At 33.7% G+C, this 57671-nt stretch carries 56 protein-coding genes and 1 tRNA gene; 33 read left to right on the top strand and 24 right to left on the bottom strand.

The window, feature by feature from the left end; all coding sequences use genetic code 11:
* Window positions 1–4: 4 nt before the first annotated feature.
* Together EJ01_RS03895 and EJ01_RS03890 are read right to left on the bottom strand one after the other, a co-directional pair.
* Window positions 5–469, bottom strand: coding sequence for a DUF5946 family protein (locus tag EJ01_RS03895; protein ID WP_048081997.1), 465 nt, complete (start codon window positions 467–469; stop codon window positions 5–7).
* 54 nt (window positions 470–523) lie between these two features.
* A complete protein-coding gene (locus tag EJ01_RS03890) occupies window positions 524–2158 on the bottom strand; it encodes a bifunctional N(6)-L-threonylcarbamoyladenine synthase/serine/threonine protein kinase (RefSeq protein ID WP_048081998.1) in 1635 nt (544 codons plus the stop codon).
* Window positions 2159–2899: 741 nt separating this feature from the next.
* Here EJ01_RS03890 and cobT point away from each other — a divergent pair.
* From cobT to EJ01_RS03865, 5 genes are all read left to right on the top strand, one after another.
* Window positions 2900–4012, top strand: coding sequence for a nicotinate mononucleotide-dependent phosphoribosyltransferase CobT (gene cobT / locus EJ01_RS03885; protein WP_084689130.1), 1113 nt, complete (start codon window positions 2900–2902; stop codon window positions 4010–4012).
* A gap of 90 nt (window positions 4013–4102) precedes the next feature.
* Entirely contained in the window at window positions 4103–4810 is a 708-nt protein-coding gene (locus tag EJ01_RS03880) for a stage II sporulation protein M (protein WP_048081999.1), read from the top strand.
* A 129-nt stretch (window positions 4811–4939) separates the two neighbouring features.
* The gene (locus tag EJ01_RS03875) at window positions 4940–5275 is read left to right on the top strand and encodes a hypothetical protein (protein WP_048082000.1); all 336 of its coding nucleotides are present in this window, start codon (window positions 4940–4942) and stop codon (window positions 5273–5275) included.
* A gap of 288 nt (window positions 5276–5563) precedes the next feature.
* Window positions 5564–6124: a hypothetical protein gene (locus EJ01_RS03870; protein ID WP_048082001.1), complete on the top strand. Its 561-nt coding sequence runs from the start codon at window positions 5564–5566 to the stop codon at window positions 6122–6124.
* Between the two features lie 10 nt (window positions 6125–6134).
* Entirely contained in the window at window positions 6135–6329 is a 195-nt protein-coding gene (locus EJ01_RS03865) for a helix-turn-helix transcriptional regulator (protein ID WP_048082002.1), read from the top strand.
* 49 nt (window positions 6330–6378) lie between these two features.
* Here EJ01_RS03865 and uppP read toward each other — a convergent pair whose 3' ends face one another.
* Window positions 6379–7218: an undecaprenyl-diphosphatase UppP gene (gene uppP / locus EJ01_RS03860; protein ID WP_048082003.1), complete on the bottom strand. Its 840-nt coding sequence runs from the start codon at window positions 7216–7218 to the stop codon at window positions 6379–6381.
* Window positions 7219–7417: 199 nt separating this feature from the next.
* Between uppP and EJ01_RS03855 the strand changes: the two genes are divergently transcribed.
* Window positions 7418–7927, top strand: coding sequence for a PsbP-related protein (locus tag EJ01_RS03855; protein ID WP_048082004.1), 510 nt, complete (start codon window positions 7418–7420; stop codon window positions 7925–7927).
* 363 nt (window positions 7928–8290) lie between these two features.
* Here the strand turns inward: EJ01_RS03855 and EJ01_RS16325 are convergent, their stop codons facing one another.
* Together EJ01_RS16325 and EJ01_RS03845 are read right to left on the bottom strand one after the other, a co-directional pair.
* Window positions 8291–8743 carry a hypothetical protein gene (locus EJ01_RS16325; RefSeq protein ID WP_052375820.1) on the bottom strand — a complete coding sequence of 151 codons (453 nt, stop codon included), beginning with the start codon at window positions 8741–8743 and terminating at the stop codon, window positions 8291–8293.
* A 337-nt stretch (window positions 8744–9080) separates the two neighbouring features.
* Window positions 9081–10004 (bottom strand): branched-chain amino acid transaminase, encoded by a 924-nt coding sequence (locus EJ01_RS03845; protein ID WP_048082005.1) that lies wholly within the window; start codon window positions 10002–10004, stop codon window positions 9081–9083.
* A 279-nt stretch (window positions 10005–10283) separates the two neighbouring features.
* On the opposite strand from EJ01_RS03845, the gene EJ01_RS03840 reads away from it, so the two are divergent.
* A tRNA-Val gene (locus EJ01_RS03840) sits at window positions 10284–10355 on the top strand.
* A gap of 500 nt (window positions 10356–10855) precedes the next feature.
* On the opposite strand, the gene EJ01_RS03835 is transcribed toward EJ01_RS03840, so the two are convergent.
* Window positions 10856–11644, bottom strand: coding sequence for a restriction endonuclease (locus tag EJ01_RS03835; protein WP_169740438.1), 789 nt, complete (start codon window positions 11642–11644; stop codon window positions 10856–10858).
* Window positions 11645–11821: 177 nt separating this feature from the next.
* On the opposite strand from EJ01_RS03835, the gene surE reads away from it, so the two are divergent.
* The 4 genes from surE to EJ01_RS17945 all read left to right on the top strand — a co-directional run bounded on the left by surE (window position 11822) and on the right by EJ01_RS17945 (window position 14419).
* Window positions 11822–12598 carry a 5'/3'-nucleotidase SurE gene (surE, locus tag EJ01_RS03830; protein ID WP_048082007.1) on the top strand — a complete coding sequence of 259 codons (777 nt, stop codon included), beginning with the start codon at window positions 11822–11824 and terminating at the stop codon, window positions 12596–12598.
* A gap of 40 nt (window positions 12599–12638) precedes the next feature.
* Window positions 12639–12935 (top strand): DUF2098 domain-containing protein, encoded by a 297-nt coding sequence (locus tag EJ01_RS03825; protein ID WP_048082008.1) that lies wholly within the window; start codon window positions 12639–12641, stop codon window positions 12933–12935.
* 368 nt (window positions 12936–13303) lie between these two features.
* Complete coding sequence (locus tag EJ01_RS03820) at window positions 13304–14260, top strand: type II CAAX endopeptidase family protein (RefSeq protein WP_048082009.1); 957 nt, start codon at window positions 13304–13306, stop codon at window positions 14258–14260.
* A gap of 24 nt (window positions 14261–14284) precedes the next feature.
* Window positions 14285–14419 (top strand): hypothetical protein, encoded by a 135-nt coding sequence (locus EJ01_RS17945; RefSeq protein ID WP_269221157.1) that lies wholly within the window; start codon window positions 14285–14287, stop codon window positions 14417–14419.
* Window positions 14420–14444: 25 nt separating this feature from the next.
* Here EJ01_RS17945 and EJ01_RS03815 read toward each other — a convergent pair whose 3' ends face one another.
* The 7 genes from EJ01_RS03815 to EJ01_RS03790 all read right to left on the bottom strand — a co-directional run bounded on the left by EJ01_RS03815 (window position 14445) and on the right by EJ01_RS03790 (window position 20423).
* Window positions 14445–15437, bottom strand: coding sequence for a methanogenesis marker 12 protein (locus EJ01_RS03815; RefSeq protein WP_048082010.1), 993 nt, complete (start codon window positions 15435–15437; stop codon window positions 14445–14447).
* 66 nt (window positions 15438–15503) lie between these two features.
* Window positions 15504–16490, bottom strand: a complete 987-nt coding sequence (gene ilvC, locus EJ01_RS03810) for a ketol-acid reductoisomerase (protein WP_048082011.1) — start codon at window positions 16488–16490, stop codon at window positions 15504–15506.
* A 300-nt stretch (window positions 16491–16790) separates the two neighbouring features.
* Window positions 16791–17096, bottom strand: coding sequence for a cadmium resistance transporter (locus EJ01_RS17940; protein WP_084689129.1), 306 nt, complete (start codon window positions 17094–17096; stop codon window positions 16791–16793).
* Entirely contained in the window at window positions 17062–17397 is a 336-nt protein-coding gene (locus EJ01_RS17935) for a cadmium resistance transporter (RefSeq protein WP_084689128.1), read from the bottom strand. Before EJ01_RS17935 ends, EJ01_RS17940 begins: the two co-directional genes overlap by 35 nt.
* Window positions 17398–17483: 86 nt before the next feature.
* Window positions 17484–17984 carry an acetolactate synthase small subunit gene (gene ilvN, locus EJ01_RS03800; RefSeq protein ID WP_048082012.1) on the bottom strand — a complete coding sequence of 167 codons (501 nt, stop codon included), beginning with the start codon at window positions 17982–17984 and terminating at the stop codon, window positions 17484–17486.
* 1 nt (window position 17985) lies between these two features.
* Window positions 17986–19725 carry an acetolactate synthase large subunit gene (locus tag EJ01_RS03795; protein ID WP_048082013.1) on the bottom strand — a complete coding sequence of 580 codons (1740 nt, stop codon included), beginning with the start codon at window positions 19723–19725 and terminating at the stop codon, window positions 17986–17988.
* A 326-nt stretch (window positions 19726–20051) separates the two neighbouring features.
* Window positions 20052–20423 (bottom strand): response regulator, encoded by a 372-nt coding sequence (locus tag EJ01_RS03790; RefSeq protein WP_048082014.1) that lies wholly within the window; start codon window positions 20421–20423, stop codon window positions 20052–20054.
* Between the two features lie 357 nt (window positions 20424–20780).
* Here EJ01_RS03790 and purD point away from each other — a divergent pair, with 357 nt between their 5' ends.
* Together purD and argF are read left to right on the top strand one after the other, a co-directional pair.
* Complete coding sequence (purD, locus tag EJ01_RS03785; protein ID WP_048082015.1) at window positions 20781–22091, top strand: phosphoribosylamine--glycine ligase; 1311 nt, start codon at window positions 20781–20783, stop codon at window positions 22089–22091.
* A 253-nt stretch (window positions 22092–22344) separates the two neighbouring features.
* A complete protein-coding gene (gene argF, locus EJ01_RS03780; protein WP_048082016.1) occupies window positions 22345–23253 on the top strand; it encodes an ornithine carbamoyltransferase in 909 nt (302 codons plus the stop codon).
* 470 nt (window positions 23254–23723) lie between these two features.
* On the opposite strand, the gene EJ01_RS03775 is transcribed toward argF, so the two are convergent.
* The 5 genes from EJ01_RS03775 to ilvD form a co-directional block, all read right to left on the bottom strand.
* Window positions 23724–25151: a M48 family metallopeptidase gene (locus tag EJ01_RS03775; RefSeq protein ID WP_048082017.1), complete on the bottom strand. Its 1428-nt coding sequence runs from the start codon at window positions 25149–25151 to the stop codon at window positions 23724–23726.
* 135 nt (window positions 25152–25286) lie between these two features.
* Window positions 25287–26969 (bottom strand): arginine--tRNA ligase, encoded by a 1683-nt coding sequence (gene argS, locus EJ01_RS03770; RefSeq protein ID WP_048082018.1) that lies wholly within the window; start codon window positions 26967–26969, stop codon window positions 25287–25289.
* 475 nt (window positions 26970–27444) lie between these two features.
* Window positions 27445–27843, bottom strand: coding sequence for a signal peptidase I (locus EJ01_RS03765; RefSeq protein ID WP_048082019.1), 399 nt, complete (start codon window positions 27841–27843; stop codon window positions 27445–27447).
* Window positions 27844–27947: 104 nt separating this feature from the next.
* Window positions 27948–28346, bottom strand: a complete 399-nt coding sequence (locus EJ01_RS03760) for a signal peptidase I (protein ID WP_048082020.1) — start codon at window positions 28344–28346, stop codon at window positions 27948–27950.
* Window positions 28347–28554: 208 nt separating this feature from the next.
* Window positions 28555–30210, bottom strand: coding sequence for a dihydroxy-acid dehydratase (gene ilvD, locus EJ01_RS03755; RefSeq protein WP_048082021.1), 1656 nt, complete (start codon window positions 30208–30210; stop codon window positions 28555–28557).
* Window positions 30211–30568: 358 nt separating this feature from the next.
* Between ilvD and EJ01_RS03750 the strand changes: the two genes are divergently transcribed.
* Both EJ01_RS03750 and EJ01_RS03745 read left to right on the top strand, forming a co-directional pair.
* A complete protein-coding gene (locus EJ01_RS03750; RefSeq protein WP_048082022.1) occupies window positions 30569–31810 on the top strand; it encodes an MgtC/SapB family protein in 1242 nt (413 codons plus the stop codon).
* 202 nt (window positions 31811–32012) lie between these two features.
* On the top strand, window positions 32013–33845 hold the full coding sequence (locus tag EJ01_RS03745; RefSeq protein ID WP_048082023.1) for a threonine--tRNA ligase: 1833 nt from the start codon (window positions 32013–32015) through the stop codon (window positions 33843–33845).
* Window positions 33846–33858: 13 nt separating this feature from the next.
* Here EJ01_RS03745 and EJ01_RS03740 read toward each other — a convergent pair whose 3' ends face one another.
* On the bottom strand, window positions 33859–34080 hold the full coding sequence (locus EJ01_RS03740; protein ID WP_052375818.1) for a peptidoglycan-binding domain-containing protein: 222 nt from the start codon (window positions 34078–34080) through the stop codon (window positions 33859–33861).
* 362 nt (window positions 34081–34442) lie between these two features.
* Here EJ01_RS03740 and EJ01_RS03735 point away from each other — a divergent pair, with 362 nt between their 5' ends.
* Window positions 34443–35219 carry a ParA family protein gene (locus EJ01_RS03735; RefSeq protein WP_048082024.1) on the top strand — a complete coding sequence of 259 codons (777 nt, stop codon included), beginning with the start codon at window positions 34443–34445 and terminating at the stop codon, window positions 35217–35219.
* A complete protein-coding gene (locus tag EJ01_RS03730) occupies window positions 35216–35587 on the top strand; it encodes a hypothetical protein (protein ID WP_048082025.1) in 372 nt (123 codons plus the stop codon). Before EJ01_RS03735 ends, EJ01_RS03730 begins: the two co-directional genes overlap by 4 nt.
* A 302-nt stretch (window positions 35588–35889) precedes the next feature.
* Here the strand turns inward: EJ01_RS03730 and EJ01_RS03725 are convergent, their stop codons facing one another.
* A complete protein-coding gene (locus tag EJ01_RS03725; protein ID WP_048082026.1) occupies window positions 35890–37011 on the bottom strand; it encodes a putative DNA modification/repair radical SAM protein in 1122 nt (373 codons plus the stop codon).
* A gap of 810 nt (window positions 37012–37821) precedes the next feature.
* On the opposite strand from EJ01_RS03725, the gene EJ01_RS16320 reads away from it, so the two are divergent.
* From EJ01_RS16320 to EJ01_RS03695, 7 genes are all read left to right on the top strand, one after another.
* On the top strand, window positions 37822–38214 hold the full coding sequence (locus EJ01_RS16320; protein WP_052375816.1) for a hypothetical protein: 393 nt from the start codon (window positions 37822–37824) through the stop codon (window positions 38212–38214).
* Window positions 38215–38333: 119 nt separating this feature from the next.
* Window positions 38334–38894, top strand: coding sequence for a LemA family protein (locus tag EJ01_RS03715; RefSeq protein WP_048082027.1), 561 nt, complete (start codon window positions 38334–38336; stop codon window positions 38892–38894).
* 9 nt (window positions 38895–38903) lie between these two features.
* The gene (locus tag EJ01_RS17930) at window positions 38904–40121 is read left to right on the top strand and encodes a DUF2207 domain-containing protein (protein WP_269221158.1); all 1218 of its coding nucleotides are present in this window, start codon (window positions 38904–38906) and stop codon (window positions 40119–40121) included.
* A 26-nt stretch (window positions 40122–40147) separates the two neighbouring features.
* Window positions 40148–40711 (top strand): DUF2207 domain-containing protein, encoded by a 564-nt coding sequence (locus tag EJ01_RS17925; RefSeq protein WP_269221159.1) that lies wholly within the window; start codon window positions 40148–40150, stop codon window positions 40709–40711.
* Between the two features lie 136 nt (window positions 40712–40847).
* Window positions 40848–41825 (top strand): DUF2207 domain-containing protein, encoded by a 978-nt coding sequence (locus EJ01_RS03705; RefSeq protein ID WP_084689127.1) that lies wholly within the window; start codon window positions 40848–40850, stop codon window positions 41823–41825.
* A gap of 133 nt (window positions 41826–41958) precedes the next feature.
* On the top strand, window positions 41959–43305 hold the full coding sequence (cfbB, locus tag EJ01_RS03700; RefSeq protein WP_048082028.1) for a Ni-sirohydrochlorin a,c-diamide synthase: 1347 nt from the start codon (window positions 41959–41961) through the stop codon (window positions 43303–43305).
* A 96-nt stretch (window positions 43306–43401) separates the two neighbouring features.
* Window positions 43402–44559 (top strand): oligosaccharide repeat unit polymerase family protein, encoded by a 1158-nt coding sequence (locus EJ01_RS03695; RefSeq protein WP_048082029.1) that lies wholly within the window; start codon window positions 43402–43404, stop codon window positions 44557–44559.
* A gap of 1023 nt (window positions 44560–45582) precedes the next feature.
* On the opposite strand, the gene hepT is transcribed toward EJ01_RS03695, so the two are convergent.
* From hepT to EJ01_RS03680, 3 genes are all read right to left on the bottom strand, one after another.
* Window positions 45583–46002, bottom strand: a complete 420-nt coding sequence (gene hepT / locus EJ01_RS03690) for a type VII toxin-antitoxin system HepT family RNase toxin (protein ID WP_048082030.1) — start codon at window positions 46000–46002, stop codon at window positions 45583–45585.
* Between the two features lie 4 nt (window positions 46003–46006).
* Entirely contained in the window at window positions 46007–46411 is a 405-nt protein-coding gene (mntA, locus tag EJ01_RS03685) for a type VII toxin-antitoxin system MntA family adenylyltransferase antitoxin (RefSeq protein ID WP_048192845.1), read from the bottom strand.
* 724 nt (window positions 46412–47135) lie between these two features.
* Window positions 47136–47441 (bottom strand): hypothetical protein, encoded by a 306-nt coding sequence (locus EJ01_RS03680; protein WP_157197619.1) that lies wholly within the window; start codon window positions 47439–47441, stop codon window positions 47136–47138.
* 173 nt (window positions 47442–47614) lie between these two features.
* Between EJ01_RS03680 and EJ01_RS03675 the strand changes: the two genes are divergently transcribed.
* Window positions 47615–47806, top strand: coding sequence for a hypothetical protein (locus tag EJ01_RS03675; protein WP_157197620.1), 192 nt, complete (start codon window positions 47615–47617; stop codon window positions 47804–47806).
* Between the two features lie 324 nt (window positions 47807–48130).
* Here EJ01_RS03675 and csa3 read toward each other — a convergent pair whose 3' ends face one another.
* Window positions 48131–48724 carry a CRISPR-associated CARF protein Csa3 gene (gene csa3, locus EJ01_RS03670; RefSeq protein WP_048082034.1) on the bottom strand — a complete coding sequence of 198 codons (594 nt, stop codon included), beginning with the start codon at window positions 48722–48724 and terminating at the stop codon, window positions 48131–48133.
* Window positions 48725–49129: 405 nt separating this feature from the next.
* Here csa3 and cas6 point away from each other — a divergent pair, with 405 nt between their 5' ends.
* The 8 genes from cas6 (at window position 49130) to cas2 (ending at window position 57345) form a co-directional block, all read left to right on the top strand.
* Window positions 49130–49870 carry a CRISPR-associated endoribonuclease Cas6 gene (gene cas6, locus EJ01_RS03665; RefSeq protein ID WP_048082035.1) on the top strand — a complete coding sequence of 247 codons (741 nt, stop codon included), beginning with the start codon at window positions 49130–49132 and terminating at the stop codon, window positions 49868–49870.
* 37 nt (window positions 49871–49907) lie between these two features.
* Window positions 49908–51401, top strand: a complete 1494-nt coding sequence (locus tag EJ01_RS03660; RefSeq protein WP_052375809.1) for a hypothetical protein — start codon at window positions 49908–49910, stop codon at window positions 51399–51401.
* Complete coding sequence (cas7i, locus tag EJ01_RS03655) at window positions 51398–52330, top strand: type I-B CRISPR-associated protein Cas7/Cst2/DevR (RefSeq protein WP_048082037.1); 933 nt, start codon at window positions 51398–51400, stop codon at window positions 52328–52330. The genes EJ01_RS03660 and cas7i overlap by 4 nt, the downstream gene beginning before the upstream one ends.
* A gap of 14 nt (window positions 52331–52344) precedes the next feature.
* On the top strand, window positions 52345–52995 hold the full coding sequence (gene cas5 / locus EJ01_RS03650; RefSeq protein ID WP_048082038.1) for a CRISPR-associated protein Cas5: 651 nt from the start codon (window positions 52345–52347) through the stop codon (window positions 52993–52995).
* Between the two features lie 35 nt (window positions 52996–53030).
* Window positions 53031–55472, top strand: coding sequence for a CRISPR-associated helicase/endonuclease Cas3 (locus tag EJ01_RS03645; protein ID WP_048082039.1), 2442 nt, complete (start codon window positions 53031–53033; stop codon window positions 55470–55472).
* Between the two features lie 43 nt (window positions 55473–55515).
* Window positions 55516–56031, top strand: coding sequence for a CRISPR-associated protein Cas4 (gene cas4, locus EJ01_RS03640; RefSeq protein ID WP_048082040.1), 516 nt, complete (start codon window positions 55516–55518; stop codon window positions 56029–56031).
* 63 nt (window positions 56032–56094) lie between these two features.
* Window positions 56095–57060 (top strand): type I-B CRISPR-associated endonuclease Cas1b, encoded by a 966-nt coding sequence (gene cas1b, locus EJ01_RS03635; RefSeq protein ID WP_048082041.1) that lies wholly within the window; start codon window positions 56095–56097, stop codon window positions 57058–57060.
* A gap of 21 nt (window positions 57061–57081) precedes the next feature.
* Window positions 57082–57345 (top strand): CRISPR-associated endonuclease Cas2, encoded by a 264-nt coding sequence (cas2, locus tag EJ01_RS03630; protein ID WP_048082042.1) that lies wholly within the window; start codon window positions 57082–57084, stop codon window positions 57343–57345.
* Window positions 57346–57671: the final 326 nt, after the last annotated feature.

Below are 57671 nucleotides of genomic sequence, written 5' to 3'. Positions count from 1 at the left end.
ATAATTATCTGGGATTATAGCATAAGTTTTTCCTTTTTTTCTGCCTATTGTACAGCTCACTCTGCACCAGATCCGCAACTTTTTCATGGCTGTCGCTGTATGCATCCCAAACTGAAATACACCATTTATAGATCATTTCATCTCTTTTAGGGCCTCTTGGAGCATCAAGGACATCGTAAACTGTAACATGACCTCTGGGCACTGGTAAATGAAATTTTGGCCATTCTTTCCTGTGCTTTGCCAGTTTAACATGTGCTATCTGTACTTCCCTCCCTGTAAAATCCTTTTCTAGATATAGATAAAGGCCAATAAGAGCAAAGGCAAGACCAATAGGTTTAGTATTTTCATCGGCGTATTGAGCTCCAAATGCATCAACAGCATGTTGATGAATGAACGAAGGATCGGGATGAGCTTGTGTGTAGCAGGAAAGTTTGTAGAACATTTCCTGTTCTGGTTTCTCTGAATTCATAATTGTATTCCATTATCTGGTTATATTTTGCTATTGAGTTTATGATTAGTCCTTTTATGTGTTATTTACAGTGTACCTTCTTCTTCCCTCAATTTCATCAATTTTTTTGGCTACTTCTTCATAATCATCAGCAGTTTCATACCCTTTCAATATTTCTGTAAAGCATAAATCAGCGATTTTATAATGAATGCCTCCAATAGCTTTTTTAAACACTAGAAGGTCAACACCTTTATCTTCAACCAGGTCTGAATTTTTTCCAAGCCCAAAGTCTATGAAAACTATGCTGTTATCTTTTAAAATTAAATTTGAAGTTGTAAGGTCTCCATGAATTATGCCGCAGTTGTGCAGCTTTGCTATGTTTTCACCGATTTTCCTTGAAATTACTTTTATTTCATCAAGGGAGGCATCTTCAAAAATATCTTTGATTATTTTTCCTTCGATTTTCTCTAAAACAAGAGCATGTTTCTTCCTATCTATATCATAGATAATTGGGGTCTTGACTTCGCACATTTTGGCTTCGCTTAAAAGTTTTGCCTCTTTTTTTGTCCTCTTTTTCCGCAGCCTGTGGTCAATTTCAGAAATTCTGTAACTTTTTGGGATTCTCTGTTTAACAAATGTTTCGTGATTCAGCCAGTTACCTGTGTAAATGTTTGCTTCTGCCCCTTTTTCTGCAATTTTTCCTGGTAAAACCAGATGTTTTTTTGATTTGTGCATCCAGGGAACGTCAACCTGATCTGTCCTGTACTTCTGGATTACAGTTGTATCCTCTATCTGCTGAGTTAACCCGTATTTATACATCAACTGCCCCATCCAGGCAATCATAGCTCCGTTATCTCCACAGTACTTCATTGGCGGCATATAAAACTCTGCAAAGTGTTCTTCAGCCATTATACTTACCATTTCACGCAGCCTGCTGTTTGCAGCAACCCCTCCACACAGCAGGACTTCTCGTTTTTTGGTATGGGCTAAAGCTCGCTCTGTTACTTCAACAAGCATTGAAAAAGCGGTTTCCTGCAGGCTGTAGCATACATCACTTAAGGGTTTTCCGCCTTCGTATTTCCTTAAAGCGGCAGTTAAGAGGCCTGAAAATGAAAGATCCATTCCTTTAACAGCATAGGGAAGTTTAATGTATTCTTTTGCTTTACCTGCCAGTTTTTCAACCTCTGGTCCTCCAGGGTGTCCAAGGCCAACATCTCTTGCAAACTGGTCGAGGCAATTTCCTATAGCTATATCCAGGGTTTCTCCAAATACTCTGTATCTTTCAGACTCAAAAGCGATTACCTGAGTATTGCCTCCGCTTACATAGAGCGAAACCGGATCTTCTGCACCAGTTGTGAGTTTTCCAATTTCAACATGTCCTATACAATGGTTAACTCCAACTATGGGGACATTCAGCGAAAGTGCAAGCGATCTTGCAGCAGTTGCAGTGGTTCTAAGTCCAGGTCCAAGTCCGGGGCCTCGAGAAAAAGCAACTAAATCTATGTCCTCTATATTCAGCTTTGATTCTTTAAGAGCATCTTTTATTAAAGGAACGATTGTAGCAGCATGGTGTTCTGCTGCTTCACGCGGGTGAATACCTCCACTTTCTGGAATTAGTGGTTTTCCACATGATGCGAGGATATTGCCCTCACTGTCAACGATTCCAACGCCTGTTTTTTCTGCAGTTCCTTCTATTCCAATACAAATCAATTATATCACGTCGATAAGTTTAATAAGTCTATAAATAGTTATATTTAGCTTTAAAGAGTTAGCCATTTGTTTACCAATAAATAATTACAATTTTTATGTATGTCTAACGCTCATGTCCATGATCATGTGCACACTTCATGCTTTATGTTAAATTATAATATCAATTAATTATATGAAATTATATTTAGAAGTGTAATTAACCATATAACTCATAAAAATTCAAAGTAATATCGGCACAACCATTTAGACATGAGCGTATCTAAATAGTATTGAACATGTAATTAAATAATTTTTTAGTTTTTGTTAAATATTTACTTCAGGGATATGTTGACTAAATTACCTATAATTTTGTGTATATGGCACTAATCATGTTACTTAATCTATATTTTCAGCTAAATCTGATTTAAAGCTTAAATATTCTTTTATTTAAGATTAAAATGTATTTAAATACTTGTAATTTTTTTGGTTACACTTGAAATGGATGTCTTTCGACTAAGTTTATAGGAATATGCAATAGCAGTTTTAGTTAGCTAAGTCTCAAATATTCTGTTTATGTCCTCTAATTAGAAGATGTTTAAGTTTAAAATATTTTACATGGCTTAATTTTTGATATATCTTGAAAATAAGTTTAAATTTTGCTTGAATCAAGTTACATCTCATTTCTGTGAAATCATGCAAATTATATTATATTGAATTTAACAAATAGAATGCAAATGAGTGCAATGGTTAAGGTGAATATCAATGAAAACTTTATCAGATAATGCAATTTCAGATGACATTACCATTAATAGAAATATAAAATGCTACGGATCATCAGAAGTTCTAAGTGAACTAAAGGGAAAAGATACTTTATTTTTATGTGTAATGGCAACTACAAAGACTTCCAATATCCCTGGAATAACTGGGGCAGGCGCCACACCAGAACTTACGGAGTATACTCCTGCTGCAGATCTGGAACTTGTAATATGTGGGGAACCGAAATGCCTGCCAGAAATTCCACAAACAGTGATTGACGGCGCGGCTGCCCCGACACCTGCTGTAATAACAAAAGCATCTCTTGAACTTGCAGATATTCCCATACTGGTAGTTGATGCCGGCGCGGGGATAAAGCCAGATATTCCTTACATTAAACTGGGTAATGGGCCGGGTGAAGATGTAAGGACTGGAAATGCTGTGCCGAATGCAAGAGAAATATTTGAAAAAGGGGTTTTACTTGGAAAAACTTTATCAAAATTAACAGATCACCTTGTAATTGGAGAAAGTACTCCTGCAGGCACAACTACTGCTTTAGGAGTTTTAACTGCATTAGGATACAATGCAAAGCAGAAAGTAAGCGGGAGTATGCCTGAAAATCCTCATGATTTAAAATATGGTGCAGTACGGGAGGGTCTTAAAGCTGCAGGATATGGGGAAGGAGAGACAGTAGAAGATGCTTTGCGGGCTGTTGAAATCGTTGGAGATCCAACTATCCCTGCTGTAGCGGGGATTGTAATGGGTTCCTCTATACCAATTGTGCTTGCTGGAGGTACACAGATGACTGCAGTGTGTTCTGTTATTAAAGGCATTAATCCTGAGTTTGATTTCTCTAATTTATGTATTGCAACAACTATTTTCGTTGCAGAAGATGAGACAGCGGATATTAATCAGCTAACACGTCAGGTTGCTGACATCAATATTTTTGCAGTTGACCCTGAATTTGAAAAATCTTCTGTTCCTGGGCTTAAAAGTTACTTAGACGGCTCTGTAAAAGAAGGTGTAGGTGCCGGTGGGGCGATGATGGCTGCATTACTTAAAGATATCCCTATGGATAATATAAGATTGAAAATCGAAGATTTATGTGATAAAATCTTTTAGAAAGTTGAATGGTTTTGTGAAAGGGTAAAATTCGGTATATGCTTGTAGTCAAATGAAAATAATCATTTAAACTTTAAAATAGATTGAGCCATGAAAAAACATGAAAATTTAAATAAAAAAGTTATAAAATGCTTGAAACGTATTGCACCGTCTAAATACTCTTTTCTAATTTTTATCTTGTTTTATGTATCTGGTCTAGTATTTGCAATCTTAAAACCTCAGTATGCAGTATCTTCCTTTTATTATGGGTTCTTTCTTGGTAATATGGATGTTAGTATTCAGCTGCCAGATATCATTTCATTAAATTATCTGCAGAACCATTTTATTTACTATTTAGGCCAATATTCATTTGGCATTTTTTTAAATAACATCATGTTGATGGTTTTATGTATTTTCACAGGTATTGCTATTGTCCCTGTTATGTTAACAGGTTTATTTGCCTTTTCAGGTTCTCTTACAGGCATGCTTGTAATGAAATTTGGAATTTTTAAGGCTGTTTTGATACTTTTAGGATCTTTTCATCTGCCGCTGGAGATTTTAGCTGCTCTTTTATCAATAGACGCATTTTTAAAATTTTATGGATCTTTTGCAAACATGGTATTGAAACATGATTTCGGTGCTTTTAAAAGTCGTATTAAAAATGAATTTTTGCCTTTGATTTTAAAGATTATTGTAATTTTGGCCGTTGCTGCTATGTTAGAAGTCTTTTGGAGCACCTGGTGGGTATATATCTTAACTAACCATTATATTTCGTGGTATGATTTCTATTTCGGTGTCCGCTCTGTTTTTGTATACTAATTTTTCAGATAATAGAAAGCTTTAAATATCATTTATGTTAGAATTACATAACATGATGTTAGAAATTTATAACTTTATGTTGGAAATAAATAACTTAAAGGGGAGTTAAATATTTAATGCCGTGAAAATATGGAAAATAAATTTAAGTATATGATATTGGGATTTTTGGTGATTGTGGGAATTTTAGGATATATATTTAAATCAAACAGTATGCTGTATTATCTCCTTATTTCCTTACTAGGGGGTTATTTGATATCAACAGCAGTTGATCATTTATTAAAAGAAGCAAAAAACAAAGGGAAAATGAACCTACTTACCTGGTTTGGGTCTGCAGTATTAATTCTGTCAGGGATTATGGTGATGGTTCTTGATGTAACAAACATTGTTTTTTGGAATTCTGGTATTTTTAGGATTATTTGCCTTAATGATCAGCTTTTTTTACTATATTGGCATGGAAGAGCCTAAAGATGAACGTTTGAAGAAAATAGGGACTACTGCTACCACTTACTCGTGGCATCTAACTTTACTTATCCTATGTTCTATCCTTATTTCTAGTATATGGTCTGGAGATAAGAGTGTCAGCATAGCTAGCTTAGGTTTGATATTGTTTGTTATGGTGGCTACAATGCTTGGCGTTAATATTTATTTAAACAGAAAGGGTGATGTAGACTAATTAATAAGATTTTAAATTTCTAAATCTTGAATTATTGTATAAAACAGCTATATGGCTGAAAATGGAGAGAGGTGAATATAATGGACACAGAATTCAATTATTACTGGGGCTCATTGGGAATTTTAGGCTTAATGGGATATGTACTGGAAAATCCGATATATTATATCTTTTTTGCGTTCTTCTTGCTTTTTTTAGTGCCTATTTTTAATAAATTTAGAAAGAAAGAGGATAATGAAAGAAATAAAAGTAAATTTAGCAATTATGACATGTATAATGTAAGTATATGGTTTGGATCAGCTGCTTTAATGGTTTCTGGACTTGTAATGATAGTTACAAAAACCATGAGTGACTTACTCTCAGTTCTCCTCCTTTTGGGTATAATGGGCTTGATGACTAATTTCTTTACATATGTGGGGATGGATAAAAAAGCTCGAGATGAACGTTTAAGGAAAATAGGAACATTTGCAGCAACTTATTCATGGTATATAACTTTAATATTTGTTACTTTCCTTGTATTAAATATGTACTGGGGGCAAAATATACACAACCCAATTGAATTAATGGGAGTGACTATTTTTGTTATGGTATCTACTATGCTTATAGCTAATACAGTTTTAAGCCGTAGGGGCGACATAGAATAAGTGGGATCATATGAAAACCAGAATAAAAGAATTCAGGGCAAAATACAATTTAACTCAGGCTGAACTTGCTGAAAAAGTTGGTGTCAGGAGGGAAACTATTGTATTTCTTGAAAAGGGCAAATATAACCCTTCGCTTAAGTTAGCCCATGATATTGCTGTAATTTTAGAAACTAGTATTGATGAACTGTTTATTTTTGAGGAATAACAGTTGGAAAAATTATTTTTTATAAAAATGGGAAAAAAGAAAGTAGTTTTTATAAATGGTAAATATAACCTAAAATTATAGCTAGAGGACCTATTATCCAGCAGTAGTAAGCAAATGGAAGTAAATTCCTTTCCTTTATTAATTTTAACATAAATCTCACTGCAAGGTAACCGCTTATAATTGCAGCTATAAAACCAGCTATGGCAGCTACACTACCGATATCCATCATAGAACCGATGTCCTTTGCCTGTACGAGGGCAGCACCAAGTATGGCTGGTATGGACAGTAAAAAGCTGTAACGTGCTGCTAATTCTTTATCTACTCCTAAAAATAGCCCGGCTGAAATTGTAGCTCCAGAACGTGATATTCCGGGGGCTATAGCAAATGCCTGAGCAATACCTATTATTATGGAGTTTTTAAGGCTCATTTCTTTTAGGCTTGTTTTGTTGCTGATTCTTCGGGACACCATTTCTGATCCCCAAAGTAAGAACCCAGTTATAATTAAAAATACACCTACAATAGGCACGCTGTTAAATAAGCTTTCAAAGCTGGATTTAAAGAGAATCCCTGCTAATCCTGCAGGTATAGTACCAATTATTACAAACCATGCTAATTTTTTGAACTGGTCTTCTTGCAGGCCTTTTCGGAACTGGCCTCTGAATATGTCTATTAAACTTGAAAAGAATGACTTTAACATATTTATTATATCATTCCAGAAATAGGCCACTACAGCTACTAATGTTCCAATATGTAACAGAGTATCATAAGCTAGGCTTGAAGTAGTCCCTATGAGGTAAGGAACAAATACCAGGTGAGCCGAGCTGCTTACAGGCAGGAATTCGGTTAGTCCCTGAACAATTCCTAGAATTAATGCTTGAATTATATCCATTTTATCACCAAAATATTATATTTAATAGAAATTGAGTTAAAATTATTATTAATTTGAAATGCATTTTAACTCGTGTACGTTTATAATAAGAACTTAATATACATTATCATCATAAAATTAGTAGATAATTTTAACCGAAAAATGGTTTTGGGGATTATCGTACCTTTATATAGTATTAAATGAATTTAATAGTGATTTTATGAAGAAATGGATTTTTATATTAACTGTCTTAGCTTTAATTATTGCAGTCTCGGGATGTACAACAAGTCAACCCGCACCGGCTAATAAAACTTATTCTGCAAATGGTTTATCATTCATTTATCCTGGAACTTGGAGTGAACTAGATAAAACAGCTTATCAAAGTGTTTTAGATGATAAAGGTGAAATATTAGCAGCTGTAGGTGATGGATCTACAATTTTTGGGGTTGCCAGGCTTAAAAATATTAAGAATCAGACAGATGTCACATTGAACAGTTTGGTAATATATTATAATGCTACGCTAAATGCTAACGGTACAAAATATGTATCAGAAGGCTCTGTAACTGTTGATGGAGTTAAAGGTTATGAAATAACTGTAAAAGCATCGGAAAATTATTTATCGGGTATTTTGTTTATTAAAAATCGTACAGCTTATCTAGCTGTTTTTGAATCCTCTGATAATAATCAAAAAACGCTTAATCAGATATTGAATAGCTTTAAAATACCTTAAATTTTATTTTTTTAACATATTATATTCTAGTTGTCCTTTATATAAAAATTCATGCATTTAAGAAAGAAATTTTAATAGAATGTATGTATAAGTTTTAAGATTTAAGTTTTAACTTAGAAGTTATAACTTCTTACTGATCAACTTCTAACAACATTTTTATTATAAATTTTAACTTATAACTTCTCACAGACTAACTTCTAACTATTTTTTCTTATAACGTGGAACTTATAAGTTTTAACTGACCAACTTCTAACTATTTTTCCTTATAACTTTTAACTTATAACTTCCTACAGACTAACTTCTAACAACATTTTAAAACTTATAATCGAATTATCATACTTTTTATAATGATAGATTTAAAAATTAGACTTTAACATTGAATATGATTAATAATGCTAGCACTAGCATTATTATTAACTGTCCCACGTTCCTTATCAAAAAAGAATAATCAAGATTACTTTTAGATTTTTTGTATAGTATACCAAATTTGTTACCACAATTAGGACATTTATACGCTGTTCCGAAAAGATTGGGATATTCCTGTTTTAATAATTTATCTTTGAAGCCACAAATGGGACATTCATCCTTTAAAAAATATTTAAATTGACATTGTGGGCAAAATAACCAACCTTGATCTGAAGAACCCATTCTACCTTCAAAACCACATCTTAAGCATTTATATACTTTGTTTAAAGGAATGTAATCATAAAAATGTAATTTCCCTCCACATTCACACCTATCTAAATATTCATCGGGTGTTTCCCAGTCTTCTATTCTGTAGTATTCTCTACATTTTTCGCATACAAGATATGGCATGGAAGTACCTCTTTAATTAGATATTATTTTTAAATAATAAAGTTTTTATTTAAGTCTAGTAATTGAATTGAGGGGGTCACGCTACTATGAACGATTGTTGGATCAGTTATAACTTATAACAAATAACTTAAAATTTATAACTTTTAGTTAAAAAACAGCTAAAAACACTTAAAATCAATGAATTGACAAAAATAGGATGTATAAGTCCTCAGGTTTTAAGTTATAACTTATAACTTATATCTTCAAACTTGTAACTTATAAAAAATAATTTTTGAAAAGATAAAAAAAATATTAAAAAAAGGAAGTAAGTTTCATGTTAATAATTTTAACTTTCAACCTAATCAATGAAGGTTAACCAGCCGTGTTCATCTTCCTCAACACCTCCAACGATGTTGAAGAACTTTGTCTGTAATTTTTCTGTGATTTCCCCTCTTTTTCCATTTCCTATTTTTATCCCGTCAACAGATCTGACAGGGGTAACTTCAGCGGCTGTACCTGTCATGAAAATTTCATCTGCAAGGTAGAGCATTTCCCTTGGAATTGCTTCCTCATTTACTTTAATTTCCATGTCTTGAGCTAATTTAGTTATAGAGTCCCTTGTAATTCCTGAAAGGAGAGATAAAGAAGCGTGTGGAGTGTACAGTTCACCATCTTTAACTAAAAATATATTTTCACCGCTTCCTTCACTAACTGTTCCATGGTAATCGAGCATTATTGCCTCATCGAAGCCGTTGCTTACAGATTCCATCTTTGCCAGTTGAGAATTCATATAGTTGGCCCCTGCCTTTGCCATATTAGGGAGTGTGTTTGGCGCCATTCGCCTCCATGTTGAGACACCTATATCTACACCATTTTCAATGGCATCATCACCAAGATATTTTCCCCATTCCCATGCTGCAATTACAGTATCCATAGGGCAGTTCAAGGGGTAAACACCTAATTCCCTGTATCCTCTAAATGCAATAGGCCGTATATAACAGTCTTTTAAGTTATTAACCTTTACAGTCTCGATTATAGCATCGCAAATTTCATCTACGGTGTATGGAATTTCCATCCTGTAGATCTTTCCAGAATTAAACAACCTTTCAACGTGCTCCCGCAAACGCAATACTGCAGAGCCTTTTTTCGTGTTATAGCATCTTATGCCCTCAAATACGCTTGAACCGTAGTGAACAACGTGAGATAGAACATGTATGTTTGCGTCTTTCCAGTTAACGAATTCACCGTTAAACCATATTTTTCCAGTTTCATCAAAAGCCATTGTTATCCCTCTTTTAAACTTTGATTAATTTTAAGAAATCAATGTATTACGCCTAAATCATATTCCGGCTATTAAATTTGATTTATTTTTCTATGCAATATTTATCTATAGTATATAATAAAATGTAGGAATATAAAAATCAGTTGATAATTTGAATTAATTTAGGAAAAGTTTATATAGGAACAAAGCTTAAATTTCATTTTCCGAAGTTTATTTCTCAAGGTTTTTTTGGAAAAAGTTTATATACGTTACTTGACAATAGTCAAAAATACGCATAAAGGGCCGGTGGTCTAGGGGTATGATACCTCGCTTACAACGAGGTGATCACGAGTTCGAATCTCGTCCGGCCCATTAGAATAACTAACTATTTTTTTCTAGCATTAATTAATCAAAATTCAAGTTTTAGCATGTTAACTATTTATTCTACTTTTCAATCAATATTTAAAAAGGTCAGTGATTTTTAAAATTTAAAATAACAAAAGGAGTACTTCATCTATTAAATAAGATTAAAATAGAATTTTAGAAAATTTTCCTATTTTTAAAGATTTTAGAAATTATTAGTTAAGTTATAACTCTTAAAAATCTTTGATTTTTAATGCCTACAAAACTAAAAGTTTTGTGGCCGGAAAAATTTTCAATTTTTCCATGTTTGCAAAACTGAAAGTTAGAAAAACTGTCAAAAACAAAGATTTTGATTGCTTTTTCTAACCTTTCGGAAATCAAAGATTTTCAACCGTGAAAATTTTCAATTTTCACATGCCCCAAACGCTTTGCGTTTGAAGGTCCCAAAAAAGTTGAACTTACAAAAAATATATGATATTTGAAAGTTTTTGAGGAGTTAGCACGTTAATTTATGTTAAGAATATCAGTGCTATGTATATAATCAGGGTCACGAAAAATACGGTACTTCCCCTTATTAGAGTTACAGTTATATCTCTTTCTACAGCCATTACTATTCCATAAGACAGCACAGCTGCAATAAAAATTCTTAAAATCCCTAAAAGTGCCTTATTTATGTGTATAAGGTAAGGTATAAGTGTTGAAACAGCTAATACGATTATAATAAGCGCTATTGGGTTACTTAATAAAGTTTTACCCCATTTTTTTAAGTTAGCGGATGTATCATCATGGGATATATTCCTTTTCTTCCCGGTCAGAGAACCTCGTCTACCTCGACTTAGGAAGGAACTACCTGCAGAATCAGAAGGGAGTACATAGGTTTCTTCATCTTCGCTTTCTTCTTCCTCATCATAGTTTTGATAAGTTTCTACATTCTTCTTAGAAAGTGATTTAGCGATATTCATCAATTCATCTTTATCTATGAGTGCGATATTTCTACCATTTGCATAACTCAGGGCATTATCTGAAAAAGTTGAGGTTGTTATAACTATTACTTTGGATGCCTGGAGGGTTTTTGCTACCATTTCCATCTCTTTAAGCACATCTAAACCTACTTTCCATCTTTCTTCGTAATTTTTGCATGCTACTACTACGCTAATATCTCCTAAAACAGTAGGTAAAACTCCGTATATATCTACAAGGTGTTTTGATGTCTTAAAGTATTTATGAACCTTAAATCCAGATTTTTCCATGATTTTAGCTACAAAATCGACCAATCTATTTTTTTCCAACTTCCTCACCCTTGAATTGGAGATATTCAATTATATTAGATGTATCACTGTTTTATAAATGATTTATATTTCCGTATTTTCATTATTTAATATGTAGTATTTACTTTTAACTGATGACATAAATAATATTTATTTTTATTAACTTCCAGTAACCTTTTTGAATGTTGAAATATAGATATGTGCATCATGCGAATTTTGATAACTAATGATGACGGGGTTAACTCATCGGGGATTGTAGCAGCAAAAGATGCTGTTCGTGAACTGGGGGATATCTATGTCGTGGCACCAGCAACACAGCAAAGCGGAATAGGACACGCACTCACACTTTTTGAACCAATGAGAGTTAGTTCATCTAATTTACGGGATGGAAGCAGGGCTTATTCAGTTTCAGGAACACCAACAGACTCTTTAATACTTGGAATGTATGAAATAATGGATGAAAAACCAGATTTAGTTATTTCAGGTATTAATATTGGTGAAAATTTAGGTATGGCAGAACTTACAACTTCGGGCACCATAGGCGCGGCAATGGAGGCCGCTGCTCATGGAGTACCTGCTATAGCTGCTTCTATACAGGTTACAAGGGATGATATTAAATTTCATGATGGCCATGTAGACCTTGATTTCAGCTTCGCTCAGAAAGTTATAAAAAGACTTTCCAAGATGATCATCAAAAAAGGTCTTCCTGAAGGAATTGATCTTTTAAATTTAAACATCCCTTCACACCCAGAAAGCCATAAAATTAAATTAACGCGGCTTGGAAAGAGAATGTATTCTATCCATATTCAAAAAAGACTTGATCCAAGGGGAAGAGAATATTACTGGATCGCAGGGGATCCTGTAGGAGTAGATGAAGAGGGTACTGATGTGCATGTGCTCAGATACGATAAATGCCCTACTATAACTCCTGTATCGCTTGATTGTACCTCTGATCTTCATTTAATGAAAGATTGGCTCGAATAAATAAAATTTTTTTTATTTTTAAATAGTCTATCGTGATCTGATGGAAATCTTAGATATAAACGGAAAACAAATCCAGAGGAATCTGCAGGTTAAGTACATAAGGACGCATACAACTGGAAATGTAATTGATATTCTAGTTAAAGAGGATGCTATATGGATTAAGCTTGATTCCAGCGGCCTTTATTATAGAAGTGATTATATTGAGGTCATCGAGAATAATGAAGCCTATATAAAGTCCTATAAAAAGAAAAATAGGTTAAGGTCTGGAAAATTTGACGTTGCAAATCCTGCTGTGATTTCTGATCATGCAGACGGCCCTGGTTACGGCGGGGGCTGAATTTTTATTTTTTTAAACCAGTAAATTTCTTTTAAATTTAGTAAATTAATTTAAATATCTAGTTCTTGCATTATATCTTACTATGTACTATGTTTGTTTTTATGGAGCAATATTGCTCTTTTAGAGCAATTAGAACTCTTAAATCAATCTTAATATAGTTAGTTTTATATATTAGGATATTTATTAACTGATTATTAAGTTTGAATTCCCAAATTATTAAATATATCATTTAATCTTCTACTATAGATCCTTATAAACATTAGAGATGCAATTTTGGGTGAATTACTGGCTGCAGAATATATTGTAGTGAAATACTTAAGCAATGATTTAATATTGAAAGGTATCATCTTAAATAAGGAGTAATCAACATGTCCAGGATAACATTTTTAGATAATGCATCGGGAAGTAAAAACACTTGGTGGAGATACATTTTAACCATTATTTTAACATGGCCAGTACCTATGGCAGTGACAGCAGTAATTTTTATCCCTGTCTTCATAATTCTGGGATTAATAGCGTTAGCAACTAATACTCCAGACATGTCTTATGCAATCGCTTCAAATCCTTTATTTGAGCTTGTATTAACAGGTATATCTGCTGCAATTTCGATTTTACTCCTTTATTTATGCATAGAATTTATCCATAAAAGAAAATTCATATCCATAATTAACACGGTCTGTAGAGTAGATTGGGTAAGAATATTAAAAGGTGCAGGAATATGGTTTGCTATTTTAACAGTCGGGTCATTAATTGAGTTAATAATTGATCCCAGCAGTGTTAAAGTAACTTTTAATCCAAGTACATTCATTTTCCTCCTGCTTTTGAGTTTACTGGTATTCCCACTCCAAGCATCCTTTGAAGAGCTGTTTTTTAGGGGATATCTTATGCAGGCAGTAGGGGTACTCACAAAAAAGCCAATAATCCCTTTAATGGTTACATCTGTCATTTTTGCGGCTCTTCACTTCTGGAACGGTACAGATACCATTACAAGTGTGGATATAGTACTCCAGGTGTTTATTATTGGAATAACATTAGGTATAATAACTTTGGGAGAAAATAGGCTGGAAACAGCAATGGGAGTGCACATTGCAAACAATATTTTTGTCTCTGTAGTAGTTAATAGTGCAAGTGGCGGATTTGAAGGTCTTCCATCTATATTAACATCATATGGGACTCCTAATCCGGTAACAGATGTTCCAATATTTGTTTTATATGCTTTAGCATTGATAGGCGTTGTTTTTTGGAATAAAAAAGATATGTTACTCAATATTTTCAGGGATACAGTGGATGTAGAACTGGATAAAATTGAAGCTAAAGAAATTTAATTAATGAATTTAAGGAGGTGAATTATGATACAAACGGTAACAACTACTACAACTACAGTTACAACAGAACAGGTAGTTGGGTTCTTTGTAGGCGTAATTATTGTTTTGCTGGTTATATGGTTAATTATAAGATATAAAAAGAAAAATCAAGGGGTATAAAATAAAAATACAGTTATAAACAAAATTATTTAACCACAGGAATACCTAAAATGTCCTTTTCTCCTTCAAAAACAGCTCTGGCGATCTGAGCGCTTCCAACAGAACCGGATCTTTCTCCAATTCTAACAACTGGTGCAATACATTCTACTTGTTTTTTAATGGGACCAAATATATCGATTGGTTCCTGCATAGATCCAGTAGAGCCAGTTAATATAATTCCGTCCATTTTTTCTGTTATTCCCGCAAGTCCGTAGATCTCCATTACTATTGTCATAATCATGGTATCTACAGCAAGCTTTGCCTTCCCGTCGCCATTTAAATAATTTTTAATAATTTCGTCCTTTACATGACTTACCTTTCCATATACATCAGCTATTTTTACAGCTCCTGCACGTGAAAAACATTCATTGGCAGTTCTAATGTCGTCATCGATATCTCTAATCATTTTAAGGTCAAGCGGGCCGTGAATAGTTCCCATAGCACCTATACATGCGTCCATAGCTCCTTTAATTATTCCGTCTTCAATCAGCATTGTTACCGTATTGGAACTGATATCTGAAACTATCATATTCTTAAATCCCGTTTCCAGGAACGCGTTATAACATATGCTGACTTTTTCAGAGCTGGCGTGATGAGAATAAGCGGCTTTAAAACGTTCATCGAGGCACGTGGTTTCATCGTGAATTCCAGGTATTACAACTGTTGGAATCCCTGAATTTTCGATTTCATCGTAAACTGCTGTTCCGCCGCCTGTTACTTTTCCAGCGCCTTCCATTGATTTAATTCCTCTGTTTTTCACTTTTTCTATGGGGGTTACGGCTTTTAGGGCATCTCCCATAGCATAGGTTATTGCCATGAGGTCAATTGAGTTTAAATCAACTCTTTTTGAAAGTTCTTTTAATGCAGAGACTTTTCCGGCAGATAAGTCTTCCCGCAGGATTTTAAAATGAGTAGTTTCGTTATCAAGAATTGTAAAAGAGACTCCTGTAGTCCCATGATCCATTCCAACAAATACCATGGATTCACCTTTATGCAATTATAAAATATCAAATTGGTTTTAAATTTGAAAAGAAAAAGAAGGGGATTATTTTTGTAATCCGCAAAGTTTTCTGAGTTTTGTACCTACTTTTTCAATCTGGAGGTCGTCTTCCATTGCCCTCATTCTTTTGAGCATAGGAGCTCCTGCCTGGTTTTCAAGGGCAAATTCCCTGGTAAATTTACCAGTCTGGATTTCTTTGAGAATTTCTTTCATAGCAGCCCTTGATTCGTCGGTTATAACTCTGTCTCTTCTTGTAAGTCCTCCGTATTCTGCGGTGTTACTTACATCGTGCCACATTCCAGCAAAACCTTGTTTGTATATAAGGTCTACTATGAGTTTTAATTCGTGGCATGTTTCGAAGTATGCAATTTCTGGCTGGTATCCAGCATCTACAAGTGTTTGGAAACCTGCTTTTATAAGTTCAGTTGCTCCTCCACAGAGTACTGCCTGTTCACCGAATAAATCAGTTTCTGTTTCTTCTTTGAAAGTTGTTTCAAGTACTCCTGCTCTTGTAAGTCCAGATCCTTTGGCCATTGCAAGTGCGATTTCTTTTGCATTTCCTGTGTAGTCCTGTTCGACTGCTACGAGTCCTGGAACTCCAAATCCTTCTTCATATTCTCTTCTAACAGTTGCACCGGGTGCTTTTGGGGCTACCATTGTAACGTTTACATTTTTAGGTGCTTTTATGTAGTTGTAGTGTATATTGTATCCATGTGAGAATGAAATGGTGTTACCTTCTTCTAACCCTTCTGCAATTGCTGCTTCATAAACTGCTTCCTGAATTTCATCAGGGATTAATATGTGGATTACGTCTGCTTTTAATGCTGCTTCTTCTATGGTTAATACAGTTAGACCATCAGCTTTTGCTTTTTCCCATGATGCTCCACCTTTTCTAAGTCCGACAACAACATCTAATCCGCTTTCAGACATGTTTAATGCTTGTGCCCTTCCCTGGCTACCATATCCTATAACTGCTATAGTTTTATCTTTTAAAACGTCTAAATCTACGTCTTTTTCGTAATGTATATTCATTTAATGCCTCCAAAAAATATTTTCACTATTTTCTGAGGTTCAGAAAAATCTAAAAGATTTTTCTTCAACCTGCAAAAACCTCGGTTTTTGCGGTTTCGAAAATCTCTCAAAAATTCTTCGAATTTTTGGAGCACGAAACCAAATGTTTCGAAAATCTACGATTTTTCTCAACCTCCTGATGATTTTGAGTTAAATGATTTACCGTAATAGGGTAAAAAATTAATGCCACTACAATATTTGAGCCGTGGATTTATAAATTTTATCATGGCCTATTTTACCCTTTAAAATTAAACGCTGAAATTAGAAGCTGCGTGCTAAAATAGTAATCCCAAGGAAAATTAAGACAAATGGCAGAATTATGTGGCCGTACTTTTTAATTTTATCTCCTAAAATACTGTTTTCTACCAAACTAAAGCTGATATAACACCATATCAAGATCATTATTATAAATACTGATATTACAACGAGCATCTGCTGCAGGCCTATACTTGCAAATAATGGGACATAAACTCCAATATTATCTCCGCCATTTGTAAATGAAACAAGTGCTACTAAAGAAGATTTTGAATTTCTAAATTTTGAAAAAAAAGCCGTTATTTTCTTCATTTATATTATAATTTGCTGAAACGTCCTTGTTATCTTTTAAATCCTTTAAATTTTTGAGTCCAATAATTATGGGTAATATACCAAGCAGTCCGATCCAGTTAACTGGAATAACTAACTTTAAAAAGTAGCTTAATGCACTTATTGCAATTAAAGCCATAACTCCAATGTACTGGCCTAAAACAACCTGTCTAGCCGTAAATTCTTTATTTGAAAAGAATATCATTAAAACAAAAAGATCATCAAGATTAGTTGCTATAAACATTGCAACGGCTGTAAAAATTAGAAAAATGAGTTCTATCATGAGTACATATTAAAAAAATAAAAGCGAGGGCCCTCAAAAATCAATGATTTTTGGGGTACCTAAAATTCATAGAATTTTCGAGTATATTAAATAGTTTTAACACCTCTAGACATTGCAGTAGGGCCTGTCCTTGCGATTTCTTTAATTCCGAAACCTTTTACAAGGTCTATAAGAGCGTCAATTTTATCTGATGCCCCTGTCATCTCTATGGTGAGAGTTTCAGGGCTTACATCTATTACACGCCCTCTAAAGATATTTACATATTGAACAACTTCAGCCCTTATTTTTTCTGTTGGTGAGTGAACTTTAATCAGGCAAAGCTCTCTTTTAACAGTATTTTCTGGCTCCAGATCTCTTACTTTAATGACATCTATGATCTTGTTCAACTGTTTTGTAATCTGTTCCAGGACTTTCCCATCGCCTTTTGCAATTATGGTCATTCGAGCAATTTCTTCCTGCTCTGAAGTTCCAACTGTGATACTCTCTATGTTAAATCCCCTTCTTGTAAAGAGTCCTGCAACTCTCTGGAGTACACCTGGCTTATGAAGTACAAGCGCGCTAATAATATGGGTCCTTTGATCGTCCATCTTAATCACCTGCCCTTTCTTTAGCTGCTTCATGATATGGCACATCTTCAGAGTTGTTAGGCTCGGTTTTGTACTCCCCAACTATTTCTGTGAGGCCGCATCCTGGAGGTACCATTGGAAGGATTTCATCTGGATCAATTGTAACATCGATGAGTGTTGGTTCGCCAGAGTTTATTGCACTGGAAAGTACCTCACGAAGTTCACCAGGCCTTTCTACACGGTCTGCAGCAACTCCAAACGCTTCTGCAAGTTTAACAAAGTCGGGAGATTCTCCTAAGTGGGTATGTGATAACCTCTTCTCGTAGAACAGGTTTTGCCACTGGGCAACCATTCCTAAATATCTGTTATCTAAAACACAGATTACAACTGGAATGTCGTATTCTTTTACGGTTGCAAGTTCCTGTGATACCATTAAAAACCCACCGTCACCAGCAACAGCTACAACGTCGCTTTCAGGCATTGCAACTTTTGCACCTATTGCAGCAGGGAATCCAAATCCCATAGTTCCAAGCCCTCCAGAGGATAAGAATGTTTTAGGTTTTCGGGATGTGAAATAGTGGGCCATCCACATCTGGTTCTGCCCAACATCTGTTGTTACGATTGTATCATCATCTACAGCTTCTGCTATCTCCTTTATAACCTGCTGTGGTTTTAATGGCGTATTATCAAATGACATTTTAGGTATGCATGTCTGTTTGAAGTCTTTAACACGATTTACCCATTCCATGCTTTTACTGCTCATTTTATTTTGAGAAATAGCTCTTATGAGGTTTGATAAAATGATCTTTGCATCACCAACAATTGGAATGTCAACATCTACATTTTTCCCTATTTCTGCAGGGTCGATGTCTATGTGGATTATTTTTGCATTTTTAGCAAATTCACTTATTTTTCCTGTTGTCCGGTCTGAGAACCTGCATCCAACAGCAATCAGGCAATCACATTTATCTACAGCGAAATTGGCTGATAATCTGCCGTGCATTCCAAGCATTCCAAGGGAAAGGTCGTGATCTTCAGGGAAGGATCCTTTACCAAGAAGTGAAGTTGTTACAGGAGCTCCAACTAATTCTGAAAGCTTTAAAAGCTCTTCTGATGAATTTGATATAATAACTCCGCCACCTGCAAGTATAACTGGTTTTTTAGCGTTTCCAATTAAGCTTGCTGCCCTTTTTATCTGTAAAGGATGCCCTTTTCTTGTTGGTTTGTATCCTGGTAGATTGATTTTGACATCATTTTCAAAATCTAATTCCTGTTCCTGAACGTCTTTTGGTAGATCTAGAACTACTGGTCCTGGTCTTCCAGTTCCAGCTATATAAAATGCTGATTTTACCATTTCGGGAATTTCTTTTGAAGTTATAGGTTGGAAATTATGTTTAGTAATAGGCATTGTCATTCCAAGCGTATCTACTTCCTGGAACGCGTCATTACCAATGAGTCCTGTTGGGACCTGTCCTGCAATAGCGACGATTGGGGATGAGTCCATATAAGCAGTTGCTATCCCTGTCACGAGATTTGTTGCTCCAGGACCTGATGTTGCAATACAAACACCCACTTTTCCAGATGCCCTTGCATATCCATCTGCAGCGTGAGCTGCGCATTGTTCGTGTCTTACTAAAATGTGTCTTAGGTCAGAATCGTAGATCATATCGTATAGAGGAAGTAACTGTCCCCCGGGGTATCCAAATACAACATCTACTCCCTGATTTTCCAGTGATTTAAGTAGTGCTTCTCCGCCTCTCATTATAAACACCTGTAATAATTTATGTATATTATTGGCTAGTTTTCATATTTATTTATTCTGAGATATATTAATGTTCATATAATCTCTTTTGGATAGCTGGAATTAATTGTGATCCAACTATGTTTAATATTTAAAATTAAATTTATTAAATGGGATATTCTCATTTTTAAACCAGATTTAGATCCAAAAATAATCAGGAGTATATGCTCTAAAATTATTTTCTATTACTCTGGGTAAATACCTAATTTATAAGCTTTGAATATTTTAAAATTTCCTCAAAGCTTGGAAAATACAAGTAAATCAGATATTTGCCGAACCTAATGTATTTAATGACCTTGCTTACTAAGAACTTCTTCTATAGCGCTGCGCAGTTCACTATCAACGAAAGGTTTTACTAGATAGCCAAAAGGCCCTGTTATTTTTGCTCTGTTAAGTGTCTGATTGTCAGAATGTGCTGTAAGATATATTATTGGAATATTAAAATGTTCACGTATTCGCTCGGCGGTCTCTATTCCGTCAATTTCTCCCTTAAGTACAATATCCATCAACACTAAGTCTGGCTGGGATTTTTTAACTTCTTCGATAGCTTTTTCTCCAGAAGATACCACCGCCAGCACACCATAACCAAGACGTTCTACTTTGTCCTGTATATCCAGTGCCACGATGCTTTCATCTTCAACTATCAGTATATTTACCATTATTAAGCTCCTCTAATGACCTCTCTGCATTAATTAGTTCAAGCTGTTATTTATAGCCATTTTTTTCAATTATATGCATTATATGTTGTGTCACTTGTATTTTTTTTAGATTATATTTGCTGTTATCTGATAAACATATAACGAGCAGCAATTTTAATATTTTTAATAGTTTTATCTATAGGTTTATCTATTAAATAATAAACCATTTTTATAGGGGGTCATGTCTATAGATTTATAAAAGGAGAATTTATAGAGATAATAAAAAATCAGGAAATTTTTAGTCTTTAGTTTTATATCAAAAATAGGTACTTAATTTAAAATTTCAGATTCATAGATTTTATTTAAAGGAGGATTTATATGAAGATTCTTGTAGTAGGTACAGGGGCGAGGGAACACGCTATTTGTAAAGCAGTAGAAGGAAATGCAGAATTATACTCAGTTATGAGCAATAAAAATCCTGGGATAGCGCGAATATCTGAATATCAGATAGGGAGTGAAAATGACATTGAAGCTGTAAAGAAGTTTGCAGTGAAAAATAAGATTGATATAGCTGTAATTGGGCCAGAAGCCCCACTTGAAAAGGGTATTGTCGATGCTCTACAGGCAGAAGGTATAGGCTGTGTTGGACCGACCATGGAAGCGGCTAAAATTGAAACAGACAAAGTTTTCATGAGAAACCTTTTTGAAAACTATAAAATACCAGGATCTTTAACCTACCGGTGTTTTGATAACTATGAAGATATCAGTGATTTTATCGATGAATTTGGGGAAGATATTGTTGTTAAACCTGTCGGATTAACCGGTGGAAAGGGAGTTAAGATTGTTGGAGAGCAGTTAAAAGATCTAGATGAAGCTAAAAATTATGCCAAAGAAGTAGTAGATACTAAAATGGGCGGATACGCCAGTGTAGTACTTGAAGAACGTGCAATAGGTGAAGAATTTACAGTCCAGGCATTTGTAGATGGTAAAAACATAGCTCCAATGCCTGCGGCCCAGGACCACCCATATGCATTTGAAGGAGATGAAGGGCCTATAACTGGAGGAATGGGGTCCTATTCTGATAAAGGCGGATTACTCCCATTTTTAGATAAAAAAAGTTATGATGAATCTGTTAAAATAATGGAAGAAACAGTAAAGGCTATTAATAAAGAGGTTGGACCATATAAAGGATTTTTATATGGACAGTTCATGCTGTGCAGGGACGGCCCGAAGCTCATAGAATACAATGCCAGATTTGGTGATCCAGAGGCCATGAATGTTCTATCTCTGCTTGATTCTAATTTTGTAGATATCTGTGAAGGTATCGTTAACGGGAATCTTAAAGGAGCTGAGTTTGAAGATAAAGCTACAGTTTGTAAATACATCGTGCCAGAAGGATACCCTGGAAATGCAGTTCCAAACCAGGTAATCGATGTGGACGAAGCTAAAATTAACGAAGCTGGCGCCCAGGTTTATTATGCTGCTGTAAATGAAAAAGATGGGAAGATTTACTCTTCTTCTTCAAGAGCCCTTGGCCTTGTTGCAGTCGGTGAATCAATAGAAGAAGCTGAAAAGCTGTGTGAAGACGCTACAAAATACGTAAAAGGCGATGTTTATCACAGAAGGGATGTTGGAACAGCAGATCTTGTGCAGAAACGGGTTAAACACATGGGAGAAATCAGAAAATAATTCAAGAGGTAATAAAATTATTACCCTATTTTAAATTAACTTGAAAAGCTCTAATAGCTCAGTATTAAACTGAAATAGAATAGAATGAATTACAACGAATGATGAACTGAATAAAAAGTTCAAATCATTTTATTTTGCTTGAATTCTCTAGAAAATAATTCATTTAGAATTAGAGAAAAGTAGATATAGTATGATTTAAATAAACATGTTCTTCAATAAATAAGGCATAATGAATACAATTTGGAGTGAAAATATGAATCATCTTTTATCAATGGAAGATGCCAGGGATCATGTAAATGAAATACTGGATCTCTCTAAAAAATTTAAGAATGGAGAAATCCCTGGAGAGCCTTTGGCTAAGAAAACACTTGCTATGGTTTTTGAGAAGGCATCAACAAGGACTAGAATATCTTTTGAAGTTGGAATGTATCAGCTCGGTGGAAATGCGCTTTATCTATCTAGAGAAGACCTTCAACTTGGTCGTGGTGAAATAGTGGAAGATACCGCCAGAGTTATGAGTAGATATGTTGATGGAATAATGATCAGGGCCAAGGAACATGATGATGTTTTAGAATTTTCACGGTATTCTGATGTACCGGTTATTAATGGTCTTACAAACAAGGAACATCCTTGTCAGGCATTTGCAGACCTTTTAACCATATATGAAAAGAAAAATAGTTTTGATGTAAAACTTGCCTTTGTTGGAGATGGAAACAACGTCTGTAATTCATTATTATTTGCATCCGCATTTGTAGGGATGGACATGGACGTAGTATGCCCTCCGGGATATGAACCTGATGCGGAAATATTTAAAAAGGCCAAAAAATACGCTGAAGAAACTGGTGCAGAACTTAAAATAGTTAATGATATTGAAGCTGGAGTTGAAGGTGCCGACGCTGTTTATACTGATGTATGGATCAGTATGGGAGACGAGGAAGAGGCTTCAAAAAGACTCAATGCATTTGCAGATTATCAGGTAAACAAAGACCTTATGGGTCCGGCAAATGAAGACGCAATTATTTTGCACTGTTTACCGGCTATTCGGGGACAGGAAATTACCGCAGACATGCTTAATTCCACCCAGTCCGCAGTATGGGACCAGGCTGAAAACAGGCTCCACGCCCAGAAAGCGGTGCTTTACAAATTACTGGGGAAGAAATAATCCAGATATTTCTTTAATATAATTATTTTTTCTAATTCAATATTATTTTTTAAATTTTAAATCACTTTTTCTAATTTATTTAAATGAAGCAAGAAAACCATTCACAACATCTCTTGCAGACTGTATTAACGAGACAACCTTTTTTTCAAAAAAAAGGATTGATCAAAAAAATCCTCGCTCAAAACCTTCGGTTTTGAGCTGTGGAGATCGGGAATCAAAATGAATTTCTAATTTTTATTTTTAAGGTATTTAAAACGCATGAAAGAACTTAATAATCGTGATTATCTAATATCCCAGTCACCCAAATTTTTTTTAAAAGTAATCTTCGTATCATCGATTAATTTTTCCAAAATTTTATAAAATTTTAAGAATTCTAAAATGAGTTCTATTTAAAAATTGAATAATGGTTTAAAGTATCATATCTGGAAGTAAATTAAGTAAAACCCTAAACTGCCTATACATTACTATTTTTATCTAAACGAGGCAAGAAAACCATTCACAACATCTCTTGCAGACTGTATCAACGGATTTTTAGATCTTACAGGTGTTTGCATGCCTTTTAGCCTGTCAATCCTGAAATAAACAGGAGGATGAGTGTCCCATGACAGCCATCTTGGAATCTTAGATCCCACCTTTTCCATTTGAAGTCTTTGGTATGCTATTTTTCGAAGCGCCTCTGCAAGTACGTCCGGCTGACCTATTTTCATGGCTGATAAAAGGTCTGCCCTGGTCTCAAAGAACTTGCCCACGAAGAAAATCAGGGCCATAATTACTATTATGTATATTATGGGGTTAATAATTACAATAGGGAACAGGACTGTGAATCTCAATATGAACTCGCCGGAGATTATACTGAATAATATTAAAGGGTCTCTTCCTTGAAGGTGCCCCATTTCATGGCCTAAAACACTTAATATTTCATTTTTATTTAATTGAACAAGTAAACCGGTTGTAATGAGTACAAGTCCTTTACTTGGGGTAGGACCAGTGGCTGCTGCATTTGCAATCATGGTATTTGAGATCACGATTTTAGGCATAGGCAGACCAAAACTATCGGCAGCTTTTTTAACGATGTCGTACACATTGACAGTTTTATACAGGCTGCGGTATGGATTGCAGCTGAAGCCGTACTTTTCCAGAACTTCGTCTCCAAGCTTGCAGGTTGGTTTTATGCCCTGGTTAAATGTCCTGTCGTAGATTTCCTTTTTTATCTGTGTTACAGTTTCTTTTCCAAATTTTTCCTGAAACTCTTTAAATTCTTTAAAGGGCAGCTGGTATTCTAATATGTGGACATAAGGATTTTGAAGGGTAACATTCCATTTATTCCCGTATGCAAGGATTTTATTTGAAAAAAGAACAATTACAAATTGAGAAAGTAAGATGAGGGCCACTGCATAGTATAATCCCAATAAGAAGAACAGGACAATGTTAAATGCAAAAAACAGGATGTAAACTAAGAGAAGGCTGCTGGTAAAAAGCTGGTCTCCAGTGCGTTTTTTGGATGTAGGGGGCTGTTCTGGTATAACTCTTTCCCCTTCCACCCATGAAAAATAAATGGTTGAACTGCGGATGTTATCTTCAAATAAATGAACCATGAAGTAAATATCGTCTTTAACTGATTCTGTAAATTTAGACGGAGTTCCATCACCCGGTATTAATGTGAGTTCTACAGGATTCCCTGATTTAACTTCTGCTTCTATCTGAAAACCCTTTGTAGGATCTCTTGCTGTAAATAATAATCGATTACTATCATTTTCTCTTATTATTTTCACATTTGAGAAGTATTCAGGCTTAACCATCAGATAATTTTCATCAATAAAACTTAGAACTTCGTCGTGGTATTCTGGGGATATATCAAAATCAATTAAAAAAGTTTGAGTTTCAGGGATTTCAATCATTATATAATTATTATTTGTCTTTATAAGTTAAATAATTTATGAAAACGCATTTAGAATCTTTTCTTTTTAAAAAGGGATTCATATTTCAATTAATGAAAAAGAAGAAAATTGGAATATTGAAGGAACAACGTAGGGTTACATGGATTCAGGTGCATTTATTCCCATAAGATCAAGACAGTTTCTAATGGTTATCCTTGATTTATCCACTAAAAGTAACCTTGTAACCTCTTCTTCTGCACCTATTACTGGAACAGACTTGTAGAACCTGTTGAATGTCCCTGCCAGATCCATAGCATACTGTGCAAGAGGATGTATCCTGTTAATTTTCGCTGATTCTTCAATAATAGAGGTGAACTTGGAAAGCATTTTTACAAGTTCTATTTCAAAAGGATGGTTCAATACCTGGTCTTGAGTATCGATACCTGCATCAAAACCTGCTTTTTCAAGCAGTTTGCATGCCCTTGCATGGGCGTATTGAATAGATGCGCATCCCCTTTCAAAACTGAGGGCTTCTTCCCATTTAAACACTATGTGCTTTTCTGGAGATAATTTGACTATGAAGTACCTTATAGCGCCTATACCTATATCTGTAGCAATTTTAAGGGCTTCTTCATCACTTAAATCTGATCTCCTCTTTTTAATTTCAGCAAGGGCACGGTTTACAGCTTCGTCAACAAGATCATCCACTGAAATAAATACTCCTCTTCGTGTAGACATTGAACCTTCAGGGAGAGTTATAAACTCATAGAATACGACTTCTGGGCTTTTTCCATCTAATAAGTTAAGTGCAACACTTATCTGATCCACTGCAAGCTTATGGTCGGATCCTAAAATGTCTATCATTTCATCAGAGTTATTTGATTTTTCAAGGTGATATGCAAGGTCTCTTGTGGAATAAAGAGAAGTTCCATCGGACCGTGTAAGTACAAGCTCTTTTTCTATGCCGTAATCTTCAAGGGGGAGGTATAAAACTTCATTTCTTTTAGTGTATTTGCTTAGTTTGTCCAAAATTCCGCTGACGGCTTGGTTTCTTATAAACTTGCTTTCCCAGACAAAAGCGTCGTGATAAATGTTTAAATCGTTTAATGTTGATTCAATTCCGCTTATACATTTTTCTACAATATTTTTAAAGACTTTTTCAAGTTCTGGATCGGCACCGCTTTCATATCTTTTTAAAAGTGCACTAACTTCTGTTTTAAGGCTCTCGTCGGCACGTAATTTTTCATTTATCTGGAAGTAGATTTTTCCAATTTCATGGTCTACTTTTTCTTTTTCTTCTATTTTAAAATCAAAATTTAGTAATCCCCATGCGATTATACCTATTTGCCGGCCCATATCGTTTACATAATACTGAGTTTCCACGTTATACCCTGCAGAACGTAATATTCTTGCTAAAGAATCTCCTATTATTGCATTTCTAACGTGGCCAATGTGTAATGGCCCGTTAGGGTTTGCTGATGTGTGTTCAAGGATTATTTTTTTATTTTTGTCTTCTAATTGCCCGTAATTTTCATCTATGGAGTCTAAAACCAGTTTTGAAAAGTTTTCATAGTTTATGAAGAAATTGATGTAGGGACCTTTCATTTCTACAGACCTGAAAACTTCAGGAATTTCTATAACATTTAAAATGTCCTTGGTTATTTCCATGGGCGGTTTTTTAAGCTGTTTTGCAAGTTGAAATGACACTGTTGATGCAAGATCCCCCAGATCTGCATTCGGAGGTTCCTCAACTTTAATTTCAGATGGTTTTTCATATCCTAAAGATTCAATTGCACTTTCTAAAGATTTAACTGCTTCTTTTTCTAACATCCTGTACATAGATTCACCGTATAATCATTATAATGCATTTATTTCAATATTAAAAGTTGTATATTATATATTTGCATGAGAATTTCATTAGCATATACAACTTTTAATGTAAATGCAGTGTAAAAATATTTTTGAAATTAAATATAGTAATTATTAATAATCTTTCAAAATTCTCTAAATTAAGATATTGTCACGCCTATTAAAAAGTATTTTCAAAAAATTTACGAATTTTTTTAAACTTTCTAAATCTGTAAAAATTTTCAATTTTGACGTTTACGAAATTGAAAATTTCGTAACAGCGAAAAATTCCATTTTGCGCATGCATCGAAAATTCTATGAATTTTCGAATGTTGTCAAATCTCCGATTTGACACATCAAACAAGGAGTGTTTGCATGCTCTGATTTTTGTCGGTTTTCAAAGTTTGATAAAATTTTTAAAAAAAAGTATATCTGGTAATAAAAAGGAATTTGCCAGTTGATTTTGTTATAATCCTCTAATCCACAGCGTTATGTACCCTATTTTAGGTATAATCAGGGGTGTGCCACCTATATCAACGACCTTTGAGATCACCTGGTCGGGGTATTGTACGGGGTATGGATCGGGCACGGGGTTGTTATCTCCCTTTGTTATGAGATACGTGCTTCCATTAGACGTTTTGTATATCTCTTTAACTCTGTGAATTACAGGTTCTGGAAACCATGTTGCATGATAGACAACTATATCTCCTACCTGGACACTGGCTGGGTTTTGATCTACTACGACTATGTCTCCCCTGTACATTACGGGTTCCATACTTCCAGAGACAACAACATTCATATGTTGCGCTATGATCACTCCTGCGAGTATAATTATAATGTAAGTTGCTATTTCTTTATAATTCACTTTTTCACCTTTATTAAGGGCATTATAGCTTAATTTAAAATATTTTTAAGAAATTAAGTTTTATTGAACATTGGCAATAAAAAAGAACTTGCCAGTTGATTTTGTTATAATCCTCTAATCCACAGTGTTATATACCCTATTTTAGGTATAATTAGGGGTTGTCCATTTATGGATACAACTTTTGAAACCACCTGGTCGGGGTATTGTACGGGGTATGGATCGGGCACGGGGTTGTTATCTCCCTTTGTTATGAGATACGTGCTTCCATTAGAGGTTTTGTATATCTCTTTGACTCTATGGATTACATCTTCATTGACCCATGTTGCTTTGTAAACAACTATATCTCCTACCTGGACGCTGCTTGGGTTTTGATCTACGATAACTATGTCTCCCCTGTACATTACGGGTTCCATACTTCCTGAGACAACAACGTTCATGTGCTGCGCTACAACTATTCCAATGAGTATGATCACGATATAAGTTGCTATTTCTTTATAATTCACTTTCTCCCTCTATCAAGGATTTTGTCTAAATTTATGGACTTTAAATGATTTATAGATTTGCCCAAATATTATTTTTTAATATTATGTGATTTATTAAGTCAAGTAACATAAACTTACTGGCCCTGCGATTTTAGGCAGATTATATTCGGATTAAAGTATGAAAATTGGATTTAAAAAGGAAAGATAAAGAATTAATCTTTTATTATAATTACCTTAAAACAGCTCCTTTATCTGCAGAACTTGCCATTTTTCTGTATCTTGAAAGCCAGCCTTTAACCTTTTTATCTGGCATTACTACATTTTCAAGCCTCTTTTTAAGTTCTTTGTCTTCAACTTCAGCTTCGAGAATTCCGTTATTCATATCTATTTTTATAATGTCTCCATCTTTTAGGGCAGCTATTGGTCCTTTTTCCATGGCTTCAGGAGATATGTGTCCAATACAAGGTCCTCTTGTCCCGCCGGAGAATCTTCCATCGGTTATAAGTGCAACTGTTTTTAACCCCATACCAGATATTGCGGAAGTTGGGTTCAGCATTTCACGCATTCCAGGGCCGCCCTTTGGTCCTTCGTATCTTATTACAACTACGTCCCCTTCTTTGATTTCATGGTTAAAAATTGCAGTAACACACGCGTCTTCACCGTCAAAGACTTTCGCTGGACCGGTGTGTACTTTCATATCTTCATTTACACCTGCTACTTTAACTACAGATCCCCTTGGAGCTAAGTTGCCTTTTAATATTGCAAGTCCTCCTTCTTTACTGTAAGGATTACTTAACGGCCTTATAACTTCTTCATCTGCAACTTTTGCATCTTTAATATTTTCACCAAGGGTTTTTCCAGTACATGTTAGAGTATCCTGGTTTATTTTGTCTTCGATTACCTTTAAAACTGCAGGTATGCCTCCGGCATTGTCTAAATCCAACAGGCTGTGAACTCCTGATGGGCGTAGTTTGGTTATGTGCGGAATTTTTTTACTAAATTCATCAAATGAATTAATGGTTATATTAACTCCTTTATCTTCTAGTTCGCTTGCTATTGCAGGAATGTGTAAAGTAGTATTTGATGATCCTCCGAGCGCAAGATCAGCTGCTATAGCATTTTCAAATGCTTCTTGAGTCATTATTTTAGATGGAGTTATATTTTTATCCAGCAGTTCTATTATTTTGGCTCCAGATTGGCGTGCTATTTGTCTTTTTTTAGCGTCAACAGCATGGGCTGTTGCGCAGTATGGTAAACTCATTCCTAATACTTCTGTTACGCATGCCATTGTGTTTGCAGTGAAAAGGCCGGCACATGAACCTGCTCCTGGGCATGCACATCTTTCAAGCTCGTCAAGTTCTTCCTCTGTCATTTTACCAGATGATACTGCCCCAACACCTTCAGAAACAGATATGAAATCTACAGGTTTACCTTTAAACTCACCAGGTTTCATAGGCCCCCCTGTAACAACGATTGAAGGTATATCAAGCCTTGCTGCAGCCATTAACATTCCAGGAACTACCTTATCGCATGTTGGGATTAATACAAGCGCATCCATCTGGTGGGCCTGTGCCATACTTTCTACCGTATCTGCTATTATCTCCCTTGAAGCAAGGGAATATTTCATTCCTTCATGGCCCATTGATATGCCGTCGCAAATCGCCATTGTATTAAATTCGAAAGGTACTCCGCCTGCTTCGCTTATTCCCTGTTTAACTGCATCAGCTACTTCATTAAGGTGAATGTGTCCGGGTACTATACTGGTAAAACTATTTGCAACACCTATAAATGGTTTGTTCATTTCTTCATCTGTTACTCCGCATGCTCTAAGTAAAGATCTATGGGGAGCTTTTTGTAATCCTTTTTTAATAGCATCGCTTCTCATTGAATCACCATAAAACTTCTATTTAAGATATATTTTACAAATAACGAATAATACTGACTTAATCCTATTTAAACGGTTATTTTTGATTAATAGAATTAGTGTATTAATATCTTTAAATATAATCATATTAATTTCTTTTTATGTATTATAAATGTACTGTATTCTATTTTTATTGATATAAAATGATCTTATGTCAAATTTCTATTTATCATTTGCAATATGATTTGATGTTTAAATGTACAGGGCAGTTCTAGTTATTTTATAAGTACAAACTATGGAATTCAACAGGTTGGGCAGGTTATAATGTTACGTTTGATTTGAGGTTCATTACTTATAGATCAAAAAACAGATTATTAGTATGCATATAGATATCGTCTTAAAATTTTTAATTGCTTTAGCAATTGGGGCGTTAATTGGAATTGAAAGGGAACGAAAACAGGTAAATAAAAGTGAATTTGCAGGTATCAGGACATTTATTTTAATTGCATTATTTGGAATACTTTCAGTGTATATAAATGAATTTTATCCTAATTTTTTAGTTATATCTTTTTTAGGTTTAATCGTGCTTGTAGGCTTAAGTTACATGGTAAGCACGCGGGAAACTGGGGACATGGGTATTACAACTGAGGTTGTAGCTCTCCTTACTTTTATTTTAGGTGCATTATGTTACACTGATGATGGAATAAAAATAGCTCCAATATTTGCAATTATAATAACAGCTCTACTGGCGGCAAAATCATATATACACAAATTTGTAAGAAAAATAAGTGAAAAAGAGTTAATAAATACCCTGAAATTCCTTATAATTGCATTTGTAATTCTTCCATTACTTCCTGATCAAACGATGGGACCCCTGGATGTATTCAATCCATATCAAATATGGCTTGTAGTTGTTTTTATTTCTGCAATAAGTTATGCCGGATACGTAATGATGAAATTAGTTGGGGCAGAACGAGGATTGGGCTTAACTGGAGTTGTGGGAGGCCTGGTATCAAGTACTGCAGTTACAACTGCAATGGCATCAAGAGTTAAGGAAAGTGAGTTTATTATAAGGGCAGCGGTATTTGCAACTATTATTGCTAGTTCTATGATGTTTTTAAGGATTCTTTTTGAAGTACTGGTTATAAACCCCGATCTGGTATCCCTTCTTATGGTCCCGATGTTAAGCATGGGAATTTTAGGGATTGCACTCGGAGTACTGGCATGGAAAACTACAAAAGTTAAGGAAGTTGGGGAAGAAATCAAATTTAAAAACCCTTTTTCCCTTAGACCCGCACTCCTATTTGGAGTTCTGTTTTTAATCATTCTTTTCATGTCAAAAATTGCAGATATCTATTTTGGAAGCAGCGGCCTTTATGTGGCAAGTATTATATCCGGTGTTGCTGATGTTGATGCTATAACCATAAGTATGGCGCTTCTTGCAAAGACTACCATCTCACCGGATGTAGCAGTAACAGCCATAACAATTGCAGCTATTTCTAACACTGTAATGAAATTTGGAATAGCTTTATTTATTGGTACAAGGCGCTTTGGACAAATAATAGGCGTAATTTTTGCTGCAATCATTGCAACTGGACTTATTGCAGTGTTTTTTATTTAAATGATTATTTGGTTTGTTAATTAGCACGACTATAATTTTGATAATCAAAAACATTCACTAGTGATCCAATAAAAATTTAAATACTCTAAACCTAAATTGTAATGACTAATAATTCATTAGTTGAAATAAAATAATATCAAGCAAATTATTGATTTTAAAGTTTAGAATCATTTTATAACTATTTCAGTTTACAGGTGAGAAAATGCGAATACTTTTGATTCACTCTGATTATTTAAGGTACAAAACAAAATCCAAAACAAAAATAGCGGAAAAAATAGAAGATGAAAAGAAAGGCGGCGAATTTGACAACGCTTTAGTGGTTTTTACTGCAGTTGAAAGGGAAGATGAAAAAGATGCAGATGCAATAATTGAAAGTGCTGTATCTGAAATAATGAACGTTTCAAGCCAGGTAAAACCGGATAATGTAATTATATATCCATATGCTCATTTAAGTTCATCTTTGAGCTCTCCAGATGCTGCAAAGAATATTTTAAAGGGTATGGAATCTAAATTAAAAGAAGAAGGGGTTGCAGTCTCAAGAATTCCATTCGGCTGGTACAAGTCATTTGAAATATCATGTAAAGGGCATCCATTATCTGAACTATCAAGGACCATAACTGTAAAACCTAAAGAAGAAGAAAAAGCGGAAGAAGAACCTTCAAAATGGTACATTTTAAATAAAGGAGAACTTTCAGACCCTGAAGGATATGAATATGAAAACGAAGATCTCAGAAAATTGATGATGTACGAACTCGGTAAAATGGAGTCTTCTGGTGAAGAACCACCTCACGTTAAATTAATGCGTGAGAAGGGACTTTCAGACTACGAGCCCTCTGCAGATGTCGGCCATTTACGCTGGTACCCTAAAGGGAGATTAATCCGTGATCTCCTTTCAGACTACGTTTACAACCTTGTAACTGAATACGGGGCAATGCCTGTTGAAACTCCAATAATGTACGACCTTGCAGATGAAGCAATACGTACACATGCTGATAAATTTGGAGAAAGGCAGTACAGGATGGGTACTAAAAAAGAGCTTATGTTAAGATTTGCATGCTGTTTTGGAGCGTTTAGAATACTTTCAGACTCATTTTTAACCTGGAAAAACCTTCCAGTTGGGCTTTACGAGCTTTCAACATACAGTTTTAGATTAGAAAAAAGAGGGGAAGTTGTAGGTCTTAAGAGACTTAGAGGGTTTACCATGCCTGATTTCCACTCCGTATGTAGGGATATACCTCAGTCCATGGAAGAATTTGAAAGGCAAATTGATATGTGCATGCAGACTGGAGATGACCTTAATGTAAACTACGAGGTTATTTTCAGGGCAACACAGGACTTTTTCGATGAAAATAAGGAATGGATGTATAAAGCGGCAGAAAAGGTTGGAAAACCAATGCTTCTTGAAATTTTACCAAGACGTAAGCATTACTGGATATCCAAGATGGACTTTGCAGCTATTGACTATCTTGGAAGACCTATAGAAAACCCTACAATACAGATAGATGTTGAAAGTGCTGAAAGGTTTGATATAAACTACATCAATGAAAAAGAAGAGGAAGAATATCCTATAATCATCCACTGCAGCCCAACAGGAAGTATAGAACGTGTTATAGGTAGTTTACTTGAAAAAACTGCTATTGAACTTAGAGAAGACCCCAAAAAGATGCCTATGCTGCCTGTATGGCTTTCACCAATTCAGGTAAGGGTGCTTCCAATTGCAGAAAGGCATTTCGATTTTGCCCTTTCACTTGCTGAATACCTGAAGGACAGTAACATAAGGGTAGATGTTGATGAAAGGTCTGAAACAGTAGGTAAAAAGATAAGAAATGCTGGAAAAGAATGGGTTCCCTATACTATTGTAATTGGAGATAATGAACTTGAAAAAGACCAGTTTAATGTAAACATCCGTGAAACCAATGAAAAAGTATCGATGGATAAGGATGAGTTAATTGCGAGAATTCACGATGAAATTAAAGGAATGCCATTTAGAAAGCTGCCGTTACCTTTAAGGCTTTCAAAAAGAGTTAATTTTTAATTAACTCTATTAATTATTCTTCTTTTTCTATTCTTTCAATGGTTAGTTGTGTCTGAGAACCAATTATACCATCAGTAACAATTTTTTTAGCACTCTGAAACTGTATAACTGCATCACGGGTTTTTTCTCCAAAAATACCATCTTCTTCTCCAGCTTTATAACCATGAGCATTTAACCAGTGCTGTATATCCTTTACCTGTCTTCCAGTGTCTCCTTCTTTTAATATATGTTTCATATTTAACACTCCTTAAAATCTGATCTTACACGTGTTATTTTATAATTAAAAATTAATAAAATTATACCATTTTTTAATAAATAATCTCTTGAGGATAATTATTTCTAAGCATTATAATTTTTTATTATGATAATTTTTGAGGGATATGTGTTTAAAAGCGGCTATTTTCAAGTTAATTAGCGTATATGGAAATAGTTATATTCTATTAACTTTTGCAGTATCACTAAATTTACCATAAGTCCATAATGTATTCTATTTTTTAAGTAAATCCTGATTAATTTCGTTATATCTCCATTCATTTAGAAAGCTTTAAAAATTATAAGTTATAACTTAAAATTTAGAAGTACAAAGGAGAAAAGTTTATGGGCGAAACAATTGCAATACTTAACCAAAAAGGCGGTTGTGGAAAAACAACCACTGCAGTTAATTTATCAACAGCTTTAGCACTTAATAATAAAAGAGTTTTATTAATAGATATTGATCCGCAGGGTAATGCCACAACAAGCTTTGGAATACCTAAAAGTGAGATTGAAAAAACTATCTACACCACATTAACAGGAAAAAACCCCGTAGAAGAAGCAATCATCCCAACAGGAATCGATAGACTGGATCTTGTTGCAAGTAATATAGCATTGAGCGGTGCAGAAATTGAATTAAGCGGCGAAATAGGGTTTCATTCAATATTAAATGAACGTTTAGAGAATATTAAAGACTCTTACGACTATATCCTGATTGATGTTCCTCCATCCCTGGGGGTACTTACCATAAATTCGCTAGTAGCATCTGACAGTGTAATAATCCCAATTCAGGCGGAATTTTACGCGCTTGAAGGAATGGCAGATCTTATGGAGGCTATGAAACTTGTAGGAAACCGTTTAAACAGCCCATGTAATATAAAAGGTATTTTACTTACTTTATATGATTCCAGAACAAGGCTTGGAAGAGATGTGTATGAAAACGTTAAAGAATACTTTGGAGAGAAAGAAAACATCTTTGAAATCAGTATTCCTCGAAATGTTAAACTGGCAGAAGCCCCAAGCCACGGAAAACCAGGTGTCCTTTATGATGAGGAATGTAAGGGTTCAACTGCATATATGGAACTTGCAGAAGAAATAATTGCTATGGAGGCTGCAAAATGACTAAATCTGATAAAAAACAGGGCGGAGCACTTGGACGAGGGTTAGATGCATTGATCAGTAAAGAGTATGTTAAAGATTCTGAAACTGAAACTGCTAAAGAAGAAATCGTCGCAAAAGAACCAGTGGAAAGTATAGAAGAGTCTGCTGAAGTAAATGTGATCCACCAGAAAATAATAGATGCAATTTTAGAAGATGTCCAGAAAAATCCTCGAGTTTCATTCTGGTCTGCTAGAACTGCCGCAGTGTTGAGATTTTTAAGGAAAACCGAACCTGAGTTCAGCATCAGCAGTGAAGCATCACTTTTAATGGAAGAAGCGGTAAAGGAAAAATACCCTGAAATTTGGGAAATGTTTGAAGAACATCTGTAAACTATAATCATGGATTGTAAGAGAAATCCCAAGATTTTCTTCTATTTTTCAATTTTAAAGCTTTAAAATTAGATAATTATTTTTAACACCCCAAGTTGAAGAGTTTGGGGTGCTAAGTTAGATCGATCCTGTACAAATCATATAATTTTATGGCAAGATTTGAAGATCATTTTCTACTATACTGGTTATCACTTATAAGTGATTAGGTATAAGTTACAAGTTGTAAGATTTAACTTATAACTTCCAAGTTATAACTTATATTCAAACTGGATTAAAGATTTTTTGATGTGTTTAACAAAAAATTAAAAACCTAATGTAGCTTGATAAGATTTATTTAGTTTTATAAAAGGTTCGGCACGTTTTACAGCCACGCCCAAATCTTGAAGCTCTTCTAGCTTTTCAAAACGCCTGCCCCTTTTTCTTAGAGTTATAATTCTTTTTGCAGATATTTTGCCTATCCCTGGAACTCGTATAAGTTCATCATATGATGCTTCGTTAATTTCAGTAGGGAATAGATCCATATTATTCAGGGCAAAAGAATATTTGGGGTCTATTTGTGTATCTATATTTCCATTTTCATCGAATACCAGTTCATCTAAATTAAAACCGTAGGAGTTTAATAAAAAATCAGCCTGGTAAAGCCTTGAAGTTCTTTTAGGATGAGGTATTTCGTGATTTTCAAGTGGAGTATCTTCGAGTGGGCTAAAAGCACTGAAATAACTTCTTTTAAGTTCTAATTTATCGTACAGTTTTTTGGTCATGCTTAAAATTTCTTCATCATTTTCATCTGTAGCCCCAATGATAAACTGAGTGGTCTGCCCTGATGGTGCCATAGCAGGGTCCATTTTTGCTAATTTGCTGATCCACTTCATCCGCCTTAAAATATCTATGTTATAGTTTTTGGTGCTTGTAAGTTCTTCAAATCCATCAGGAGTTGCAGCTTCCATATTTATGCTTACCCTGTCTGCCAGGTGCATGGCACTTTTAATTAAATCGTAAGATGTCCCTGGAAGGATTTTAAGGTGTATATATCCGTCATACCCGTAGTCTCTAAGTATCCTTGCAACTTCTACTTCCCTTTCCATGGAAGTGTTTATGTCTCCAGAAATTCCAGAGCTTAAGAATAAGCCTTCCACGTATCTTCTGTTGAAGTAATTTAAAAACAGGTTCGAAAGTTCCTGAGGTGTATATTCAAAACGTTCGCATTTCCTGCCGCTGCGGTTCACGCAGTATTTACAGTCATTTGAACATTTGTTAGTCATTAACACTTTAAATAACGGTATGCAGCGTCCATCAGGTGCAGTACTGTTGTATACTCCCAGCATTTTGCCTGATGCATAAGTTTCAAAATTGGGGTCTGCATAATTACACAGATCGTACTTTGCTGATTCTCCAAGAACTTTGAGTTTTTGCAGTGAATTCATTATATTTTATTATATCAAAAATAGTATTATAATTTGTTCTAGAGCAATGTACAAGTATTCGTTTGGTATCACTATTTCTATAATAATCTAAATTTTAATTTAAAATGTATTTTAAAATCATTTTTATCATAATATTTTAAGTATGTAGTTTTTATTTTCAAATTCTATAAAAAAAACCATATAATTTAGCTACATAAAATTTATTACGTATTTTATTGCATTAAATATTATTTTAATAATTTAAATAACAAAATAATGGATTTATATATGTTTAAATGAAATTTTAAATATTTTTATTGAATTTAGACTCATAAAACTCAACTTAAATTATTTAAAAAATTAATCTTGTAAAAACATAATTTTATTTTCTGAATGTATGAAAGCACTTGTCAATTATTTTTTTAAAAGGTTAAAATTAGTTATTAGTATATAAATTACTTTTTTTGGAAGATAGTGCTGAAAAATGAGTGACGTAGTCTAAATTAAATTAGGTTTACCGCTGAACATTCTTTTGGAAGAAAATATCTGCAAGAGGAAAACATCTAATACTTATGTTTTTATAAAATAGGCTTCTTTGGGAGCTATTATATTAAAAATAAGAACCTCTAACAGGAATTTCTGTTTCTAAAATATAATTCCTTTTAATTCAGTTTTAAATTAAAAAATAGACTGTAAATGGGCCTTTTTTTGGATTTTAGACCACAATATTTAAATGTAATAATAAATACAATATCCGTATTACAAAGTGACTGTTTAAAAAATGTGCGTGGAGGAGATATAATTACGCCGAAACAATGGTTTTTACCGATTATGGTAGTTAGCGTTGCCACGGTCGGCTTGTTTTCTGGAGTTTTAAATGATCAAAACGCAAATTATTCAACTGGATCTAAAGTTGTACAGTCCCCATCTCAATCAAATACGGCTCAAGTAGCTTCTGAGCCAAAAGCTAAGGCTAAAGCTAGAAATGATGTACTGGTAGTAACTGCTAGATGTTCGTGCAGTTGTTATCAAGATTATAAATTACACGACCCTTCATGGATAAATTATTGTCCCGTATGTCATCGGTATGGTACACTTATATTTGAAAAAACAAGCGACTGCCCCGAAGGAATGATGCGATGTACCTGCTGTGACGCTGATTTCTGTGCAGTACATGGTAAAGAACATGTTTGCCGGCATCCTACATATTTGGTGCCCGCTTAATCACATGGTTAAGTGTGAAAATTCTCTTTTTTAATTTTAAACTATTTATTATTATTTTATGGCTATTTTTCCAAATGTATAAATAATAAAACATCACCATCTTGAGATGGTGATTGAAGATGTTAACCTACATAATTATAGGAATAATTATACTTATTGTGGTTATTTTTGCGATTTGGATAGTTGCTATGTACAATAACCTTGTTGGATTACGTAACAGGGTTAAAAATGCATGGTCCCAAATAGATGTTCAGCTAAACAGAAGGGCTGACCTGATACCTAACCTGGTAGAAACAGTTAAAGGGTATGCTAAACACGAAAAAGGTGTATTCGAAGAGGTTACTAAGGCAAGATCTGGCCTTATGAACGCTCAAACAGTTCAAGAAAGTGCAGAAGCAAATAACATGTTAACTGGTGCTTTGAAAAGCCTTTTTGCGGTAGCAGAAAATTATCCGGATTTAAAAGCAAATCAAAATTTCAGGGACTTACAAAGTCAGCTGGCAGAAACTGAAGATAAAATAGCTTATTCAAGGCAGTTTTACAACGATACTGTACTCATGTACAACAACAAGATCCAGATGTTTCCAAGCAACTTGATAGCCCGCCAGTTTAACTTCACCGAGTCAGAATTCTTTGAAGTGGAAGAATCAGCTCGTTCAGTTCCAAAAGTACAGTTTTAGGTGGGTTTAATGGATAAAAAACATTTTATTTCCTTAACTTTACTATTTTTACTTACATTCTCAGTATTTTCAACTGCAGCATTTGCAAAGGATTATTCCATACCTTCTATTGACATGGATCTCTTTCCACAGAGCGACGGAACGCTGCATGTTAAAGAAGTCATTCATTACTCGTTTACAGGGACTTACAATGGAATATACCGGGATATACCGATAAGCGGTAACCAGCAGTTGAAAAATATAAAAGTATCGGCACAGGGAGCTTATGCGGAACCTACGGTAAGTTATTCTGGAGGAATGGAACGGATAAAGATATATTTATACTCCAACTCTCAAAAAACAACTCCCATAACTGATAAAGATGTTACAGTTACCATTGAATATGACTTTTTACATGGAATTAAGTTCTACAATGATGTGGCCGAACTCCAGTATGAAATGGTTGGTACCCAGTGGGACAAAGATATTGGGGCAGTTAACGCAAATATACACCTCAAATCAAGTAGTGGTGTACAATACTGGTTAAATCCTCCTTATTTTGCTGAAAATTCCAGCTGGAGTGGAAACACTTTAAATGTGGTGGGTAAAACTGTTCCTTCAGGAGATTTCTTTGAACTCAGGATGGTCATACCTAAAAGTCAATTTGCAGCAAACCCCACAAATGGAGTTATAATAAATCAGGATGGCCTGAGTCAAATTGAAAAGATTCAAAATGATTATCAAAACGAATTAAACTTTAAATCAACTCTTTACTCAGTACTGGCAGTTCTATTCTTACTCGCATGTTTCATACCTCTGCTTATTTACTTCCGCTATGGAAGGGAGCCAAAAATCAGCTACCAGGCAGAATATGAGCGTGATGTGCCAACTGATGATTTACCTGCTGTGGTAAATGCAATATCTGGTAAAGGATTAGGCAAAAAAATAGGCGAACCTGACATGGATGGGTTTAGAGCTACTATAATGGACCTTATAGACCGCAAACATCTGTTAATACAGGATATCCCTCAAACCCTAGAGAAGGATAAAGATAGATCTGTTTCACTTAAAGTCAACGAGGAAAAAAATCTCGATGAACTTACAAACTTTGAATACGACACTATTACTATCCTTAAAAAGTTTGAAGAGGACGGTGTCATTAATTTAGATAACCTTAAAAATGATTTAAAGGATCGAAACCTGGCACAGTCATTCAAAGAATCATATGGTATAGGGGAAGTGATTTAAAAAGTGAATTTTTAAATGATGGAATCATGGACCAGATATTCCTGAAGAAAGGGGACACATACCTCAAGATTTTTGGAGTCATTGGTTTAGTTGCTGCAGCAGCGACGTTCTTTTTCACAATATCTGATCCTATGCCCGCCTCGGGATATGCATTATTTGCGTCATTTGTTCTGGGAATTGTGGCTATTATCTCGCTTATCATGCCTCAAAAGGTTGCAGGACAGTGGACTACTCATGGTGAAGAGTTCGATGCTAAATGGCATAATTTTAAGAAATATATCCAGGATTTCAGCCTTATAAAGGAATATCCTCCTGAATCTGTTAAGGTATGGAATAAATACCTGGTATATGCAACTGCACTTGGGGTGGCAGATCAAGTCAGGAAGACCATGGAAATGAGCCTTCCAGATGACCAGCTGGCCCAAAGTGATATCTTTCTGTTCCACTACTACGGCGGATACTGGCTCCTTTCATCTGGTTTAGATACTGGTATGAACACTGCAGCAGCTGCAAACTCCGGTGGAAATGACTTTGGTGGAGCCGGCGGTGTCGGCGGTGGGTTTGGGGGGGGTGGAGGAGGAGCATTTTAAGCTCTTCTTTCACTTTATCTAAATTTTTAAACCTATTTTATATCTTTTTTAGCGGGTAAATTTGAATTTGATCAATTCATAACTTCACTACTTTTTTAAACTAAATTCTTAAATAACATTCTGGCTTATTAAATACATGGATATCTTTATCTATTCCTCAATAGTGGAAATTTTAATGTTATTATGGGCTCTCTCGCCATTATATATCTATTTAATGAATAGGGCGCCTAAAATTAATTATAATACAGAATATGAAGTTGATATGCCGACTGATGATCCTCCTGCTATTGTAAATGCAGTATGTGCTGGAGATCCAAAAAGAGTTGGAGTTCCCAATTTGGATGGTTTTAGAGCTACTATACTTGATTTAATCAGTAGAAATTACTTATTTTTAAAAAACGAATCTTATAATGGATCTCACTATCATGAGTCTTTATTGCTAGAGATTAACCCTAATAATGACATTTCGTCCCTCTGGAAATTTGAAGTACAGGTTTTAGATTTTTTGAAGGAATCTGAACAGGATGGCATTATATCACTGGATTTAATTTCAAAAAACTTGGATCCTAGTTATTCATATAGTGCATATGGAATTTGGAGAAATGAAGTCAGAAGTACTTTATTAGATGGGAATAATTTTAAGGATGCATTTCATAGTAGAGGATATATTTATTTAAAAACTTTTGGAGTTTTAGGGACAATAATAGCTTGGGCTTTGATTTTTTATTCATTTCCCTCTAAGTTATTTTCAGGAACATTTATTTCATGTGCGCTGATTTTGTGGATATCATCTATCATATCTTTATTCTTGACCAAAAGAATTGCAGGACAATGGACAGCTTATGGTCGAGAATATTATAAAAGATGGATGAATTTCAGGAGTTATATTGAAGATTTTAGCTTAATTAAAGAATATCCTCCAGAATCTGTGAAAATTTGGGATAAATATCTGGCATATGCCACTGCTTTAGGTGCTGCTAAAGGGGTTAGAAGAGCTATGGAGATATCACTCTCAGATGATCAACTCGAAGAATCGGATGTGTACATGTTTCACATGTCCAATTATTATGGGTATTTTAAAGAACATAATAAACGAATATTAGAATTAAACTAATTTTATAGCTTAAGAAACTTATAATTAGTGCAAAAAGAGCATTAAGAATTTGGAAATTCATTAATATTGATTTTTAAATTTTAAAAATTTTTCAAACTAAATTTTTAAATAACACATCACCTTATTACATTATATGAGAATAGTCTTAGCAGGAACAGGAAGTGCAGTAGGGAAAACAACCATTTCAACAGGCATTATGAAGGCATTGTCTGAAGAATACAGAGTCCAGCCGTTTAAAGTAGGGCCAGATTACATAGATCCATCTTACCACACACTTGCAACAGGAAACAGTTCAAGGAATCTCGATTCATTTTTCATGTCCGACGGGCAAATACGGACCTCATTTGAAAGGGGCCTAGATACATCAAGGGCTGATTTTGGTATAATTGAAGGTGTAAGGGGACTTTATGAAGGAATAAGCCCTATTGATGATGTTGGGAGTACTGCGTCCATCGCAAAGGCGCTTGACGCGCCAGTGATACTCATTTTAAACTCCAGAAGTCTTGTAAAAAGCGCAGCAGCTGTTGTAATTGGGTTTAAAACACTCGACCCAACCATTAAAATTGAAGGGGTAATTTTAAACCAAGTAAAAAATAAAAATCACTACCTTAAAACCAAGGAAGCAGTTGAAAAACTGGCAGGTGTAGATGTAATTGGTGGAATCCAAAGGGATGATGCTATAAAGGTAGAACAAAGACATCTCGGCCTTGTACCTGCAGTAGAACGTGAAAATTTATTGGGTTATATTGACAAATGGGGAGAAATCATCAAGGAAAATGTAGATATGGATGCCCTTATTTCTATAATGAAAAACGCTGGAAAGCTGCCTGAAGGAAGGGAAGACACATGGCAGGAAGAAAACAGGAAAAAGGTTAAAATTGGAGTTGCCATGGATGAAGTGTTCAACTTCTATTACACTGAAAACATAGAATCTCTGGAAGCTAACAATGCAAAAGTAGTTCCATTTAGCCCTTTTAAAGATGAAGAGCTTCCTGATGTGGATGGAATTTACATCGGCGGAGGATACCCTGAAATTTTTGCAAAAGAACTTGAGCAGAACGAATCTATGAGGAGGTCTATCCTTAAATTCCATAATGATGGAAATCCAGTTTATGCTGAATGCGGGGGGCTCATGTACCTTACAAATTCCATAAATGGGAAAAAAATGTGCGAAATTTTTAATTACGACTCCGTAATGACTAAAAAAGTTCAGGGTTTAAGTTATGTAATTTCTAAGGCTAGAAAAGATAATATAATTACAAAGAAGGGCGACGTATTCAGGGGTCATGAGTTCCATTACTCTAAAGTCCTGGTAAATGGTAAACCCGAATATGCATTTAAAATACTCAGGGGAAAAGGCATAGAAAATTCACTGGACGGGCTCATGAGTAAAAACACAGTTGCAAGCTATGTACATACCCATGTTGCAGCGTGCCCTCAGTTCGCCTCTAACTTTACCAGAAGTGCTGGAGATAACTAAGGTTCCGAAACTTTTTATAGAATGCAGATAAAGAAACTGTATAATTTAATAAAAATTATCATTTAATTAAACTTAAAAAATTAGCATGGAAAAATCATGAAAGTTAAAAACGTAGATATATTTTCACCATATCTTGTAATAGTAGGGATAATTTTATATGTATCACTTGCACTCGTTGCATATCAGTACCACTTAAAAGGTTTAGATTTTGTATCTGGTGAAACGCTGTTTGCAGCATTCTTTGGGTCATTGTTCTTTATTATAGGTGCTCTTACCCCTAAAATTATTGGCAGGTTCAATTTAATACCTAAATTGGATACAAGCGGTATTTCAAAGGATAAACTTAATGATAAATTGAAAAATTCTAAGCTCAGTGTTATTTTAAATGAAAAAGTTTTACTTGCAGTTGTTTTAATTGCAATATTCCTGGAACTTCTAAACACTTATTTACTGGGAGGAATTCCTCTTTTCAGCGGCTACCTTAAAGCAAAGGCAACTAATGACCTCTGGAGAGTTTCTTATATTCTATTTTTACCTGCAATAAACATATTAATTGCAAAATATCATAACAGATGGTACTATCTCTTGTTTGTAGTTGGACTGGCCTTATTTGCGGCTACTGGTTACAGGACCACCACAATGGCCATATTACTCAGCGTATTTATAACAGTTTATTATACAAGGGGGCTGCAGTTCAAGCACTTTTTAATATTTGCTGTGGTTGCGGCAGTTATTGGAATTGCAGTAGGATATATCGCAGTTAAATCCATTGAATGGCAGCAGTGGACCTTAAACCCTATTCAGCTGGTTTTTTATAGGGCTGGATTTACATTCATGGTGTTTGATAAAATCGTGCACATGGCAGGAGCTACGCATGGGGCGATGTTCTATAATACATTCACACCAGGCCATCCCAGGTATATTGTAGGTGATGTGGTCCTTGGATACCATAAAATGATCACTCCAACTATATTTGGTCCTGCAATGCTCGATTTTGGCTATATTGCACTTGCTATTCAGATGTTCCTGATCGGTCTGTTTTTAAGGCTGCTTCATTCGGCCCATAAACTGGCAGATGGGGTATTTACTGCAGTTTACGCCGTAATTCTTGCGCACACTCTTATCTGGATTGAAACAGGGCCTACTGATTTTATAGTATGGTTGTTCTACGCACTTGCAGTTATAGCTCTGGTGGTGTTTGCAAGGAACATGTGGGGAATTTCAAAAAAGGACTCAAAACCTGAAAATATTTAATTATTTTTTTTTATTTTTATAATTTAGTACTATACAAAGTTAGTTGTAGTTATAATGCATTATTGCCATGATAAAGCAAAATTGGCCTCATAATACAACGTTAAAATAGTTAATATTATATACTATGGAGTTTATTAATTAAAGTAGGAAAAATTACAGGATCGGAGGCGGTTCTTTTAATTTTTTAAAATAGGGCTTGGCAGAGACTTTGGAGTTCTTTGTAATTCCAAAGTTTCCCAAAATCCTCAAAAAGGTTTTTGGGAGTTAGAAAAAGCAAAGCATGCAAACACGTTGTGTTTGCTGCGTCAAAAACGAAGTTAAAGAAAATGCTTCGCATTTTCTGTACATCAAAAACATAGTTTTTGACAGCTTTTTCTAAAATTATAAATTTCGCAGGCTGTTAAAAATCGAAGATTTTCAATGCATCAAAATCCTACAGATTTTGACAGCTTCCTGAACAGCGAAATCTACGATTTCGCATGCCCTGAAAACCTCGTTTTCGAGGACCCCCAAACACGCAGTGTTTGAGAGCTCTTTTTTTAATTTTTTACAAAATTCATCTAATATTGCACATAATCCTCGCTTAAGTCATAAAAAATTCTAATAATACCTATTTTTGACTATAATCCATTTGTAATACCGAAAAGTATGAATAGGTATTGCATTCTACTAATAAACAGGGGGCGAGATATTATCTCCAGTATTTTACTTCCAGATTTTTAGAAGTTTCGTCCCCCTATCCCCTTTTGTTTACGTGTTGTAACTTATTACTTTTAACTTATAACTAATTCTAAATATTTTAATCCTAAAATGTCTAATTTGAATAATAGTAAGTTGGCTTGCACTTGTTATTTTCTAATTTATTTACTGAAATAAAACCCATTTCAACTACTGAATAGGTAAACTCCAGCATGAAATAGAAAATTTGAGGTAATGTGCGTATTTTGAATCTCCAGGGCCTAATATTTAGTGTTATTTTAAATGATTTAAAATCAGACTATTATAAGCATAAATCATGCATTATCACACTTTGTCTAGATAACGGGCAATGTATCGTGCATATTCATCAAAGTCATCCAGATTATTCGCCAGTATCTGTGAGATCATGGCAGGATCAACCTCTGTGTACATATGCACCAGTATGTTCCTGAGTTTCGCTGCCTCAGAAAATCTTCTGGCAAATTCTCCAGGGATTATACCCTCTTTTCCAAGCGTAATTATAATGCTCCGATAGTCTTCTGGTTTTTCCAGGTTCTCGGATGAAATCATAACTTCTCCAATATCCAGGGCAGACTCAATGGCCAGTTGAAGATTACGCTCAATTGCAGATTTCAAGAGGTAATTCTTTACTAATTCTTTTTCATCTGCAGGCTGCTCTCTTAAAAAGTCTACATATCTCTGCATATTCTTTATTTTTCGGGCAATTTTTTCCTTTGTTTTCATTTTTTCATTTAGCTGTTTTTTTAATCAGGCTGTCCGCCCACCTTTTGTCGTAATACTGGCGGTCCAGGTACCGGGATATGATATATTGTTCTAAATCCACCTTAAGATTTTTATTCTGGATAAAAAGAGGATAATTTGCCTTTATAATTTCAAAATTAAGTGAAATGGATGCATCGTTCATTATAACCAGATCAATTCGGTTATTTTTTAAAATATTCTCTAAATCCGATATTAATTTAAGTTTTATCTTGAATTTCTCTTTTTTTTCAAGTGATTCGTCTAAAAAGATGCCAATGTCTATATCGCTGAGTTTACCTGCTTTTTGCAGGGCTACAGATCCAAAGAGGTAGGCCAGTTTAACATGGGCCTGTTTTTGCAGAAATTCTTTAACTTCCTTCTCGTACTTCAAAGAATCACCTTTTAACTTCCTCTCATCTCTCCATTAATATTCTTTAAGTTATATCTATTAAATTTTGGGAAATCGTTGTTCTAAAAATAGTATGAAAATTTTTTCAAATTGGGTAAATCTGTTTTCAGATTATATCTGATTGTTAAAATAGATTAGCTTAGGGTTACGGTCTGTAAATCAAATAAAACTATTTATTTTAATTATAAGTTAAAACTTATTAGTTTTAACTTATACTTGTTTTAATCACATAGAATTCCACGTGTTAATGTGAAAATAATAAAGACTTTATTTTCTATTAACAATTTTTATGTGGGGCGTATAGAGTGACCACCTTCAAGCACCTCGGTTACCTCTTACTCTCCGTATAACTTATTTTGAGGATCTAGTAACTAGATCCTGATTAATTAAAGATAGTATCCATGCTATTTAGCATATTATATTAATTAATATGCTTTTAATACAATAATTTTATAATATTAAATTCTTTTTTGATTTAGAGAGCAATATTGTCCTCTTAGAAAAAATTTAAGCGGTTTATACAGGGTTAAAATAGTTAATATTATATACTATAAAATTTATTATTAAAAATTAGAAATTAATAATATCTGATTTCAATCCTAAAATAGTCTGATTTTAACCTATTAATAAAAATTAGAGATTAATAATATCTGATTTCAATCCTAAAGTAGTCTGATTTATTTCTTTTTAAATTAATTATATTTAATTAGCTTTTTTCTGTTCGTATCTGTTTCAGTGCTTCATCAGCATCTTCGTAAGTTACAACAGTCCTGCCGTTTTTCTGCGCGATTTCTCTTGCTTTTTCTCCTAGTTTTTCAAACCTACTTTTGAATTCGTCTATTAAAAAAAGGATATCAAGGGACGTGCTTTGGGGAGTTTCAGTTTTACCTGACTTTAAAACAGTTTTTTTTGTTTCAATTACATTGTCTATCAGTGTAGATACCAATTCACTTTCACTACTTGTTGTTTGATGGTTTAAGTTACTATTTGTAATTTGTTTAATCTTTTTCATGCTTTTACACATTATTTCAACTTCCTCATTGTTTTGTTATGTTGTCATTTAGCAAGTTTAATATATATAAATTGTGCAAATTATTAAAATAACAAAATATATACATATCAAATTAAAAACGTATAAATATGCTTATTTGTTAAAATAGCTTCATGGCAAAAGATGAAGAGTTTATGGAAAAGTGGAAAAACACTCCTAAAGAAAATAAGGAATATATACGGGCCACTATTCTTGAAGAAGCGGCAGAATTCCTTAATAAGAGAGCATTTGAAGATTTTGGAATGCAACAAGGCTCTGTCAGTATGGAACTTTCTAAATTGATTTTAATTGCGCGCGATTGCCTTGAAAAACAGAAGAAGAAATAAATTATTTTTTAAATTTACTATTTCTAAAATTATAATAAACTGGTTTTAATTTTGATGATATTTAAGATATTTATTCAAAAATAGTTTTTAATTAAAAGTTTTATTTAGACCGCGCTGTCGCCAAACTCCACGATCTAAATTAAGCTTTTCCCGATACAACAATCAGGAGTTAGACAAATATTTGTGTGTAATTTTATCTATATAAATTTTATGCTCTAAATTTTAATATTTAAATAAAATGAGTTTTATGTATCTATAAAAGGATATATAATTTTCAATTTTAAATTTTAAGCCTTAATAAGTCAATTTTATGTATAATTCAAGTTAAATAATGGCAAGCTGGCCTGCACTTGTTATTTCTAATTTATCTGCTGAAATAAAACCCATTTCCCTTAATTCACGTATATGGTTGTAGGTCATTCCCCTGCTTATTCCAACCTTTACAGAAAGATTTTTAACTGAAGTTTCTCCTTTTTCAAGCTCTTCTAGAATCATCCGTTTGGTTGCAGAAATCCCAAAGTTTAAAATAGGGAGATCAACTACTTCTCGGTCTTCTTCTGTCACGTATACAATTCTTTCAACATCATTATGTCTTGCATAGCAGCCGAATAATGCACCTAAAGCTTGTGGCTTTCTACCACCGCTGATATTAACTATAATTTTCCTTCCATGTGCGCATTCTTCGTCTATAATTTCGGCGGTATCATGTGCTATTTTTACGACATTGTAAAGGCTTGTTGGCTTACTTTCTATGTCTATTACTTTTCCAATTGTTTCTTTGAGAATTCGCTCAGCTTCAAGTTTTTCCTTTGGAGCATCGTCTTCACTTAAAAGGATAATTCTTTTAGGGGAGAATTGGGTGATGCAGAACATTACAGGTTCTAATTTGTAAATTGTTGAGATTAAAGTATATTCCATTGTGCACACCGTTTTAGAAATATAATATGTTAACTCTATATCTGTACTCTATTTATATTTCTTTTTAATCAATTTCATTGAATTCTGTTATTTTCTTATTTAAGGGATGTATCTCCTGCTTAATTGTAAATGTAAAATGTTTATTTTATAGGTATTTTATCATTAGTTATACCTTGTCCTATATATGTCAATGAAAAACATGTACATTTATATACTATCATTTACAATATTTTCAAGTGAAATTTATTAAAACAAGGGAATTGACATGTAATATTTCATGTGATAAAAGAATTAAAATGAGTATTACTTGATATAATGCTGCCCTTGCGTCATATTTCCAATTTCCAATTACAACAGAATAAGAAACTTTATATATTAATGTAATAAAGTAGGATGTGAAGAAGGATGAGATTAAAAATAAGTTTAGCATCATCAAGCGGTAATTATTTAATTCCTTATAATTACAACCATATTCTTTCTGCTATTATTTATCGTAAGATAGCTGACCTTGATTTGGCCAGCAAACTCCATTTTTCAAAGGATTTCAAATTTTTTACTTTTTCACAGATTTATGTTCCTCAGTTTAAGCTTACAAAACGAGGAGTTGTTTCCAGGGATGGAAAACTTGAATTTTACATTTCTTCGCCCAACGATGAGCTGATAAAGAGCCTTGTTGAGGGCCATCTTGAGAACACTGAAGTTAATTTTAAAGGGGATAACCTGCTAGTTGAACAGATTGAGCTTCTAAAAAGGCCGGTGTTTAAAGAAAGCATGAAAATGAGAACTATGTCTCCAGTTATGGCCAGGATAAAGCGAGAAGTTAACGGGAAACTTAAAATATGGGATTTAGGGCCTGGAGACGAGCGGTTTTATGAAAGCGTCCAGAAAAACCTGATCAATAAGTACGTTAAGTTTTACGGTGACTTTGACGGTGATAGATGGGTGAGGATTAGGCCTGACATGAAATCTGCCAAGAGGCGCAGGATTGATATTAAAGGGAATTTCCACAGGGCCTTTATGATGAATTTTGAGATTGAGGCTGACCAGAGACTTTTAGAATTTGCGTATGATTGTGGGATTGGAGAAAAGAATAGTATGGGTTTTGGAATGGTTGATTTAGTAAATAATAGATATGATGAGATTTGATTAGGTTTAGGCTATATGAAACTTGATTGGTGAAATAATGGAAATTAAAATACCCATTTATAATGATATATGGATGGATAATGCAGTGGAAAATCTTTATCGCTTAATAAACGATTCTGAAGAAGAAATTGATATAAATCTTGATAAAACAGAGTTAACAGTCAACACAAATGATAAAGATGGATTAAGGGGCATATTGTCTTCTATAATTCAAAACAACAGAAATACTTTAATTGTAAAGCATAAAGATAAAAAAACAGGCGAAATAAAGGAAATAAAAAAAGATTTTGTGCTTATTCAGGAAGGTAAGAAAATTGATGGGATTGTAGCGTTTAAAGAAAATATTTACTCTGAACCCAATAAATCAACTAGTGAAATCCTTGATTTGATTGAAAAAAATGGCGAACGAACATGTGTTGTGTGTGGCAATACATTTTTTAAACCTTATAAAAAGTTACAACAGGCATCTTATCCTTTTGTAACAAAAATAAAGAGTTTAAGTGGGGTTAGGACATATAAAGATGGAAATTTTTATTCTTTTAGAGAATATTATGATAATTTTTGTCCAATATGTTATATGGTTGGAATACTCGAGTGGTTAGATAGCAGAATAATTTATAGAACCTTTCCTGGAGATAAATCAATTTTGTTTTTACCATATTTTGACAATTTTGAAGATTTAGTTGAATTTAAAGAAGAATATGGGCCGTTATTGAACAAATCAGAAAGATACTCTAATATAAGAGTAAACCTTGATGAAGATAAAACGGAAGGAACTCCTGGAAAGTTTAGTACTCTTCTCTGTTTTTATGAAAAATTTCTGTTAGATATTGATTATGAAAATGTTATTGGAAGGAATTGGGCCATTATGGAAGTGCCTTTTGGTTCAGTAAAGAACATAAAATTTAGAATGTTAAATCTGACGGATTCAATTCTTGGAGTGATGAAAGAATTAATTGGAGAAAATGAAATTAGGGTTTATACCAACTTGATAAAAGAAACTTACTTTTTTATAGATAATCCCAAAGGAGCTCCAGTGGATTGGGATTTAACAAGAAAAATTAGAGAAAAATTATCAGAATCATTTCTTATAGATGATTTTAGAAGTTTTTCGAGAATGTTGCTACCTCGAAAAGGAGGTAAAGTAGGCTATTCCTCAGAAACTAGGAGGAATTTAGAAAGTTTAATATATATTTGGAGGTTGAAGAAAATGGGAATATCCAAAGAGAGTTTGGGTTCAATTAAAGGCGTGGGAAACATAGTTGCAAAAGTTTCCAAAAATAATTTGAGTCTTTTATACAAATTAGATAAAACTAGGAGTATTGAAGATTTTTGGAGTGTTTTAAGAGAAATATCCAGAAAACTTATTGGGATTGACATAAAAAAAGCGAAAGTTAGGCCAACGTCTTTAGATGAACTTATTCAACTTTTAAAAGATAATGAAGCTCAATGGACTGAAATTAGAGATTTATTAGTAGTTTATTCATCAATGTATTATGCAATAGGTTCAAGAGGAGGAGAAAAAAAATGAGTGAATTAAAAGGAATAAACATGGTATGGCTGTCTGAGACAGATCTGACAAACTTAAATGCTGGAGAAGGAGAAAGCAATTACGTTGATGTAAAAAAATATAAAAAAAATGGAATTGAGTATCCTTATGTAAGTGGCCAAGCAATGAGATTTTATCTTAGAGAAGCAATCAGAAGAAATTTGAGTAATGAAGAGTACATGTGCGTACCCGATGATAAAGGAGAAACTTGTGGAAATATCTCTAATTGCATTAACTGCGATTTATTTGGTTTTATGACCACTGTAAAGGGAACAGGGGCTGTAACAAGAGTTTCGCCTGTCAAAGTGTCTCCTGCAATTGGACTTCTTCCCTTTGATGATAATTCGAATGTGGACTTTTTAACAAGAAGACATAGAGTAACAGAAGGAAAAAAAATGGAAGGAGACATTGTAAATGTTGAAATGGGAACCAATATATACAAAAGTGGAATCTCCATTGATCTTTTAAGAGTTGGAGCTGAAGAAGAAATAGATGAAAAAAACAGAACTACAAAAATAGAAGACAAAATCACAGATAAAAGCGAAAAAATATCCAGAACTAAAAAAGTTATTGAAGGAGTAGGATTTATATCAGATTATTCTAAACAGGCGCGGCTTTTAACGGATTTTACCCCTGATTTAATTGCAATTTCTTTCCAAAATGTATATTCTCATAGATTACAAAAATTATTTGAACTTAATAAAGAAGGAAAACTAAATAAAGAGAGATTTAAAGGAATTTTGGAGGAAGTCTCAAATTACAGTGATGAAATATTCTTTGGTATGATATCTGGAATATTGGATGAAGAAGATGAACAATGGGTAAAAACTTTGTTTAAAGAAAAGGAAATTGAGATAAAGACTCCTAAAGAAGCTATTGATAATGCACTAATTGTGTTACCTACAGAATAAAAGTAGTGAATCAAATGTTTGGATTTAAATTTAGAATAGAAGTACTCTATTTTACAACTTTTAGAAAATCAACGAGTACAAGTTTGATCAGTTCATATACTATACCTCCATTTACTACTATTAGAGGAGTTATATCTAACGCGTTAGGGCTTAGAAGGGATGATTTAAGAGTTCAAGAGTGGATAAAGATCGGTATAAAACCTCAAAACTGTATTAATCGTTCCACAGAAATGGCAAAAGTGTTAAAATTAAAGGGTACGGGAAAAAAATACCAAAAAACGTTCTCTTCTTCCCCAATGTTTAAAGAATTTCTTGTTAATCCTGTTTATGATATTTATGTTGCAGGTGATCAAGAAAAAATCCAAAACATATATCATGCATTGAAAAATCCAAAAAGGCCTTTATATATAGGTGGATCAGATGAACTTGTTGATATAAACACTTTTGAACCTGTAGAAATAGGAAAAGCTACTTCCAAAGAAACATTTTGTGTCATGGATGGAATACATGAAAATTGCATAATTGAAAAAATCCCTTACAAGTTCATTCAAGCAGGAAGAAATTTCTCACTTGAATACAGAACAGTATCTATTCCTAAAGATGAAAATTTCAATGGAGAAGCTGAAATATTCAACTTCAATGGTGAAAATATTTTTCTTTTTTAAATTTAATTATCAAATTTTTTTAGGATAGTGTTTAAATGCAATATTTTGCTAAAAGACATGTTAAAAACCAAAATGAGTTCTTTCAAACCATTGAAGGACATACAATTGATTCTTTGAAAATTTTAAAAGCTTATATTGAAAGTAATATGGAGACAATAACTCAATTTTGTAAAAGATGGGATCTGGATAAAGAACTTTTTTTAAGGAATTTATTTATTAGCATTTATCTTCATGATATAGGAAAACTTACAGAACAATTTCAAGACAATATTAACCAAGGAAAGTCTTCCCAAAAATATCCACATGCATATTATTCTTTCTTTTTGTTAAATAATATAGGATATACTCAATTATTGGGTATTCCTATAGAAAAATTGGCTGTTTTGGGGCATCATACTCAGCTTCATAGAGCTATTTATGATAATGATGAGAATTTTGGGAAACCAAAGCTCTTAACTGAAAATATATTTCAATTCACTGAAAACGCGATTACTATACATAAAGATCTTAATTTTGATAAATATTTCGATTTTGATGGCTTGGAAATAAATAAGGGTAATATCAAATTTAAATCTAGTCAAGCTAGAAGGTTATTGAAAAAAACTATAAAAAATGTTCATAAATTTGACCAAAAAGTAATTTTAAAATCGATTTTCACCTATTTTTTCTCAATTCTTCAACTATGTGATGATTACTCAAGTGCAAATTTCTCTAAATTCATTGAGACTTATAATGGAAGTATTAAACTTTTTGATTCGGTTATAGAGAATCCTGAGGAGTATGTTACCAAATTAAATATAGAAAATCCAATAAAAATTGTTTTAGGGAATCATCAACCTCACGATTTCCAATCAGAACTTTTCAAAAAATCGCCTAAATTTTCAGTTCTATTTGCTCCATGTGGAAGGGGAAAAACTGAAGCATCTCTTTTATGGGCCTTAAATTCTATGAAAAGTTATGATAGAAATAAAATTGTTTTTGCTTTGCCTACGCAGGTAACAAGCAATGCAATGTGGGAACGATTATGTAAAATGTTTGGTGAAGGAGAATCAGATAATGAAAAAATGGAAAATGGTAAGAAATATGTGGGATTATTCCATGGTAAAAGCTTTATAAAACTTAAATCTGAAGCTATGAAAGAAAATGAAGATTTAAATAAAGAAGATATTGATGAAATACAAGGGGATGTATTTAAAGGAAATGTATTTTTTAAACCCATAACTGTAACGACTATTGATCATTTGATTTATTCTTTCGTTCATGGATTTAGACAGGCAGATTTTGCTTTAGGAAACCTTCAAAATGCCACAATAATCTTTGATGAAGTACATTATTACGAAAAACACACTCTTAATCATTTGATCACTTTATTTAGAATTCTTAAACGATTTGATATTCCTCATTTACTAATGTCTGGAACACTTCCCGATTTTATTCGAGAGGAGTTAGAAGATTATGTGGAAGTAGTTGATAAGGAAGGTATTGAATACACTCCCTTTTCTTTTAATTTAAGTGATGATAATTTAATAAAAATCTCAAAAGCTACAGATGAAAATGAATGGAATACATTAATCAATCAAGAAATTCTTGATAGTATTATAAATCAATATGATCTTGGTTTAAAACAATTTATAATTTTAAATACTGTAAAAAGAGCACAGGAATTTTATAAGATACTAAAACTTAATTTGGAAGAGAAGTATGATGATCCAAATGTAGTATTATATCATTCTCAGTTCATTTATAAGAATAGAGTTGAAAAGGAGTCAGAAATTAAAGATAAATCTGAAAATGGGCCTTTTATTTTGATAGCAACTCAAGTAATTGAAATATCTTTAGATATATCTTGTGATGTGATGTATACTGAAATTGCACCTCCTGATGCAATTGGTCAAAGAGGAGGCCGTCTTAATCGAAAAGGCAAAACTTGTTTTACTAATGGTATTTCTCATGAAATGAAAATATTCGTACCTGAAAGTCATCTTCCCTATGATGAAGAATTATTGCAAAAAACGGAAAATAACATTTTAAATGGCCCAATATCTTACAAAATAGTTAAAGAATTATGTGATGAGATTTATGATGATTATAAACTGAAAAAAACCAATTTAGAAAAGATTTTCAAAGAATGCGCACTATTTGGGTACAGACCAATAGAAATTGCTTTTGGAGAAGATGAAGGAAGATTATTAGAAATAAGGGAAGAAAAAGTTCAAAAAATTGATGTAATCCCTTGTAAATATTATGAAAATGAAGGAAATAACCTTAAAGTTGAAAATCAGGTTAAAATACCGCTTTGGTGGTATAAGAATGACCAAAAAGACCATGGTAATGAATTAGAGTATTTTGAAATTGTTTCTAAATTGATTGGTAGAAAAGAAAAGCATTATATGATTTGTGAAATGGATTATAATAATGAAATTGGCTTTAATTATGGTAAAAAAGCTCAATGCACTTCAAATGGTAATATACTGTAATTTATTTACAAAGCAGTTATAATGTACGTACAGGAGTTAATATATGCTCTCAGACTCCGAAAAAAACCTCCGGATAATAGGAACTCAAATACACTACTATTTTATCTGCAAGACTAAACTATGGCTTTTTTCCCACCATATCCAGATGGAACAGGAGTCTGATCTTGTATCCCTTGGAAAATTACTCCACGAAAAAAGCTACAAAGAGGAAAAGGAGTACACAATTGATAATCTAATTAGCATTGATTTTATTAAAAAACAGGGCTGTTTGGAACTTCACGAGGTTAAAAAGAGCCGTAAGATGAAAAAATCCCATGAATACCAGCTCTTATATTACATGTACTACTTGAAGCAGAAAAAAGGCATTGAAAATATCAAAGGAGTGATCAACTACCCTAAAATAAGAAAGAAAATCACTATAGATTTGGATGAATCTAAAGAAAAGGAGTTGATGGATGTAATTGCAGATATTGGTAATATTTTGGATATGGACACTCCAAAACCTCAAAGAATGAAAATCTGCAGGAAATGTGCATATTTTGAGTTCTGCTGGGTCTAAAAATTTGAATATTCTTTAAAATATAGTTAAATGAATGTATATTGTGGCGTGCGGGTGAGCCAGATGAAAAAGAACTATTATTTAATGTCAGATGGAATGCTTAAAAGAAGGGAGAATACTGTATACTTTGTAAATAAAGACGGCAAAAAGCCGATTCCAATCAACAAAATTTATTCAATTTATGCCTACGGTTCTTTAACTTTTTCTTCCCAGGCAATACACTTGCTTGCAAAAGAAGGCATACCTGTACATTTCTTTAATTATTACGGCTATTACGACGGTAGTTTTTATCCAAGAGAAAAATTATTATCTGGAGATCTAATTATAAACCAGGCTGAACATTATCTGGACCATGAAAAGAGGATTTTCATTGCTAAAAAGTTTGTGGAAGGCGCTGCAAAGAACATGGAGAAAGTTCTTAAATATTACCACCTTGAAAACCAGATAAGCACTATATTACCTGAATTAGATGGCTGTAACATTATAACAGAGGTTATGAATGTCGAGGGGAGGATACGTGCCGATTATTACCGGAAGATGAATGAAATTCTCCCTGAAAATTTTAATTTTGATAAGAGGGTTAAGAGGCCTCCTGAAAATATGATAAACGCGCTTATAAGTTTTGGAAATTCTATGGTTTACTCAACAGTATTGTCTGAAATTTACAATACTCAGCTTAATCCAACTATTTCTTATCTTCATGAGCCTTCAGAGCGGAGATTTTCTTTAGCGCTGGATTTAAGTGAGATTTTCAAGCCGATTCTTGTTGACAGGTTAATTTTTTACCTTGTAAACAAGCGGATGCTCAGTGAAGATGATTTTGAAAAAGATCTGAATTACTGCCTTTTAAATGATCGTGGAAGGAAAATTTTCATTAAAGAATATGATGAACGGCTTAAAAAGACCATTAAACACCGAGAACTTAACAGAAAAGTTTCTTACAAGCGGCTTATAAGATTAGAATCGTATAAACTGATAAAACATCTTCTGGGGTCTAAAGAGTATAAGCCTTTTGTGATGTGGTGGTAACAGTTAGGGTGGTGTGATCTAATGTATGTGATAATTGTATATGATATTAAGGTGGAGCGCGTGAATAAAGTCAAGGGATTCCTCCGAAAACACCTTTACTGGATTCAAAATTCTGTTTTTGAAGGAGAAGTCACCAAAAGCGAACTTGAAGAAATAAAAACAGGCTTACTTGATATTATAAACAAAAAAGATGATTCTGTGATAATATATCGGTTCAGAACAGATGATGCTTTCACCAGGAAAGTGTTAGGTGTTGAAAAAGCACCTATAAATGGAATACTTTGATCTACATTAGTTTATTTTTTATTTAATTGTATTTATTTTAGTTTTTCAGTTTTTAAAGCGTAATTAGTTGATCGTTTATCAATTGAATTTTTAACTCCTGATTAAAATAACTTCAGGTTATTTTATCTTTAAATTATTTTAAAAAAAGCATATTATCTTTGTTTGATTTTTAACATGTCTTTTCATTTTTAAATAAATGAAAAATGCATATGAAGTTCTAATTTTTTAAATAAAGTGAGTATTAAAAGTCGTTGATCCATATAAAAGAACTTAGGAATCATAGATCGACATTTTTAAGTGTTTAAAAGGCCAAAGAATAGCATGTA

This window comes from Methanobacterium veterum (genome assembly GCF_000745485.1).
GTDB lineage: Archaea > Methanobacteriota > Methanobacteria > Methanobacteriales > Methanobacteriaceae > Methanobacterium_D > Methanobacterium_D veterum.
This window is presented reverse-complemented; position numbering and strand designations above follow the sequence as displayed.

Bases quoted from the DNA above. Each gene is read 5' to 3' on its own strand.
- argF (WP_048082016.1), top strand. From the start codon at position 22,345: ATGAATCATCTTTTATCAATGGAAGATGCCAGGGATCATGTAAATGAA.
- purD (WP_048082015.1), top strand. From the start codon at position 20,781: ATGAAGATTCTTGTAGTAGGTACAGGGGCGAGGGAACACGCTATTTGT.
- EJ01_RS03825 (WP_048082008.1), top strand. From the start codon at position 12,639: ATGGAAATCTTAGATATAAACGGAAAACAAATCCAGAGGAATCTGCAG.
- EJ01_RS17935 (WP_084689128.1), bottom strand. From the start codon at position 17,397: ATGATAGAACTCATTTTTCTAATTTTTACAGCCGTTGCAATGTTTATA.
- EJ01_RS16320 (WP_052375816.1), top strand. From the start codon at position 37,822: ATGGTAGTTAGCGTTGCCACGGTCGGCTTGTTTTCTGGAGTTTTAAAT.
- EJ01_RS03680 (WP_157197619.1), bottom strand. From the start codon at position 47,441: ATGAAAAAGATTAAACAAATTACAAATAGTAACTTAAACCATCAAACA.
- ilvD (WP_048082021.1), bottom strand. From the start codon at position 30,210: ATGAGAAGCGATGCTATTAAAAAAGGATTACAAAAAGCTCCCCATAGA.
- uppP (WP_048082003.1), bottom strand. From the start codon at position 7,218: ATGGATATAATTCAAGCATTAATTCTAGGAATTGTTCAGGGACTAACC.
- ilvC (WP_048082011.1), bottom strand. From the start codon at position 16,490: ATGAATATACATTACGAAAAAGACGTAGATTTAGACGTTTTAAAAGAT.
- EJ01_RS16325 (WP_052375820.1), bottom strand. From the start codon at position 8,743: ATGCCATATCTTGTATGCGAAAAATGTAGAGAATACTACAGAATAGAA.
- hepT (WP_048082030.1), bottom strand. From the start codon at position 46,002: ATGAAAACAAAGGAAAAAATTGCCCGAAAAATAAAGAATATGCAGAGA.
- EJ01_RS03865 (WP_048082002.1), top strand. From the start codon at position 6,135: ATGAAAACCAGAATAAAAGAATTCAGGGCAAAATACAATTTAACTCAG.
- EJ01_RS03895 (WP_048081997.1), bottom strand. From the start codon at position 469: ATGAATTCAGAGAAACCAGAACAGGAAATGTTCTACAAACTTTCCTGC.
- EJ01_RS03645 (WP_048082039.1), top strand. From the start codon at position 53,031: ATGCAATATTTTGCTAAAAGACATGTTAAAAACCAAAATGAGTTCTTT.
- EJ01_RS03735 (WP_048082024.1), top strand. From the start codon at position 34,443: ATGGGCGAAACAATTGCAATACTTAACCAAAAAGGCGGTTGTGGAAAA.
- EJ01_RS03820 (WP_048082009.1), top strand. From the start codon at position 13,304: ATGTCCAGGATAACATTTTTAGATAATGCATCGGGAAGTAAAAACACT.
- EJ01_RS03730 (WP_048082025.1), top strand. From the start codon at position 35,216: ATGACTAAATCTGATAAAAAACAGGGCGGAGCACTTGGACGAGGGTTA.
- EJ01_RS03740 (WP_052375818.1), bottom strand. From the start codon at position 34,080: ATGAAACATATATTAAAAGAAGGAGACACTGGAAGACAGGTAAAGGAT.
- EJ01_RS03875 (WP_048082000.1), top strand. From the start codon at position 4,940: ATGGAAAATAAATTTAAGTATATGATATTGGGATTTTTGGTGATTGTG.
- EJ01_RS03855 (WP_048082004.1), top strand. From the start codon at position 7,418: ATGAAGAAATGGATTTTTATATTAACTGTCTTAGCTTTAATTATTGCA.
- cfbB (WP_048082028.1), top strand. From the start codon at position 41,959: ATGAGAATAGTCTTAGCAGGAACAGGAAGTGCAGTAGGGAAAACAACC.
- surE (WP_048082007.1), top strand. From the start codon at position 11,822: ATGCGAATTTTGATAACTAATGATGACGGGGTTAACTCATCGGGGATT.
- cas7i (WP_048082037.1), top strand. From the start codon at position 51,398: ATGAGTGAATTAAAAGGAATAAACATGGTATGGCTGTCTGAGACAGAT.
- cas4 (WP_048082040.1), top strand. From the start codon at position 55,516: ATGCTCTCAGACTCCGAAAAAAACCTCCGGATAATAGGAACTCAAATA.
- EJ01_RS03775 (WP_048082017.1), bottom strand. From the start codon at position 25,151: ATGATTGAAATCCCTGAAACTCAAACTTTTTTAATTGATTTTGATATA.
- EJ01_RS03815 (WP_048082010.1), bottom strand. From the start codon at position 15,437: ATGGTATTTGTTGGAATGGATCATGGGACTACAGGAGTCTCTTTTACA.
- cas5 (WP_048082038.1), top strand. From the start codon at position 52,345: ATGTTTGGATTTAAATTTAGAATAGAAGTACTCTATTTTACAACTTTT.
- EJ01_RS03790 (WP_048082014.1), bottom strand. From the start codon at position 20,423: ATGGTAAATATACTGATAGTTGAAGATGAAAGCATCGTGGCACTGGAT.
- EJ01_RS03725 (WP_048082026.1), bottom strand. From the start codon at position 37,011: ATGAATTCACTGCAAAAACTCAAAGTTCTTGGAGAATCAGCAAAGTAC.
- EJ01_RS03705 (WP_084689127.1), top strand. From the start codon at position 40,848: ATGGATATCTTTATCTATTCCTCAATAGTGGAAATTTTAATGTTATTA.
- cobT (WP_084689130.1), top strand. From the start codon at position 2,900: ATGAAAACTTTATCAGATAATGCAATTTCAGATGACATTACCATTAAT.
- EJ01_RS03695 (WP_048082029.1), top strand. From the start codon at position 43,402: ATGAAAGTTAAAAACGTAGATATATTTTCACCATATCTTGTAATAGTA.
- EJ01_RS17925 (WP_269221159.1), top strand. From the start codon at position 40,148: ATGGACCAGATATTCCTGAAGAAAGGGGACACATACCTCAAGATTTTT.
- EJ01_RS03795 (WP_048082013.1), bottom strand. From the start codon at position 19,725: ATGAGAGGCGGAGAAGCACTACTTAAATCACTGGAAAATCAGGGAGTA.
- EJ01_RS03675 (WP_157197620.1), top strand. From the start codon at position 47,615: ATGGAAAAGTGGAAAAACACTCCTAAAGAAAATAAGGAATATATACGG.
- EJ01_RS17930 (WP_269221158.1), top strand. From the start codon at position 38,904: ATGGATAAAAAACATTTTATTTCCTTAACTTTACTATTTTTACTTACA.
- cas1b (WP_048082041.1), top strand. From the start codon at position 56,095: ATGAAAAAGAACTATTATTTAATGTCAGATGGAATGCTTAAAAGAAGG.
- csa3 (WP_048082034.1), bottom strand. From the start codon at position 48,724: ATGGAATATACTTTAATCTCAACAATTTACAAATTAGAACCTGTAATG.
- EJ01_RS03745 (WP_048082023.1), top strand. From the start codon at position 32,013: ATGCGAATACTTTTGATTCACTCTGATTATTTAAGGTACAAAACAAAA.
- EJ01_RS03660 (WP_052375809.1), top strand. From the start codon at position 49,908: ATGGAAATTAAAATACCCATTTATAATGATATATGGATGGATAATGCA.
- EJ01_RS03715 (WP_048082027.1), top strand. From the start codon at position 38,334: ATGTTAACCTACATAATTATAGGAATAATTATACTTATTGTGGTTATT.
- EJ01_RS17940 (WP_084689129.1), bottom strand. From the start codon at position 17,096: ATGAAGAAAATAACGGCTTTTTTTTCAAAATTTAGAAATTCAAAATCT.
- ilvN (WP_048082012.1), bottom strand. From the start codon at position 17,984: ATGGACGATCAAAGGACCCATATTATTAGCGCGCTTGTACTTCATAAG.
- cas6 (WP_048082035.1), top strand. From the start codon at position 49,130: ATGAGATTAAAAATAAGTTTAGCATCATCAAGCGGTAATTATTTAATT.
- EJ01_RS03880 (WP_048081999.1), top strand. From the start codon at position 4,103: ATGAAAAAACATGAAAATTTAAATAAAAAAGTTATAAAATGCTTGAAA.
- EJ01_RS03870 (WP_048082001.1), top strand. From the start codon at position 5,564: ATGGACACAGAATTCAATTATTACTGGGGCTCATTGGGAATTTTAGGC.
- EJ01_RS03845 (WP_048082005.1), bottom strand. From the start codon at position 10,004: ATGGCTTTTGATGAAACTGGAAAAATATGGTTTAACGGTGAATTCGTT.
- cas2 (WP_048082042.1), top strand. From the start codon at position 57,082: ATGTATGTGATAATTGTATATGATATTAAGGTGGAGCGCGTGAATAAA.
- argS (WP_048082018.1), bottom strand. From the start codon at position 26,969: ATGTACAGGATGTTAGAAAAAGAAGCAGTTAAATCTTTAGAAAGTGCA.
- EJ01_RS17945 (WP_269221157.1), top strand. From the start codon at position 14,285: ATGATACAAACGGTAACAACTACTACAACTACAGTTACAACAGAACAG.
- EJ01_RS03750 (WP_048082022.1), top strand. From the start codon at position 30,569: ATGCATATAGATATCGTCTTAAAATTTTTAATTGCTTTAGCAATTGGG.